The sequence below is a fragment of the Pseudomonas sp. VI4.1 genome (genome assembly GCF_002029345.1).
GTDB lineage: Bacteria > Pseudomonadota > Gammaproteobacteria > Pseudomonadales > Pseudomonadaceae > Aquipseudomonas.
Window position 1 is genome coordinate 1 of the sequence record NZ_MULM01000181.1, and the last position, 56,944, is coordinate 56,944.

Annotated in this window: 54 protein-coding genes, 2 tRNA genes and 4 pseudogenes (1 of these 60 cut by a window edge); 36 read left to right on the forward strand and 24 right to left on the reverse strand. The window is 59.5% G+C overall.

The genetic code is table 11. The features are described from left to right. Positions 1-263 precede the first annotated feature (263 nt). From BZ163_RS29110 to BZ163_RS29120, 3 genes and pseudogenes are all read left to right on the forward strand, one after another. A pseudogene (locus tag BZ163_RS29110) lies at positions 264-1,557 on the forward strand (murein hydrolase activator EnvC). 34 nt (positions 1,558-1,591) lie between these two features. Further along, complete coding sequence (locus BZ163_RS29115; RefSeq protein ID WP_128873791.1) at positions 1,592-2,911, forward strand: S41 family peptidase; 1,320 nt, start codon at positions 1,592-1,594, stop codon at positions 2,909-2,911. Position 2,912: 1 nt separating this feature from the next. Next, the gene (locus tag BZ163_RS29120) at positions 2,913-3,689 is read left to right on the forward strand and encodes a divergent polysaccharide deacetylase family protein (protein WP_128873792.1); all 777 of its coding nucleotides are present in this window, start codon (positions 2,913-2,915) and stop codon (positions 3,687-3,689) included. A gap of 58 nt (positions 3,690-3,747) precedes the next feature. Here the strand turns inward: BZ163_RS29120 and BZ163_RS29125 are convergent. The 6 genes and pseudogenes from BZ163_RS29125 to hisB all read right to left on the reverse strand — a co-directional run bounded on the left by BZ163_RS29125 (position 3,748) and on the right by hisB (position 7,631). After that, positions 3,748-4,502, reverse strand: a pseudogene (locus tag BZ163_RS29125) (substrate-binding periplasmic protein). A 79-nt stretch (positions 4,503-4,581) separates the two neighbouring features. Then, entirely contained in the window at positions 4,582-5,352 is a 771-nt protein-coding gene (hisF, locus tag BZ163_RS29130; protein ID WP_007897430.1) for an imidazole glycerol phosphate synthase subunit HisF, read from the reverse strand. A gap of 9 nt (positions 5,353-5,361) precedes the next feature. Continuing rightward, positions 5,362-6,099 (reverse strand): 1-(5-phosphoribosyl)-5-[(5-phosphoribosylamino)methylideneamino]imidazole-4-carboxamide isomerase, encoded by a 738-nt coding sequence (gene hisA / locus BZ163_RS29135; protein ID WP_128873793.1) that lies wholly within the window; start codon positions 6,097-6,099, stop codon positions 5,362-5,364. Positions 6,100-6,141: 42 nt separating this feature from the next. Then, positions 6,142-6,399, reverse strand: coding sequence for a DUF2164 domain-containing protein (locus BZ163_RS29140; RefSeq protein WP_050682512.1), 258 nt, complete (start codon positions 6,397-6,399; stop codon positions 6,142-6,144). Further along, entirely contained in the window at positions 6,400-7,038 is a 639-nt protein-coding gene (gene hisH, locus BZ163_RS29145) for an imidazole glycerol phosphate synthase subunit HisH (RefSeq protein ID WP_128873794.1), read from the reverse strand. Then, on the reverse strand, positions 7,038-7,631 hold the full coding sequence (hisB, locus tag BZ163_RS29150; protein ID WP_128873795.1) for an imidazoleglycerol-phosphate dehydratase HisB: 594 nt from the start codon (positions 7,629-7,631) through the stop codon (positions 7,038-7,040). Before hisB ends, hisH begins: the two co-directional genes overlap by 1 nt. A 279-nt stretch (positions 7,632-7,910) precedes the next feature. On the opposite strand from hisB, the gene BZ163_RS29155 reads away from it, so the two are divergent. The 11 genes and pseudogenes from BZ163_RS29155 to vapC all read left to right on the forward strand — a co-directional run bounded on the left by BZ163_RS29155 (position 7,911) and on the right by vapC (position 16,553). Continuing rightward, a complete protein-coding gene (locus BZ163_RS29155; protein WP_128873796.1) occupies positions 7,911-10,136 on the forward strand; it encodes an AsmA family protein in 2,226 nt (741 codons plus the stop codon). Beyond that, a complete protein-coding gene (gene mutY, locus BZ163_RS29160) occupies positions 10,133-11,200 on the forward strand; it encodes an A/G-specific adenine glycosylase (protein ID WP_128873797.1) in 1,068 nt (355 codons plus the stop codon). The genes BZ163_RS29155 and mutY overlap by 4 nt, the downstream gene beginning before the upstream one ends. Then, positions 11,197-11,468: pseudogene (locus BZ163_RS29165) on the forward strand (oxidative damage protection protein). The gene mutY and the pseudogene BZ163_RS29165 overlap by 4 nt, the downstream one beginning before the upstream one ends. A gap of 103 nt (positions 11,469-11,571) precedes the next feature. Then, positions 11,572-11,647: transfer RNA gene (locus tag BZ163_RS29170), tRNA-Phe, on the forward strand. 231 nt (positions 11,648-11,878) lie between these two features. Continuing rightward, positions 11,879-12,316, forward strand: coding sequence for a hypothetical protein (locus BZ163_RS29175; RefSeq protein WP_128873932.1), 438 nt, complete (start codon positions 11,879-11,881; stop codon positions 12,314-12,316). A 395-nt stretch (positions 12,317-12,711) separates the two neighbouring features. Continuing rightward, a complete protein-coding gene (locus BZ163_RS29180) occupies positions 12,712-13,791 on the forward strand; it encodes a YhcG family protein (RefSeq protein ID WP_128873798.1) in 1,080 nt (359 codons plus the stop codon). A gap of 48 nt (positions 13,792-13,839) precedes the next feature. Then, entirely contained in the window at positions 13,840-14,814 is a 975-nt protein-coding gene (locus tag BZ163_RS29185; RefSeq protein WP_128873799.1) for an alpha/beta fold hydrolase, read from the forward strand. A gap of 37 nt (positions 14,815-14,851) precedes the next feature. After that, entirely contained in the window at positions 14,852-15,274 is a 423-nt protein-coding gene (locus BZ163_RS29190) for a hypothetical protein (RefSeq protein ID WP_128873800.1), read from the forward strand. Between the two features lie 6 nt (positions 15,275-15,280). Then, positions 15,281-15,731 (forward strand): annotated as a pseudogene (locus tag BZ163_RS29195) (hypothetical protein). Positions 15,732-15,915: 184 nt separating this feature from the next. Continuing rightward, positions 15,916-16,146, forward strand: coding sequence for a type II toxin-antitoxin system VapB family antitoxin (gene vapB, locus BZ163_RS29200; protein WP_128873801.1), 231 nt, complete (start codon positions 15,916-15,918; stop codon positions 16,144-16,146). Next, complete coding sequence (gene vapC, locus BZ163_RS29205; protein WP_128873802.1) at positions 16,146-16,553, forward strand: tRNA(fMet)-specific endonuclease VapC; 408 nt, start codon at positions 16,146-16,148, stop codon at positions 16,551-16,553. The genes vapB and vapC overlap by 1 nt, the downstream gene beginning before the upstream one ends. A 76-nt stretch (positions 16,554-16,629) precedes the next feature. Here the strand turns inward: vapC and gabP are convergent, their stop codons facing one another. Beyond that, entirely contained in the window at positions 16,630-18,021 is a 1,392-nt protein-coding gene (gabP, locus tag BZ163_RS29210) for a GABA permease (protein WP_128873803.1), read from the reverse strand. 562 nt (positions 18,022-18,583) lie between these two features. On the opposite strand from gabP, the gene BZ163_RS29215 reads away from it, so the two are divergent. The 7 genes from BZ163_RS29215 to BZ163_RS29245 all read left to right on the forward strand — a co-directional run bounded on the left by BZ163_RS29215 (position 18,584) and on the right by BZ163_RS29245 (position 24,531). Then, on the forward strand, positions 18,584-19,357 hold the full coding sequence (locus tag BZ163_RS29215) for an ABC transporter ATP-binding protein (protein ID WP_128873804.1): 774 nt from the start codon (positions 18,584-18,586) through the stop codon (positions 19,355-19,357). 13 nt (positions 19,358-19,370) lie between these two features. Beyond that, positions 19,371-20,117, forward strand: coding sequence for an ABC transporter substrate-binding protein (locus BZ163_RS29220; RefSeq protein WP_128873805.1), 747 nt, complete (start codon positions 19,371-19,373; stop codon positions 20,115-20,117). Positions 20,118-20,195: 78 nt separating this feature from the next. Further along, entirely contained in the window at positions 20,196-20,891 is a 696-nt protein-coding gene (locus tag BZ163_RS29225; RefSeq protein WP_128873806.1) for an ABC transporter permease, read from the forward strand. After that, positions 20,888-21,577 (forward strand): ABC transporter permease, encoded by a 690-nt coding sequence (locus tag BZ163_RS29230; protein WP_128873807.1) that lies wholly within the window; start codon positions 20,888-20,890, stop codon positions 21,575-21,577. Before BZ163_RS29225 ends, BZ163_RS29230 begins: the two co-directional genes overlap by 4 nt. Next, positions 21,558-22,787: a methyltransferase gene (locus BZ163_RS29235; protein ID WP_128873808.1), complete on the forward strand. Its 1,230-nt coding sequence runs from the start codon at positions 21,558-21,560 to the stop codon at positions 22,785-22,787. Before BZ163_RS29230 ends, BZ163_RS29235 begins: the two co-directional genes overlap by 20 nt. A gap of 297 nt (positions 22,788-23,084) precedes the next feature. Beyond that, positions 23,085-24,326, forward strand: coding sequence for a nucleoside deaminase (locus BZ163_RS29240; RefSeq protein ID WP_128873809.1), 1,242 nt, complete (start codon positions 23,085-23,087; stop codon positions 24,324-24,326). A gap of 129 nt (positions 24,327-24,455) precedes the next feature. Then, positions 24,456-24,531, forward strand: a tRNA-Thr gene (locus tag BZ163_RS29245). A 65-nt stretch (positions 24,532-24,596) separates the two neighbouring features. Here the strand turns inward: BZ163_RS29245 and BZ163_RS29250 are convergent. Genes BZ163_RS29250 through BZ163_RS29260 form a run of 3 tightly spaced genes read right to left on the reverse strand, consistent with a single transcriptional unit; the run spans position 24,597 to position 26,225 of the window. Then, positions 24,597-25,307, reverse strand: coding sequence for an SDR family NAD(P)-dependent oxidoreductase (locus BZ163_RS29250; protein ID WP_128873810.1), 711 nt, complete (start codon positions 25,305-25,307; stop codon positions 24,597-24,599). A 43-nt stretch (positions 25,308-25,350) separates the two neighbouring features. Next, positions 25,351-26,007 carry a DsbA family oxidoreductase gene (locus tag BZ163_RS29255; protein WP_128873811.1) on the reverse strand — a complete coding sequence of 219 codons (657 nt, stop codon included), beginning with the start codon at positions 26,005-26,007 and terminating at the stop codon, positions 25,351-25,353. Next, positions 26,004-26,225 carry a 4-oxalocrotonate tautomerase family protein gene (locus tag BZ163_RS29260; protein ID WP_128873812.1) on the reverse strand — a complete coding sequence of 74 codons (222 nt, stop codon included), beginning with the start codon at positions 26,223-26,225 and terminating at the stop codon, positions 26,004-26,006. The genes BZ163_RS29255 and BZ163_RS29260 overlap by 4 nt, the downstream gene beginning before the upstream one ends. 660 nt (positions 26,226-26,885) lie before the next feature. On the opposite strand from BZ163_RS29260, the gene BZ163_RS29265 reads away from it, so the two are divergent. Further along, positions 26,886-27,179 (forward strand): DUF3077 domain-containing protein, encoded by a 294-nt coding sequence (locus BZ163_RS29265; RefSeq protein WP_064675418.1) that lies wholly within the window; start codon positions 26,886-26,888, stop codon positions 27,177-27,179. Between the two features lie 64 nt (positions 27,180-27,243). On the opposite strand, the gene fic is transcribed toward BZ163_RS29265, so the two are convergent. From fic to BZ163_RS29300, 7 genes are all read right to left on the reverse strand, one after another. After that, positions 27,244-28,368: a protein adenylyltransferase Fic gene (fic, locus tag BZ163_RS29270; RefSeq protein WP_128873813.1), complete on the reverse strand. Its 1,125-nt coding sequence runs from the start codon at positions 28,366-28,368 to the stop codon at positions 27,244-27,246. Positions 28,369-28,685: 317 nt separating this feature from the next. Continuing rightward, positions 28,686-28,964, reverse strand: a complete 279-nt coding sequence (locus tag BZ163_RS29275) for a type II toxin-antitoxin system RelB/DinJ family antitoxin (RefSeq protein ID WP_371916838.1) — start codon at positions 28,962-28,964, stop codon at positions 28,686-28,688. A 366-nt stretch (positions 28,965-29,330) separates the two neighbouring features. Further along, complete coding sequence (locus BZ163_RS29280) at positions 29,331-30,617, reverse strand: OprD family porin (RefSeq protein ID WP_128873814.1); 1,287 nt, start codon at positions 30,615-30,617, stop codon at positions 29,331-29,333. Positions 30,618-30,935: 318 nt separating this feature from the next. After that, positions 30,936-31,172, reverse strand: a complete 237-nt coding sequence (locus BZ163_RS29285; protein WP_128873815.1) for a hypothetical protein — start codon at positions 31,170-31,172, stop codon at positions 30,936-30,938. Positions 31,173-31,414: 242 nt separating this feature from the next. Next, positions 31,415-32,521 (reverse strand): agmatine deiminase, encoded by a 1,107-nt coding sequence (gene aguA, locus BZ163_RS29290; RefSeq protein ID WP_128873816.1) that lies wholly within the window; start codon positions 32,519-32,521, stop codon positions 31,415-31,417. Between the two features lie 5 nt (positions 32,522-32,526). Beyond that, the gene (gene aguB, locus BZ163_RS29295) at positions 32,527-33,405 is read right to left on the reverse strand and encodes an N-carbamoylputrescine amidase (RefSeq protein ID WP_128873817.1); all 879 of its coding nucleotides are present in this window, start codon (positions 33,403-33,405) and stop codon (positions 32,527-32,529) included. A gap of 317 nt (positions 33,406-33,722) precedes the next feature. Continuing rightward, positions 33,723-36,635 carry an aminotransferase gene (locus BZ163_RS29300; protein WP_128873818.1) on the reverse strand — a complete coding sequence of 971 codons (2,913 nt, stop codon included), beginning with the start codon at positions 36,633-36,635 and terminating at the stop codon, positions 33,723-33,725. 131 nt (positions 36,636-36,766) lie between these two features. Here BZ163_RS29300 and BZ163_RS29305 point away from each other — a divergent pair, with 131 nt between their 5' ends. The 3 genes from BZ163_RS29305 to BZ163_RS29315 are packed head-to-tail and all read left to right on the forward strand — an operon-like array spanning position 36,767 to position 40,462. Then, positions 36,767-38,575 carry an ATP-binding protein gene (locus tag BZ163_RS29305; RefSeq protein WP_128873819.1) on the forward strand — a complete coding sequence of 603 codons (1,809 nt, stop codon included), beginning with the start codon at positions 36,767-36,769 and terminating at the stop codon, positions 38,573-38,575. Continuing rightward, positions 38,572-39,966: a sigma-54 dependent transcriptional regulator gene (locus BZ163_RS29310; RefSeq protein ID WP_128873820.1), complete on the forward strand. Its 1,395-nt coding sequence runs from the start codon at positions 38,572-38,574 to the stop codon at positions 39,964-39,966. Before BZ163_RS29305 ends, BZ163_RS29310 begins: the two co-directional genes overlap by 4 nt. Positions 39,967-40,006: 40 nt before the next feature. Continuing rightward, positions 40,007-40,462 (forward strand): thioesterase domain-containing protein, encoded by a 456-nt coding sequence (locus BZ163_RS29315; protein ID WP_128873821.1) that lies wholly within the window; start codon positions 40,007-40,009, stop codon positions 40,460-40,462. 61 nt (positions 40,463-40,523) lie between these two features. Here BZ163_RS29315 and cysQ read toward each other — a convergent pair whose 3' ends face one another. Beyond that, positions 40,524-41,351: a 3'(2'),5'-bisphosphate nucleotidase CysQ gene (gene cysQ / locus BZ163_RS29320; RefSeq protein ID WP_128873822.1), complete on the reverse strand. Its 828-nt coding sequence runs from the start codon at positions 41,349-41,351 to the stop codon at positions 40,524-40,526. Further along, positions 41,348-41,914 carry an ADP compounds hydrolase NudE gene (gene nudE, locus BZ163_RS29325; RefSeq protein ID WP_128873823.1) on the reverse strand — a complete coding sequence of 189 codons (567 nt, stop codon included), beginning with the start codon at positions 41,912-41,914 and terminating at the stop codon, positions 41,348-41,350. Before nudE ends, cysQ begins: the two co-directional genes overlap by 4 nt. A gap of 90 nt (positions 41,915-42,004) precedes the next feature. On the opposite strand from nudE, the gene yrfG reads away from it, so the two are divergent. Beyond that, positions 42,005-42,667 (forward strand): GMP/IMP nucleotidase, encoded by a 663-nt coding sequence (yrfG, locus tag BZ163_RS29330; protein WP_128873824.1) that lies wholly within the window; start codon positions 42,005-42,007, stop codon positions 42,665-42,667. Positions 42,668-42,791: 124 nt separating this feature from the next. Here the strand turns inward: yrfG and lysM are convergent, their stop codons facing one another. Next, positions 42,792-43,232, reverse strand: a complete 441-nt coding sequence (gene lysM, locus BZ163_RS29335; RefSeq protein ID WP_017335932.1) for a peptidoglycan-binding protein LysM — start codon at positions 43,230-43,232, stop codon at positions 42,792-42,794. 137 nt (positions 43,233-43,369) lie between these two features. Between lysM and BZ163_RS29340 the strand changes: the two genes are divergently transcribed. The 4 genes from BZ163_RS29340 (at position 43,370) to BZ163_RS29355 (ending at position 48,373) form a co-directional block, all read left to right on the forward strand. Continuing rightward, positions 43,370-44,257 (forward strand): LysR family transcriptional regulator, encoded by an 888-nt coding sequence (locus BZ163_RS29340; protein ID WP_128873825.1) that lies wholly within the window; start codon positions 43,370-43,372, stop codon positions 44,255-44,257. Between the two features lie 92 nt (positions 44,258-44,349). Next, on the forward strand, positions 44,350-45,204 hold the full coding sequence (fdhD, locus tag BZ163_RS29345) for a formate dehydrogenase accessory sulfurtransferase FdhD (RefSeq protein ID WP_128873826.1): 855 nt from the start codon (positions 44,350-44,352) through the stop codon (positions 45,202-45,204). After that, positions 45,201-47,549, forward strand: coding sequence for an FdhF/YdeP family oxidoreductase (locus BZ163_RS29350; protein WP_128873827.1), 2,349 nt, complete (start codon positions 45,201-45,203; stop codon positions 47,547-47,549). Before fdhD ends, BZ163_RS29350 begins: the two co-directional genes overlap by 4 nt. Before the next feature lie 344 nt (positions 47,550-47,893). Beyond that, positions 47,894-48,373 carry a glycine zipper domain-containing protein gene (locus BZ163_RS29355; RefSeq protein ID WP_128873828.1) on the forward strand — a complete coding sequence of 160 codons (480 nt, stop codon included), beginning with the start codon at positions 47,894-47,896 and terminating at the stop codon, positions 48,371-48,373. 66 nt (positions 48,374-48,439) lie between these two features. On the opposite strand, the gene BZ163_RS29360 is transcribed toward BZ163_RS29355, so the two are convergent. Together BZ163_RS29360 and BZ163_RS29365 are read right to left on the reverse strand one after the other, a co-directional pair. After that, positions 48,440-48,871 (reverse strand): thioesterase family protein, encoded by a 432-nt coding sequence (locus BZ163_RS29360; protein ID WP_128873829.1) that lies wholly within the window; start codon positions 48,869-48,871, stop codon positions 48,440-48,442. A gap of 67 nt (positions 48,872-48,938) precedes the next feature. Next, positions 48,939-50,867: an ATP-dependent DNA helicase RecQ gene (locus BZ163_RS29365; protein WP_128873830.1), complete on the reverse strand. Its 1,929-nt coding sequence runs from the start codon at positions 50,865-50,867 to the stop codon at positions 48,939-48,941. A 267-nt stretch (positions 50,868-51,134) separates the two neighbouring features. Between BZ163_RS29365 and BZ163_RS29370 the strand changes: the two genes are divergently transcribed. From BZ163_RS29370 to BZ163_RS29400, 6 genes are all read left to right on the forward strand, one after another. Continuing rightward, positions 51,135-52,208, forward strand: coding sequence for a S8 family peptidase (locus BZ163_RS29370; protein WP_128873831.1), 1,074 nt, complete (start codon positions 51,135-51,137; stop codon positions 52,206-52,208). Between the two features lie 270 nt (positions 52,209-52,478). Next, the gene (locus BZ163_RS29375; protein ID WP_128873832.1) at positions 52,479-52,811 is read left to right on the forward strand and encodes a hypothetical protein; all 333 of its coding nucleotides are present in this window, start codon (positions 52,479-52,481) and stop codon (positions 52,809-52,811) included. A gap of 386 nt (positions 52,812-53,197) precedes the next feature. Continuing rightward, the gene (locus tag BZ163_RS29380) at positions 53,198-53,497 is read left to right on the forward strand and encodes a hypothetical protein (protein WP_128873833.1); all 300 of its coding nucleotides are present in this window, start codon (positions 53,198-53,200) and stop codon (positions 53,495-53,497) included. Between the two features lie 84 nt (positions 53,498-53,581). After that, a complete protein-coding gene (locus BZ163_RS29390) occupies positions 53,582-53,905 on the forward strand; it encodes a YhfG family protein (RefSeq protein ID WP_228761586.1) in 324 nt (107 codons plus the stop codon). 32 nt (positions 53,906-53,937) lie between these two features. After that, entirely contained in the window at positions 53,938-54,291 is a 354-nt protein-coding gene (locus tag BZ163_RS29395; protein ID WP_128873834.1) for a DUF1493 family protein, read from the forward strand. Between the two features lie 61 nt (positions 54,292-54,352). Further along, positions 54,353-54,838 carry a helix-turn-helix domain-containing protein gene (locus tag BZ163_RS29400; protein WP_128873835.1) on the forward strand — a complete coding sequence of 162 codons (486 nt, stop codon included), beginning with the start codon at positions 54,353-54,355 and terminating at the stop codon, positions 54,836-54,838. An 80-nt stretch (positions 54,839-54,918) separates the two neighbouring features. Here BZ163_RS29400 and BZ163_RS29405 read toward each other — a convergent pair whose 3' ends face one another. Then, positions 54,919-56,460 (reverse strand): phosphoenolpyruvate carboxykinase, encoded by a 1,542-nt coding sequence (locus BZ163_RS29405; protein ID WP_128873836.1) that lies wholly within the window; start codon positions 56,458-56,460, stop codon positions 54,919-54,921. Between the two features lie 181 nt (positions 56,461-56,641). Next, positions 56,642-56,944, reverse strand: partial view of an Hsp33 family molecular chaperone HslO gene (gene hslO / locus BZ163_RS29410; protein WP_128873837.1) — the end only. It continues 600 nt past the right edge of the window; only the last 303 of its 903 coding nucleotides appear in the window; its start codon lies beyond the right edge, outside the window — the gene reads right to left on this strand; its stop codon occupies positions 56,642-56,644.

The following is a 56,944-nucleotide window of genomic DNA, read 5'->3' on the forward strand; positions in this document are numbered from 1 at the left end:
AGCCGAAATGACGGGTACTTCGATACTGGTGTAATCAATCTTTTAAACTCCGGCCGAAACCTGTGGGAGCGGGCTTGCTCGCGAATGCGGTCTGTCAGTCGACATTAATGTTGCCTGACACATCGCATCGCGAGCAAGCCCGCTCCCACATTGGTTTTTGGGTGTTTTTCGGGCCAGTCATCACACAGCCCCAATTGGGCGTTTTTTTTGCAGCGCTTGGCGGGCATACTAGGGCGTCCCTTTCCCTGGTATCACCCGCCTCTATGCTTCGCGTCCTGATAGCCCTTGCCCTGACTTGCCTGCTCCAACCGGCCTTTGCTGACGAGCGCGCGCAAACCCAACAACAGTTGGACGCCACGCGTCAGGACATTGCCGAGCTGAAGAAACTGCTGGGCAAGTTGCAGGAAGAAAAGTCCGGGGTACAGAAAGATCTCAAGGGCACCGAGACCGAGATGGGCAAGCTCGAGAAGCAGGTCGAGGCCCTGCAAAAAGAGCTGCAGAAAAGCGAATCCGAGTTGCAGCGACTCGATGCAGAGAAAAAAAAAACTCCAGAGCGCGCGCATTGAACAGCAACGACTGATCGCCATCCAGGCCCGCGCGGCCTATCAGAACGGCCGTCAGGAGTACCTGAAGCTGCTGCTGAACCAGCAGAACCCGGAAAAATTCGCCCGCACCCTCACCTATTACGACTACCTGAGCCAGGCTCGCCTGGAGCAGCTGAAGAACTTCAACGAAACCTTGCGCCAACTGGCCAATGTCGAAAAAGACATCGCCATGCAGCAGGCGCAACTGCTCGTGCAGAAAAGCAGCCTCGACAGCCAGCGCGACGAACTCGACAAAGTCCGCCAGGAGCGCCAGCAAGTACTGGCCAAGCTCAACACCGACGTAAAGGCGCGCGATCAGAAACTGGCCGCCCGCGAGCAAGAGCAGGCGGACCTGTCTAATGTCCTTAAAACCATCGAGGAAACCCTGGCCCGCCAGGCTCGCGAGGCAGAGGAAGCGCGGCAAAAAGCGCTGATCGCCCAGCAGGAAGCCGAAAAAAAGCGTTTACGTGAGGCTCAGGCACAAGCAGATGCCACTGACGCCCCACGCAAACCTGTCAGACCGACCCCCGGCGCACTGGTTTCCAGTTCAGGCGAAACCTTTGGTGGCCCTTTTGCTTCAAGCCGGGGAAAACTTCCCTGGCCAGTTGATGGTCGACTGCTGGCACGCTTTGGCGAAACCCGTGGCGACGACGCCCGCACCAAGTGGGACGGCGTGATGATCAGCGCCTCCGCCGGCAGCCAGGTACACGCCGTGCATGGCGGTCGCGTGGTGTTCGCCGACTGGTTGCGTGGCGCAGGATTGCTGGTGATCCTCGACCACGGCAACGGTTTCTTGAGTCTTTACGGTCACAACCAGACGCTGCTCAAGTCTGCGGGTGACGTGGTAAAAGCCGGTGAGTCCATTTCCACCGTCGGCAACAGTGGCGGACAGGACACACCAGCGCTGTATTTTGCTATTCGTCAGCAGGGTCACCCGAGTGATCCGGCGCAATGGTGCCGCGCGCAAGGATAGGCGCTGAATCACCTACATTAGGAGTTCGTTCGACATGCTGCATTTGCCCCGCCTTACCTCGCTAGCCCTGACGATCGCCCTGGTGATCGGCGCGCCTCTGGCGTTCGCCGCTCAACCTGCTCCGGCGGTCGCACCTGCGGGCACTGCTGCGACCACCAAGGCGCCATTGCCCTTGGAAGAGTTGCGCACCTTCGCCGAGGTCATGGACCGGATCAAGGCGGCCTATGTCGAACCGGTGGACGACAAGACCCTGCTGGAAAACGCCATCAAAGGCATGCTCAGCAACCTCGACCCGCACTCCGCCTACCTGGGCCCGGAAGACTTCGCTGAATTGCAGGAAAGCACCAGCGGCGAATTCGGCGGCCTGGGCATCGAAGTCGGCGCCGAAGACGGGTTCATCAAGGTGGTCTCGCCGATCGATGACACCCCGGCGTCCAAGGCTGGCATTCAGGCCGGCGACTTCATCGTCAAGATCAACGGCCAGCCGACCCGCGGCCAGAGCATGACCGAAGCCGTGGACAAGATGCGTGGCAAGATCGGCCAGAAGATCACCCTGACCCTGGTGCGCGACGGCGGCACGCCGTTCGACGTGACCCTGGCCCGCGCCATCATTCAAGTGAAGAGCGTGAAGAGCCAGCTGCTGGAGTCCGGCTACGGCTACATCCGCATCACCCAGTTCCAGGTCAAGACCGGCGAAGAGGTTTCCAAGGCCCTGGCCAAGCTGCGCAAGGACAACGGCAAGAAGCTCAACGGCATCATCCTCGACCTGCGCAATAACCCGGGCGGCGTGCTGCAAGCAGCGGTGGAAGTGGTCGACCACTTCATCACCAAGGGCTTGATCGTTTACACCAAGGGTCGTATCGCCAACTCCGAACTGCGCTTTTCCGCCACCGGCAAGGACGAAAGCGAAGCCGTGCCCATGGTCACATTGATCAACGGCGGCAGCGCCTCGGCTTCGGAGATCGTCGCCGGCGCCTTGCAGGACCAGAAGCGTGCGGTGGTGATGGGCACCACCAGTTTCGGCAAAGGCTCGGTCCAGACCGTGCTGCCGCTCAATAACGAGCGCGCACTGAAAATCACCACGGCGCTGTACTACACGCCGAACGGCCGCTCGATCCAGGCGCAGGGCATCGTGCCGGACATCGAAGTGCGCAAGGCCAAGATCACCAACGAGCAGGATGGCGAGTACTTCAAGGAAGCCGACCTGCAAGGCCACCTGGGCAATGGCAACGGCGGCGCCGACAAGCCTACCGGCTCCGGCGGCAAAGCCAAGGCGATGCCGCAGGATGACGATTACCAGTTGGCCCAGGCCTTGAGCCTGCTCAAAGGGCTGAGCATCACCTCTGGCCGCTGAGATGCGTTTGCGGTTCATCCTCGCACTGATGTGCTGTCTGGCGGGTGTTGCTCACGCAACGCCCGTCGCGACGCCGCCTCAAAAAGCCTATTTAAGCCTGATCATCGATGACCTGGGGCAAAACCTGCACCAGGATCGCCGCGTGCTGGCCCTGCCCGGGCCGGTGACTGCCGCGATCATGCCCGATACCCCCCATGCCACCGAGTTCGCCCGCGAGGCCCATCGCGCCGGCAAGATCGTCATTCTGCACATGCCGATGGCCCCGGCCACCGGACCGTTCGCCTGGCATCCCGAACTGCCGATCGAAGAACTCGAGAAGCGCCTGAATGCGGCGTTCAAGGTCGTACCCCATACCGCCGGCATCAACAACCACATGGGCAGCCGCATGACGGCCCAACCGGCTGCCATGGCCTGGTTGATGGCTGATTTGCAGCGGCGGCACAAGTTTTTCGTCGACAGCCGCACCAGCGCCCAGACCGTTGCCGCGGCCCAAGCGCAGAAGATTGCATTGGCGAGCGTTTCGCGGGATGTGTTTCTGGACGACGAGCCCACGGAAGCGGCGATCTTCACGCAGCTGCAGACAGCCATCAGCCTGGCGCGCGAGCAGGGCTCAGCCGTGATGATCGGGCATCCGTACCCGCAGACGCTGGCGGTGCTGGAGCGTGAATTGCCCAAGCTCAAGGCTCAGGGAATCGACTGGATCGATATCGAGCAGATGATCAGCGTGCGTGGTAACCGCGCAACGGCTGCGCACGGCAAGGATGGCGTGTACCGTTAACCGCCAACACCGCAGCTCCCACACTGAATTAGCCTGGCATAAGATCAGGTGCCGGGGCCTAGAGATACCGCGCCATGATATCGTCCACCACGCCTTCCTTGCGCAGTTGATCCAGCGCGGCCTGAAGCCTGGCCACCACCTCGTCCGGCACATTCCTGTTCAAGGCCAGGTACAACTCGGCACTGTTGAATCGCAGCACCGTCTTGAGCCCGTTCACGCCTTCCTGGCGCGCCAGATACCGCCCGGCCGGTCGCCCGTGGCCCACAGGTCAATCTGGCCGCTGGTGAGCTTCTTCGCATTGTCCTGATCCCGCAGCACGACAATCGGCTTCAACCCTTGCTTGGCCAGCGATACGGCAATCGCATCGCCCTTGTACGCGCCGATCTTGTATTTGCGCGCCTGATCCAGCGTCTCGAGGGTGATTTTGCTGTCCGCCCTGGCCAGCATGATCCAGTCATCCGGGCCGAGCGGGCCGACCCACTTGAAGAGTTTCTCGCGGTCCGCCAACCGGGCCATCACGAACACGCCATAACCGGGTTTCTCGAGGGCGATCTTGTAGATTCGCTCCCAGGGGAAACGTAGCGTCAGGCTGTAGGTGATGTCGGCGCGCTTGAACATCTCGCGGACGATGTCCACGGCGATGCCATTGATGTTCTCGTCCTGAGCGAAATTCTTGCCGTTCTTCGCCATGTTGTAGGGCGGGAAATTTTCCGTCAGCAGCACCAGGTCGGTGTCGAGACTTTCTGCCGCATGAGCCCCGTTGAGGAGCAACACAGAAGTGCTGGCGAGGGCGAGGAGAAGGCGTCTAAGCATGTCTGGCTACCGAAATCCATGGCGTGCTCAAGAGTGCCTTGAGCCCGCCATGCTGTCCACTGGCCTGCTTCGATTTGTTTTAGCGCATGACGATGCCGCGATGGGCCATGTAGGCCTTGGCTTCCTGCACCGTGTATTCGCCAAAGTGGAAAATACTCGCCGCCAACACCGCACTGGCGTGGCCTTCGAGAATGCCGTCGGCCAGGTGCTGCAAATTGCCGACGCCGCCGGAGGCGATGACCGGAATGCCCAGGGCATCGCTGATGGCACGGGTGACGCCCAGGTCGAAGCCGTTTTTCATGCCGTCCTGGTCCATGCTGGTCAGCAGGATTTCACCGGCACCCAGGCCTTCCATTTTTTTCGCCCACTCCACCGCGTCGAGACCGGTCGGTTTGCGCCCGCCATGGGTGAAGATTTCCCAGCGCGGGGTTTCGCCCGGGCCGGAGACCTTCTTGGCGTCGATGGCGACGACAATGCACTGCGAACCGAAATGCTGCGCCGCTTCGCCAACGAATTCCGGATTGAATACCGCCGCGGTGTTGATCGAGACCTTGTCCGCGCCGGCATTCAGCAGATTGCGAATGTCCTGCACGGTGCGCACGCCGCCGCCCACGGTCAGCGGGATGAACACCTGGCTGGCCATGCGCTCGACGGTGTGCAGCGTGGTGTCGCGCCCGTCGACGCTGGCGGTGATGTCGAGAAAGGTAATCTCGTCGGCGCCCTGCTCGTCGTAACGACGGGCGATTTCCACCGGGTCGCCGGCATCGCGGATGTTCTCGAACTTGACGCCCTTGACCACCCGGCCGTTATCCACGTCCAGGCAAGGGATGATGCGTTTGGCCAGCGCCATGGTCAGTCCTCAGCCTTTATACGAATCGCAGAAAGCTTGCGCTTCAGCGACGTCGAGGGTGCCTTCGTAGATTGCGCGGCCGGTGATGGCGCCGATGATGCCTGGCGCCCTGGCGTCGAGCAGCGACTTGATGTCACCCAGATTGTGGATACCGCCGGAAGCGATCACCGGAATCTTCGTCGCAGCAGCCAGGGCGGCGGTGTACGAAACGTTGCAGCCCTGCATCATGCCGTCTTTGGCGATATCGGTATAAACGATCGCGGACACGCCGTCGGCTTCAAATTGCTTGGCCAGGTCGATCACTTGAATCGTGCTGATCTCAGCCCAGCCGTCGGTGGCGACAAAACCGTCCTTGGCGTCGAGGCCGACGATCACCTTGCCCGGGAACGCGCGGCAGGCTTCAGCCACGAAGGCCGGATCTTTAACGGCTTTGGTGCCGATGATCACGTAGCTCACGCCCGCTTTCACATAGTGCTCGATGGTTTCCAGGGAGCGGATACCGCCGCCGATCTGGATCGGCAGGTTCGGATAGCGCCTGGCGATGGCGGTAACCACTTCGCCATTGACCGGCTGGCCTTCGAAGGCGCCGTTCAGGTCGACCAGATGCAGACGGCGGCAACCGCCTTCCACCCACTTGGCAGCCATGCTCACCGGGTCATCGGAGAACACTGTGGAATCTTCCATGCGGCCCTGGCGCAGACGAACACAGGCACCGTCTTTGAGATCGATAGCGGGAATAATCAGCATCTGGCAAACCTTCAAATTCGATTGTTCAGCTTCGCTCGAAAATCAGTTTTTCTCGAGCGCCCACAGGTCGCTTTCGATGCTTTCGAACCTCTCTTTGAGGTGCGTCTGCACATCGAAAATCGCCCTGTTGTAATAGTGCGGCGCAATTTCACGGGTAAACAGTTCAAGGATTTCGGCCGCTTCGAACGAACCCAGGTCCAGTTCGAAGCGATCCTCCATGAAGCGTTTGATCTTCTGGTTGGCCTCGTTCTCCTGTTCAGGAGTGAGGGTCAGGATCGGTGGCTTCTTCTTGACGGCCATTTACCAGCGACCATCCCACGCGGCGAAGTTCTGCAGCAATTGCAGGCCATGGGTATGGCTCTTCTCCGGGTGGAACTGCACGGCGAAACGCGAGCCATCGGCCAGCGCCGCAGCGAAATCGACGCCGTAGTGACCGCCACCCACCACTTGCCGCGGGTTGCCGGCAGCGATGTAGTAGCTGTGCACGAAGTAGAATCGCGCCAGGTCGGGAATGTTGTGCCACAGCGGGTGCGAGACCGTCTGTTTCACTTCGTTCCAGCCCATGTGCGGCACTTTCAAATGTTCGCCGTCTTCGTGCAAACCCTTGCCGAAGAACTTCACCTGACCCGGAAACAGGCCGATGCAGTCGACGCCGTCGTTCTCTTCACTGCTGTCGAGCAAGGCTTGCATGCCGACGCAGATGCCGAGGAACGGACGGTCCTGGCTGACTTCACGCACCAGCGAATCGAAACCCAGGCGACGGATCTCCGCCATGCAATCGCGAATAGCGCCGACGCCGGGGAATACCACCCGGTCGGCTTCGCGAATCACATCGGCATCGCTGGTGATCAAGACCTTGCCGGCACCGACGTGCTCGAGAGCCTTGGCCACCGAGTGCAGGTTGCCCATGCCGTAATCGATAACCGCGACCGTCTGCATTACAGAACGCCTTTGGTCGACGGCATCTGACCGGCCATGCGGTCATCCAGCTCTACCGCCATGCGCAGTGCGCGGCCGAAAGCCTTGAACACGGTCTCGATCTGGTGGTGAGTGTTGTGCCCACGCAGATTGTCGATGTGCAGGGAGACGTTGGCATGGTTGACGAAGCCCTGGAAGAACTCCTGGAACAGGTCAACATCAAAACCGCCAACGGTGGCGCGGGTAAAAGGAACATGCATCTGCAGGCCCGGACGGCCGGAGAAGTCGATCACCACGCGCGACAGCGCTTCATCGAGCGGCACGTAGGCATGGCCGTAGCGACGGATGCCTTTCTTGTCGCCGATGGCTTTGGTGAAAGCCTGACCCAGGGTGATACCGACATCCTCCACAGTGTGGTGGTCGTCGATATGCAGGTCGCCCTTGCTGACAATATCCAGGTCGATCAGCCCGTGACGGGCGATCTGGTCCAGCATGTGCTCAAGAAAAGGAACACCGATATCAAATCGGGCCTTTCCGGTGCCATCCAGGTTGATCGAGGCTTTGATCTGGGTTTCCAGAGTGTCGCGCTCGACTGACGCCTTACGTTCGGCCATCACCAGCTCCGCAAAATCATTGGGCGAAAAAGGCAACCATTATAGGGGCGCGGGCCGGAAACAGAAACACGAGAGGTGATATCACTGACGGAGTGAATTCAACAGCCCCGCCGCTATACCTGTAATGACAGGTAGGAGCCGGCCTGCTGGCGAACCAGGCAGCGCGATGGGGAACCCGTCGCTGGATGCACTGCCTGCATGATCGCTGACCGATCATCCGCTTCGGAGCGCTATACTCCCCGGCTAAATTCGAATTCGACTAACTACAAGGACTCGCCCATGAAAGCGTTCGGCAAAATCCTGGGTCTGGTACTTCTCGGGCTGTTACTGATCATTGTGGCGCTGGGCTTTGCCCTGACCCACCTCTTCGATCCCAACGACTATAAAGACGAGATTCGCCAGATTGCCCGCGACAAGGCCCACATCGAGCTGACGCTCACGGGCGATATCGGCTGGAGCCTGTTTCCCTGGCTGGGCCTGGAATTGCACGAAGCCAGTGTCGCGACCCTGGCCAAGCCCGCCGAGCCGTTCGCTGACTTGCAGATGCTGGGCCTGTCGGTTCGCGTGCTGCCGCTGCTGCGCCGTGAAGTGCAGATGAGCGACGTGCGTGTCGAAGGCCTGAACCTGCGTCTGAATCGCGACAAGGACGGCCACGGCAACTGGGAAGACATCGGCAAGGTCCCGGCGCCCGCCACCCCGGCCACACCGCCCGCCACCAGCGAAGCTGCAACACCGCAGACCACCGCCCAAGCGGAAAAACCGGCCCAGCCGATCCGCCTGGACATCGACAGCCTGACCGTCAATAACGCCCGCGTCGAATACATCGACGAAAAAACCGGCAAGCTATACAGCGCCGAAAGCATCCAGCTCAGCACCGGGCCGGTCCACGACTCGACCAATATTCCGATCAAGCTCACCGCGTTTCTCGGCACCAACCAGCCGGTTCTGCGAGTCCGTACCGAGCTCAATGGCGAACTGCGCTTCGAGCGTGCGCTGCAACGTTACAAATTCGAAGACATGAAGCTTTCCGGTGAAGTCGCCGGGGATCCTTTGCAAGGCAAAACCATCACCTTCGCCGCCCAGGGTCAGTTGTTGCTGGATAAAGCAGCTAACGTCGCCGAATGGACCGGCATCAAGCTATCTGCCAACCAGCTGCGCGCCTTGGGCGAACTGAAGGTCAACGACCTCGACAAGACCCCGCAAATCAGCGGCGGGCTGTCGATTGCCCAGTTCGACCTGGCGAAATTCGTCGACAGCGTCGGCCAGAAACTCCCGGCCATGGCTGAAGGCAGCCTGAGCAAAGTCGAACTGGCCAGCCGTCTTTCCGCTACACCGACCAGTGTGTCGTTCGACGACATCAACCTGAAGGTCGACGACAGCACCTTCAGCGGTCGTATCGCCGTAGAAGACTTCGCCAAACAATCGCTGCGGGCGAACCTCAAGGCTGACACCTTCAACGTTGATCGTTACTTGCCGCCAAAATCCGCCGAAGCCAACAGCGCGAAACAGGTACGTGAGGCCGAAGTCGCCAACACCGAGGCCAATGCCATGGCCGGTGCGGGCAGCACCCCCCTGCCACCATCTCCGACCAAAGGCCCGTGGAGTACTGCGCGGCTACTGCCGGTGGAACGCCTGAGCAAACTCGATGTGGACGCCGACCTGACCTTCGGCCAACTGACCCTCGACAAACTGCCGATCCACAACGCTGTACTCAAGGCCAACGGCGTGGGCGGCCTGCTGACGCTGGAGAACCTGCGCGGCGACCTGTACGACGGCAACTTTGAAGCCAAGGGCACCCTGGACGTGCGCCAGCCGGTGCCGGCGCTGAACATGCAGACGCGCATCAGCCAGGTCCCGGTGGAAAAAATCCTCGAAAGCCAAGGTAAAAATCCGCCGGTCAAAGGCCTGGTCACACTCAACAGCAACCTGACCGGCAGCGGCAACAGCCAGAGTGCGCTGGTCGACAGCCTCAACGGCAACGCCAGCTTCGTCATCAACAACGGCGTGCTGCTCAATGCCAATCTCGAACAGCAGCTGTGCAAAGGCATCGCCACCCTGAACCGCAAAACCCTCAGCGGCGAGCCAAGGGGCAAGGACACGCCGTTCCAGGAGCTCAAGGGCAACCTGACCTTCCGTAATGGCGTGGCCAGCAACCCGGACCTGAAAGTGCGCATCCCGGGCATGACCGTCAACGGTGACGGCGATGTCGATCTGCGGGTACTGGGCATGGATTACCGCGTGGGCATTATCGTCGAAGGCGACAAGAGCGACATGCCGGACCCGGCCTGCCAGGTCGGCGAGAAATTCGTCGGCATCGAATGGCCGCTGCGCTGCCGTGGCCCGCTGGAACTGGGGGCCAAGGCCTGCCGCCTCGATAACGAACGCATGGGCCAGGTCGCGGCCAAAATGGCCGGCAACAAGATCAGCGAAAAAATCGATGAGAAACTTGGCGACAAGGTCAGCCCTGAATTGAAAGACGCACTGAAGGGGCTGTTCAAGCGATGAGAGCCAAGCAGTTCTCTTCCGCGGTACTGGACTGGTACGACCGCCACGGCCGCCACGATCTGCCCTGGCAACAGGGCATCACCCCCTATCGGGTGTGGGTCTCGGAAATCATGTTGCAGCAAACCCAGGTCAGCACGGTGCTGAATTACTTCGACCGTTTCATGGCGTCGTTGCCGACGGTCGAAGCCCTGGCCGCCGCACCGGAGGACGAAGTCCTGCACCTGTGGACCGGCCTCGGTTATTACACCCGCGCGCGCAACTTGCAGAAGACCGCGAAGATCGTGGTTGCCGACTATGGCGGCGAGTTTCCGCGGGACGTGGAAAAGCTGACGGACCTGCCGGGTATCGGCCTGTCCACGGCCGGAGCCATCGCCAGCCTGAGCATGGGCCTGCGGGCGCCGATCCTCGACGGCAACGTCAAACGGGTGCTGGCGCGCTTTACCGCGCAAGAGGGTTATCCGGGCGAGCCCAAGGTCGCCAAACAGCTGTGGACCACTGCAGAGCGCCTTACGCCGCATGCTCGGGTCAATGCCTACACCCAGGCGATGATGGATCTGGGCGCCACGCTCTGCACCCGCAGCAAGCCGAGCTGCCTGCTCTGCCCGCTGGAAAAGGGCTGCGAAGCGCATATGCTCGGCCTCGAGACCCGCTACCCGATCCCCAAGCCGCGCAAGGCCATCCCACAGAAGCGCACGCTGATGCCGATGCTCGCCAACGGCGACGGCGCGATCCTGCTTTACCGGCGCCCTTCCACGGGCCTGTGGGGCGGTCTCTGGAGCCTGCCGGAACTCGACGACCTCGATGACCTGCAACATCTGGCATCGCAGCACTCGCTGGAACTGGGCAGCCAACAGGCACTGCCGAGCCTGATACACACCTTCAGCCATTTCCAATTGGCCATCGAACCCTGGCTGGTTCAAGTCCAGGAAGCCGGCCATCACGTGGCCGAGGCCGACTGGCTCTGGTATAACCTCGCCACCCCGCCGCGCCTGGGCCTTGCCGCCCCGGTCAAAACCTTGCTCGAACGCGCGGCCGCCGTATTGAACGCAGGAGAGTCGTCATGACCCGTACCATCATGTGCCGCAAGTACAAAGAAGAATTGCCCGCCCTGGAGCGTGCTCCATTCCCGGGCGCCAAAGGCCAGGACATTTTTGACCACGTCTCGCCAAGGCCTGGGCCGACTGGCAAAAGCACCAGACCCTGCTGATCAACGAAAAGCGCTTGAACATGATGAACGCCGAAGACCGCAAATATCTTCAGGGCGAAATGGACAAGTTCTTTTCCGGCGAGGATTACGCCAAGGCTGACGGCTACGTTCCGCCAGCTGAATAACCCCGATTTCCCGGGGGTCGGATCGTAAGCGACGGTAATAATTAAATATTTTTTGAAAACTTGCTTGACGACCCCCCGAAAAACCAGTTTAATGCGCCCCGTTGCCCAGATAGCTCAGTCGGTAGAGCAGGGGATTGAAAATCCCCGTGTCGGCGGTTCGATTCCGTCTCTGGGCACCAAATACCGAAAACCCTGAATCGCAAGATTCAGGGTTTTTTTATGCCCGGGATTTAGCAAGCCTTAGCGCCGCTGAAAATTCCTACATCCGCCACGCCCTTTTCCTTCCCGCTGTACCCGAGCCTTCATACATCGCTTTAGGATGTGTCTCATGGAGTGTGCGCCCTTACAAAGTGAAACTAATGCAGCAGCAAATTTGCCTGCATTCAACGTTTCAACGTAAGGAAACCGTCTTGAATACGCTTTTGAAGTTCCTCGCCCTGTCGACCATCATTGCCACCGCCAGCGGCTGCGTCAGCTACAACAACAGCCAGCCGTCTTCGCCGATCGACAGTACCGTCAAAACAGACCTGAAAGCTGACATCGCTGTCGGTGACACCATCTCCGGTGAGTCTTCGGTCAACGTCCTGTTCGGCTTCCTCAAGTTTGGCGGCGACTCCCAGTTCGCCGATGGCGTCAGCTATGGTGGCCAGAGCGGTGGCTTGGGCAGCCTTGGCCTGGATCCCGTCAGCGCAGTCAAATCGGCAGCGGCTTACAAAGCGGTCAAATCTTCCGGCGCTGACCTGATCGTCGCCCCGCGCTATGAAGTGAACGAAGAAAACTACTTCATCTTCAAAAAGGTTTCCGTCACCGTAAAAGGAAACAAAGGCAACATCCGCGGCATCCGCTGATACCTCCTCCCCAAGGTGATTCCTCAGCAAACCATCCATCGCGCCTTGGCAAACCGAAAACCCTAGCGCGTGGCACTCCGCAAACAGCCAGCTGTTTGCGGATTTGAGCGCTAACGAAATCGCTTTGTCTCAACAACGCAGCTATTCACCATCGCTCCAGTGAAAAACCAGATTGCGCGCGCCACCGCTGCCAACATCCGCTGTGTCACGCCGCTCCGCCTTGAGCACACTGCGAAATGGACTACAGGCTGTATTGCTTAAGCAGGGACTGCCTTCGGAGCGATCCTGCAGTACACATCGGGTTTTCCTTCCCGATTATCAGCCGCGCCCGACATCGTCGACCTACCCGCCTCTGCAATCCTCTTCTGCCTGTTCATCCATTTGCGGAAGACTTCATGAGCGCACTCAGGCCCGATAACACTCAAGACCCCCAACTCGCCTCGCTACTTGGCAATCTTGGCGAATTGATCCGCGATGCACGTCAGAAGGTGCTGCGAGCGGTCGATACGGTCCAGGTGCAAACCTGCTGGCAGATCGGCAGGCATATCGTGGAGTTCGAGCAGGAGGGGGCTCGGCGGGCGGCATACGGCAAGCGATTGCTACCAACACTGGCGAAAGTTCTTACCACCGATTTCGGAAAAGGATTTGATGAGCGAAACCTGCGGTATATGCGCGATTTTTATCAGACCTTCCCGATTTGGAACGCAGTGCGTTCCGAATTGAGCTGGACTCACTATCGCCGATTGCTGCGCGTCGATAGCGAACACGCCCGCCATTGGTACATGAATGAATCAGCCATCCAAAACTGGTCGTCTCGCGCCCTCGAACGCCAGATCAACACCCTCTACTACGAGCGCCTGCTGACAAGCCGCGACCGGCCTGCCGTCGAACACGAAGCCGCCACCCACATCCAGAACATGAAGGCACACCCACGTGATTTCATCAGAGACCCGGTAATACTCGAGTTTCTTGGAATGCCCAACGCGGGCTTGACCCAGGAAACCCATCTCGAACAGGCATTGATCCATCAGCTCCAGTCCTTCCTTCTCGAACTGGGCAAAGGCTTTGCCTTCATCGCCCGCCAACAACGCATCAGCACTGACAGCAAAGATTTCTACATCGACCTGGTGTTCTACAACTACCTGCTCAAGTGCTTCGTTATCTTCGATCTCAAGCGCGGCGAGCTGACTCACCAGGATGTCGGCCAGATGGACATGTACGTGCGAATGTATGACGACCTGAAACGAGGGGCGGAGGATGGCCCTACCGTCGGCATCATTCTTTGCGCGCAAAAAGACGAGTCGGTGGTGCGCTATTCGGTGCTGGAAGGCAACGAGCAGCTGTTCGCCAGCAAGTACAAGCTGGTGCTGCCGAGCGAAGAAGAGCTGCGTGCGGAACTGGATCGGGAACGGGCCGCCATTGAAGAGCGACTGCTGACTCAGGCACCCGGATCCATACGGATGGATTGTCCATAAGCTGTGCGAGGTCTATCGTTGGCAGCTACCCGCAAAGGTCCGAAGCCGATGAATTTGCAGGACATGCCACCGCTGGCGCCCAATCGAATCGAGTTGCCGCCGTCCACCGCCATTGCTGGCGAAGCGTTCAGGGAGCCCGCCGCAGACGGGTTCATCCTCGGCGGCTTCACTTGGCGGCACGCCTCTGGGGACATCGCGCGTCCGATCGTCATCATCAACGCCGCCACCTCGGTGCGCTGCCGGCATTACTCACGGTTTGCCGATTACCTGTTCGCCAACGGCTTCGACGTCATCACCTATGACTACCGCGGCATCGGCGAGTCGCGCCCCTCATCGCTCAAAGGCCTGCAAGCTTCATGGTCCGACTGGGGCACACTGGATTTCGAGACGATGCTCAAGCGCGCACAGCGCGAGTTCCCCGGTCAGCCCATCGATGTTGTCGGGCACAGCTTTGGAGGCTGTGCAGCGGGCCTGGGAGCCTCTGGGCATCTGATCCGGCGCCTGGTGACGGTGGGTGCGCAATTTGCCTACTGGCGCGACTACGCGCCCGCTCATCGCTGGCAGATGTTCGGCAAGTGGCACGTGGTGATGCCGCTGCTGACAATGATCTATGGCTACTTCCCCGGCAAACGCCTCGGCTGGCTGGAAGACACGCCCGCAGGCGTGGTTCGCGACTGGTGCATGCCCACAGCGCAATATGAAACGCGCCCCAGCGGTCGTGTGATCATCGCTGACACCGGCAGGCTGCCCTTCGCCTCAGTGACCGCCAAAACCCTGGCCATCAGCATCAGCGACGATCCTTACGGCACAATCCCGGCCATAGAACGCCTGCTCGGCTACTTCAGCAACAGCACCAACACTCACCTGCGAATCACTCCCGAAGACATCGGCGAAGAACAAGTCGGACATTTCGCCTTTTTTCGCAGCCCATACCAAGCCACACTATGGCCCATTGCATTGTCCTGGCTGCAACGCGGCGAACTGGCCCCCGATACCCCCGGGCGGCGAGTGCCACGCAGCTGATCGACTTGCCCTCTCAACGAAATACGGAACGACGCCCATGGCTTCCGCCAACAAGCAGCACAAACGCGCCACCCGCGCCAAGGCCAAGGCCAAGGCCAAGCAGAACCGCACCCAACGGGCGGCTACGCCGGTGGAACTGGACCCGAACGACGATCGCATCGACTTCGACTCGGTGGACCTGACCGACCTGTTCAAAGAAATGATCGAGGCGCAAAAAATCAGCCAGCAAGCCATGTGCGCGGCCTTTCTTGAACACCCGCTGCTCGCGCTGGTGCTCGAGCAGGAAGGCGAAGAAACAGCCACAGACTTCATCATCGGCGCGCTGATCGAGTACCGCCAATGGTCCACCGAAGTGGACGAAGCCGGCGCCCTGGCGTGGATCGAATCCCCGGCCTTCCAGGCAGATTACGTGGCCGCGTCCGAAATCATCGCAGCCCAAAACCAACAGCAACCGAACTGAGTTCCCATGGCCTCCCTGAACAAGCAACAGAAACGCGCCAAACGCGCCAAGATCAAAGCCAAACAAATCAACATCCATGGCAGAAAACCCGCCGCACTGGACGATGACCTGGGCGACATCGGCGAGCATCCCGGAATACACCCTGGCGATGTTCAGCAAAATGCGCGACGCGGAAGCCACCAGCCGCGACCTCATGCTGCAGACCTTGCTGTCGAACCTCGCCGACATCATCAGCGACCATCCAGACCTGCTGGACATGGAAAACGCCGACAACGAAGCCATGGCCGCCACCCACCTGGCTGCCGACATGCTGATCGACTACCGCATGTGGGCCGACGGCATGGATCGCGATGCGGCCCAGGCCTGGCTGACCGATCCGCAGTTCATCAGCGACTTCGGCAAAGCGCTGGACACCTATCGCCAGTCGCTGGATGCGCAGGAAGAACAGGGCGAGTAACCACCCTCCCCTGCAAAAACAGAAACGGCCGCTTGTCATCTCTGACAGCGGCCGTTTTTTTAGAAGCTATCAATCCACCTGCCTTTACCCTTCATCCAATGTTACGTATATCCCATTGACATATCCCTCCATGAATCTATCCTTTGGGAATCGCAACGCACCAGTAAAAACATAGGAGGCCAGAATGGAACAGACAACCCTTTTCATGAGCAATCGAAGCCAGGCCGTCCGCCTTCCCAAAGCTGTTGCAATGCCAAGTGACGTGAAACGAGTCGACGTAGTCGCTATTGGCAGGGCTCGCATCATCACCCCCGCCGGTGAAACATGGGACAGCTGGTTCGATGGGGATGGTGTGAGTGCAGACTTCATGACCGACCGGGAACAACCCGCCGATCAGGAGCGTGAGTCGTTCTGATGATCAAGTTCATGCTCGATACCAACATCTGCATCTTCACGATCAAGAACAAGCCGCAAATCGTACGAGAAGCTTTCAACCGTCATAACGGGCAAATGTGTATCAGTGCTGTCACGCTGATGGAGTTGATCTACGGTGCCGAAAAATCAGCAGCGCCCGAAAAGAACCTTGCCATGATCGAGGGTTTGGCAGCCCGCCTTGAGGTCTTGCCTTTCGACAATGAAGCAGCTGCACACACCGGAATGATTCGGTCCGAGCTGGCAAAGGCTGGAACGCCCATTGGCCCCTATGACTACATGATTGCCGGGCACGCGCGCTCACGCGGCTACATTGTGGTAACCAACAATCTGCGGGAGTTCGAACGGGTCCCGGGATTACGCGTAGAGGACTGGGTTCACCCCACCTGAACGACCACAACCAGCGAAAAAAAAAAACGGCCGCTTGTCATCACTGACAGCGGCGTTTTGCGTCACGGGGTACGAATCAGTTCAGCACCGCCGCACCCAGTTTCTGCAGCTTGCGACGGCGAGCCACCAGCAAACCGGTCGCCACCACCAACAGGCTCAGCAGACCGGTCGCCAGGATCTCCACGCGGTGGGCTTCCTGGAACAGCATGATCGTCAGGATGCCGACGATGAACACGATCACCGCATAGGTCAGGCCAGGGAACAGCCACATCCGGAAGGCAATCTTCTCACCGGCAATCACGCGCTTCTGGCGCATGCGCAGCTGGGAAACCGCAATCACCAGGTACACCAGCAACGCGATGGCGCCGGAGCTGGCCAGCAGGAACTCGAACACCGCGGCCGGCGCCACGTAGTTGGCGAATACCGCGAGGAAGGCGGCGGCGGTGGACAGGATCACGGCCCAATACGGCGTGCCGCTGCCATTGGTGCGCGTTGCCACAGCCGGCGCATCACCACGCTTGCCCAGGGAGAACAGCATCCGCGAAGCGGTATAGAGCGCCGAGTTCAGGCAGCTGGTCACGGCAACCAATACCACGATGTCGACGATTAGCTTGGCGTTCGGGATGCCCATGCGCTCAAGCACGGTCTGGTAGGAACCGACAGCGGCCAATACCGGGTCATTCCAGGGCACCAGCGCCACGACGATGAAGATCGATACAAGGTAGAACAAGCCGATCCGCCAGATCACCGAATTGGTGGCCTTGGAGATTTGCTGGCCCGGGTTCTTCGATTCCGCAGCGGCGATGGTGACGATTTCGGTGCCCATGAACGAGAACATGGTCGTCAACATCGCAGCGAGCACAGCGCCCATGCCGTTTGGCAGGAAGCCTTGGGTGTCGAACAAGTGGGACACACCGCTGACTTGGCTGGTCGGCAGGAAGCCGAAAATCGCCAGAACGCCGAGGACAATGAAACCGATGATCGCCAGGACCTTGACCAGGGCGAACCAGAACTCGAATTCACCGTAGTTCTTCACGCTGAACAGGTTGGTCACCGTCAGCAGCAAGGTGATCACCAGGGTGAACGCCCAGATCGCCACGTTGGGGAACCAGGCATGCAGGATGGTTGCGGCGGCGTTGGCCTCCAGCGGGATGACCAGCACCCAGAACCACCAGTAGAGCCAGCCGATGGTGAAACCGGCCCAATGACCGATTGCGCGATCGGCGTAGGTCGAGAAGGAGCCGGTGTCCGGCGAGGCAACGGCCATTTCGCCGAGCATGCGCATCACCAGCACCACCAGGGTACCGGCGGCAGCATAGGCCAACAGCACAGCCGGGCCAGCTGCAGCGATAGCGTGGCCGGAGCCGACGAACAGGCCGGCACCGATAACCCCGGCGATCGACAGCATGGTCACATGACGCGGTTTGAGCCCCTGTTCGAGGCCATTGGAGCTTGGGGTACTGCTCATTGAAACTACCTTTGTAAGGAAAAGCGAATGCGTACATCCCGCCGGACGTTCCTTCTTGTAAAAAGAAACCAACGGAGCGTTCCTTATTCTGCACGCAATAATTGCGCCAAAATGTTACAAACTCCCCAAAACCGGGGCTTGTAGCAAGCATGCTAAGTTCTTGCAAGTCATTGAAATGCATGGCACTTCGCCAGAACGTTACCCTGCGACTCACTCCAGGAACGAAATCGCGCACCAGAAACACACTAAAAAAAAGCTCGACGCACGATAAAAGTGCGGATACGTATCGTTTGGCCGGTTAGCGCTTCCAACACCCCGCCAAAGCTGGCAACATCGCGCCCCTTTTTGCGATACCCACCACGCTTTTCATGTTGAAGCAGGGTTCAAACGGCTGTTCGGTTGATAGCAGCGCGACAGTCTGCTGTAGCGATGCGACAACCTGCCACACACCACCCGTTTACCGCCCGTAGCGCTGTTGGCTGCCATTCAGACGCTATGCTAGCTTGGCCGCCTCGCCAGGAAGGCCGCCAACAGCAGGAGCGAAACACTATGAGGAACGCACATGGCTGAGGCCGCGCCCGCGCTTGAAATCCGCAACTTGCACAAACGCTACGGACAGCTCGAGGTGCTCAAAGGCATCTCGCTGACCGCCCGCGACGGCGACGTGATCTCGATCCTGGGTTCCTCCGGCTCCGGCAAGTCCACGTTCCTGCGCTGCATCAACCTGCTGGAAAACCCGCACCAGGGCCAGATCCTGGTGGCCGGTGAAGAACTCAAGCTCAAGGCCGCGAAGAACGGTGAACTGGTCGCTGCCGACGGCAGGCAGATCAACCGCCTGCGCAGCGAGATCGGTTTTGTGTTTCAAAACTTTAATCTGTGGCCGCACATGAGCGTGCTCGATAACATCATCGAAGCCCCGCGCCGCGTGCTCGGCCAGAGCAAGGCCGAGGCCATCGAAGTCGCTGAAGCCCTGCTGGCCAAGGTCGGCATCGCCGACAAGCGCCACGCTTACCCGTCGCAACTCTCCGGCGGCCAACAGCAACGCGCCGCTATCGCCCGCACCCTGGCGATGCAGCCCAAGGTGATTCTGTTCGACGAACCCACCTCTGCCCTTGACCCGGAAATGGTCCAGGAAGTACTTAATGTCATCCGTGCATTGGCCGAAGAAGGCCGCACCATGCTGCTGGTCACCCATGAAATGGGGTTCGCCCGTCAGGTTTCCAGCGAAGTGGTGTTCCTCCACCAAGGCTTGGTAGAAGAGCAAGGATCGCCACAGCAGGTATTCGAAAACCCGCTTTCGGCGCGCTGCAAACAATTCATGTCCAGCAACCGCTAACGGAGCTACCCGCATGCAGAACTACAAAAAGATCTTTCTGGCTGCCGCCGTCACCCTGGCCTTCAGCGCCGGTGCCGCCGCCGAGACCTTGAAGATGGGCATCGAAGCGGCCTACCCGCCGTTCAACAACAAAGATGCCAGTGGCAATGTCGTCGGCTTCGACAAGGAAATCGGCGACGCCCTGTGCGCCAAGATGAAAGTCGAATGCAAAGTGGTCACCTCCGACTGGGACGGCATCATCCCGGCCCTGAACGCCAAGAAGTTCGACTTCCTGATCTCCTCGATGTCGATCACCGACGAGCGCAAGCAAGCGGTGGACTTCACCGACCCGTACTACTCCAACAAGCTGCAATTCATCGCCAAGAAAGGCGTCGACTTCAAAACCGACAAGGATGCCCTGCAAGGCAAAGTGATCGGCGCCCAACGTGCGACCCTCGCCGGCACCTGGCTGGAAGACAACATGGAAGGCGTTGAAGTCAAACTCTACGACACCCAGGAAAACGCCTACCTCGACCTGACTTCCGGTCGCCTGGACGGCATCCTGGCCGACAAGTACGTCAACTACGAATGGCTGAAAAGCGACGCCGGCCGCTCTTACGAATTCAAGGGCGACCCGGTGGAAGAAAGCGACAAGATCGGTATCGCAGTACGTAAAGGCGACGCGATTCGCGACAGGCTGAATACCGCACTGAAAGAAATCGTCGCTGACGGCACCTACAAGAAGATCAACGACAAGTACTTCCCGTTCAGCATCTATTGATCCTGACTGGCCTGACGGGCGTCGTTCGCTGACGGCGCCCGTCCCTGGCATTGCCTGCCGCGATTTGAAAAGACATCCATGACTATCGATCTCTACGGATTCGGCCCGGCGCTCGCCGCTGGCGCACTGATGACTGTGAAACTGGCACTCTCGGCCTTGTGCGTGGGGCTGGTGCTCGGTCTGCTCGGCGCCTTGGCCAAGACTTCCCCATACAAGCCGTTGCAATGGCTTGGCGGTACTTATTCGACCCTGGTGCGCGGCATCCCGGAATTGCTCTGGGTGCTGTTGATCTACTTCGGCACGGTCAACCTGATGCGCGCCCTGGGCGAGTTCTTCGGCAACCCCGACCTCGAACTCAATGCGTTCGCCGCTGGCGTGATTGCGCTGGGCCTGTGCTTCGGCGCCTACGCCACGGAAGTGTTTCGTGGCGCGATCCTCGCGATCCCCAAGGGCCACCGTGAAGCTGGCGTAGCGTTGGGCCTGTCGAAGTTTCGCATCTTCACCCGGTTGATCATGCCGCAGATGTGGCGCATCGCCCTGCCGGGCCTGGGCAACCTGTTCATGATCCTGATGAAGGACACCGCGCTGGTGTCGGTGATCGGCCTGGAAGAAATCATGCGTCACGCGCAAATCGGCGTGACCGTGTCCAAGCAACCGTTCACCTTTTATATGGTGGCCGCCTTCATGTACCTGGGCCTGACCATTCTGGCCATGACCGGTATGCACTTTATGGAACGACGCGCCGCTCGCGGCTTCGCGAGGAGCACCCAATGAACTGGGAAGTCATCATCAAATGGCTGCCGAAACTGGCCCAGGGCGCGACCCTGACCCTGGAACTGGTGGCCATCGCCGTGATCGCCGGGCTGTTGCTGGCGATTCCGCTGGGCATCGCCCGCTCGTCGCGCCTCTGGTACGTGCGGGCAATTCCCTACGGCTACATCTTCTTTTTCCGAGGCACGCCGTTGCTGGTTCAGCTGTTCCTGGTCTACTACGGCCTGGCGCAGTTCGACGCGATCCGCAACAGCTCGATGTGGCCCTACCTGCGCGATCCGTTCTGGTGCGCCACCGCGACCATGACCCTGCACACCGCGGCCTACATCGCCGAGATCCTGCGCGGAGCCATCCAGGCGATTCCCCCGGGTGAGATCGAAGCGGCGCGGGCGCTGGGCATGTCCCGGCCCAAGGCGCTGTTCTACATCATCCTGCCCCGCGCCGCGCGCATCGGCCTGCCGGCCTACAGCAACGAAGTGATCCTGATGCTCAAGGCCAGCGCGCTGGCGAGTACCGTGACCCTGCTGGAACTCACCGGCATGGCCCGCACCATCATCGCCCGGACTTATCTGCCGGTAGAGATCTTCTTCGCCGCGGGCATGTTCTACCTGCTGATGGCCTACGTGCTGGTTCGCGGCTTCAAGCTGCTGGAGCGCTGGCTGCGCGTCGATGCCTGCCAGGGACGCTGATGGTCGCGTGCTGACGGGCGACGACTTGCTCGCCCGTTTCGCCGCGCTGGATGCTTTTCTGTTCGAGCATCAGGCGCTGTGGAAGCCCCGACCGTTCACCCATCTGCAACTCCCCTGGGAAACGTCCTACCCGGAGTTGGCGCTTTGGCTACGGGCGCGGTCGCTGGAAGAGGCGGAAAACAGCCATAACCAACCCTGTTTACTGGATGCGCCGGAGCCGTTTGCAACCCTCGCACGATTGTCCCTTGATCTGAGCGCAGTAGGCGAATTGCCGGCCCATGCGCTTGAAACGGCCGGGCATCGCTTGAATGTCGATGTGCCAGGGCGCAAATGGCAGCAGATTGAAGCGTTCGCCAGTCGGCTGGCGTTTACTTCTGTGCCGAACCATTGGCTGGATTGGTGTTCGGGCAAAGGCCATTTGGGGCGACGCTTGCTGCGAACCGGTCAGCAGCTGACTTGCCTGGAATATGACCCGGCACTGGTCGCCAGCGGCCAGGCCCTCAGCCAGCGTCATCAATTGCATGCGCTTCATGTCGAGCAAGACGTACTCGCACCGGGTGTCGCCGTCTTATTGAAGGCTGACCTCACGCCCGTAGCGCTGCACGCCTGCGGTGATCTGCATGTGCGCCTGATGCAACTCGCCAGCGCGACAGGTTGCAAACAGATGGCCATCGCGCCCTGCTGCTACAACCGGATCAGTGCCAGCGACTATCAGGCGCTTTCCCTCGCGGCCAAGGGGTCGGCGTTGCAGCTGTCCCTCGATGACCTCTCGCTCCCAATGAGCGAAACCGTCACCGCTGGCACCCGCGTCCGCCGCCAGCGCGACACTTCAATGGCCCGGCGCCTGGGCTTCGACTTGCTGCAACGGCAACTGCGCGGCATCGACGAATACCTGCCCACTCCTTCCCTGCCCAGTGCCTGGCTGGAAAAATCCTTTGCCGAATACTGCCATCATTTGGCCGCGCTTAAAGACTTATCCACAGTCGGACCGCAGGACTGGCAAGCCCTGGAAGCGGCCGGATGGCATCGGCTGGCCCAAGTGCGCAACCTGGAGCTGCTGCGCGGACTTTTCCGACGCCCATTGGAGCTGTGGCTGAACCTCGATCGGGCGCTTTTCCTCTCCGAGCAGGCATACACCGTTCAACTCGGTACCTTCTGTGAAACCGCACTCACGCCGCGCAACTTCCTGCTTCTCGCAGAGCGCTCATAAACGCCTCAGCCTGTGGATAACTCTGTGGATGAAGTTTTCCTGGATCCAATATATCCAGCTGTTTCGGGACTGAAACACAACTGTTCAAATTTCGTAAACCCGTAAAAAAACCTGTAAAACAGGCATTTGCGAGCAAACGAGAACGGATCCGCAATTTTGCCTCTAAGCAGGTGCAGGAAAGATCCCGTTGTGCATAAGCGCTACGCCAAATGAACATAACCACCCCGCAAATCCTCAACTATCTTTGCCAAGCGCCAGAATTGTCTGACGCTCAATCAGCAAGGAGCTGGGAAAATCATGAGCACATTGAACAGTGCACAGGAAGCCGTCGACACCGTCGCCAACCAGGCCATCGAGGCTGCACTGCAGCAAACCTTCGCCGTGGGCGGCGCCATCATCAACAACGCCACCGGCGAAGTCATCGCCGCCCTGCACAACAACGTGCTGATGCCCTTTCCCGGCAGTGGCACCACCTACTTCCTGCCCCATGACCCGACCGCCCACGGCGAACGTCAGCTGGTGGACTGGTACTACGAAAACGTCGCGCCACTGAACCTGCCACCCCCCAGCCAATTGACCGTCGTCACGACCCTGGACCCGTGCGCCATGTGCGCCGGCTCGCTGCTGACCGCAGGCTTCAACGTCGCCGTCAGTGCGATCGATGACTACGCCGGCATCAACTACAACAGCCAATTCAACTTCCCGTCGCTACCGCCGCAGATCCGCCAACAAGCGCAAGACACCTGGGGCTACTATGCGATTGCGGCGCCGGTCAGCCGCGCCTATCAGGGTTCGAACAGCCCGGTGTTCGCTGGCGAGACCATCGATTCGGCGGCCTACTTCCTCACCAGCTCGATCTTTTCCGCCAGCGTCAACACCGTGCGCGAGGCCAGCAACAACAGCGGCCTGCCGCCGGACCAACTGCAAAACCCGGCAAACCTCCCGGCCAACAGCAAAGTGCGCCAGGCACTGACCGCACTCAGCCCGTTCGCCCTGACCGTGCAATCGGCCAACCCCCGCGACCCCGGCGCAGAACTCGCCCCGCCGCTACTGAAAACCGCGCAGCAAGGCACGGTCTTCAACTCGGTCGCCCTCATCGACCCGTTCGGCAACCTGCTGGTGTGCCAGGCCGGCGTCGAAAACCAATCGCCGATTCGCACCGCCTTCATGGAAACCACCCGCAGCTACGCGGTCATGCGCTGGACCCTGATGAACGACCCCGACCCGGCCGTTCGCGCCCAGGCCGAGCAATACCTGACCCATCCGAAGTACGGCACCTTCGTCTTCCTATACGCCCCCGACCCCACCACACCGCAGGCCGTAATGACCTTCGGCGCCTACGGCTCGACCATGGAAGGCCCGGTGCCACAGAGCTACCCGTCCAACCTGCAATACGTGCTCCTGCCGGGCGCGACTACCGCGCAGGCGTTGTCGACACTGGCCCAGAACCTGCCGCCGTTCTACACCCAAAGCGTGCAAGTGGCGCCCGCGCAGGTGCTGAGCCAGGACCTGATCAACGCCGTCAAGAACGGCGTCTGAGGCGCTAAAGCAATTGCATTGGCCAGCCCCGCGCTAGCACTCGCGGGCCTGGCCTGACGCCTGCGCAAAAATAGTCTGAATTCAGGGGTTTACAGAACCATTCGAATCGCTATAATCGTCGCCCAACACGCCGGTATAGCTCAGTTGGTAGAGCAACTGACTTGTAATCAGTAGGTCCCGGGTTCGACTCCTGGTGCCGGCACCATACAAAACGAAGCCCTCGTAGAAATACGAGGGCTTTGTTGTTTCTGGGGTTTGGAAAATCAGATCTCAGTGACCCGCGCTCTGCCCACCATCAACGTGCAGAATTTCCCCGGTAACAAAATTGGCGCTGTCCAGATACACAACCGCCTGAGAAATGTCACTGATCTCACCCATGCGTCCAACCGGGTGAAGATTCCCCAGCGCCTCATGAGTTTCTTCACCATGCATCGGCGTCTTGATGATGCCAGGAGAAACCGCATTCACCCGAATCCCGCGCTTGGCGTATTCGATGGCCAAAGACTTGGTCGCCGCGTTCAGGCCACCTTTGGTCAGCGAAGCCAGTACCGACGGCACGCCGTCGATGGCGTGGTCCACCAGGCTGGTGGTGATGTTCACCACGTGACCGCTGCCTTGTTTCTCCATCTCGGTAATCGCGAGTTGAGTGATGTAGAAGAAGCCATTCAGGTTCACCGAGAGCACATTGGCGTAGTCTTCAGCGGTGTATTCGGTGAACGGTTTGGCGACGAAGATCCCGGCGTTGTTGACCAGGGTGTCGATGCGGCCGAAACGTTCGATCGTTTCGCGGATCACTTGCTGAGCGACCTCCGGGTTGCCGATGTCGCCCGCCACGGTGAGGATGTCCGGGTCGGTGGACGGTTTGATCGAACGTGAGGTGGCGACGACCTTGTAGTCCAGATCACGGAAAGCCTTGACCATGCCTGCGCCGAGACCTTGAGAGGCGCCAGTGATAACGATGACTTTTTTCGAATTGCTCATGATGAACCTCTACTCATAAATGATGGTTTGAAAAAACAAGTAATCAGGCTTCAGCGGGGACCTTCGCCATTTGTCTCAACATCTGTTCGTAGTACTCGACCGACTGCGAACCGGACACCAGGTGACGACCGTTGAGGATCATGGCCGGTACCGAATTGATGCCGTGCTGGCGGTAAAACGCTTCCAGCTCTCGCACTTCATTGGCAAACGCTCCGGACGCCAACACCTCTCGAGCCGCCGCCGCATCCAGTCCTGCTTCAGTGGCCAGACGAACCAACGTCTCGCGATCGCTCGGGTTCTGGCCGTCGGTGAAGTAAGCGCGCAACAGGATCTTCTTGAGTGCGACCTGCCGCCCTTCCTGCAGCGCCCACACCATCAGCCGGTGAGCATCGAACGTGTTGTAGAAGTGAGTGCGCTTCTCCAGATCGAACGTGAAACCGATGGCCGCACCCCGTTCGATCTGCATGGCCTTGCCAGCGGCGACGTCATCGGCGGTGCGTCCGTACTTGCGCATCAAGTGCTCGACCGCTTTCTCGCCTTCCGCCGGCATGTCCGGGTTCAACTCGAAGGGCTTGTAGGTCAGCTCGACCGAGACTTCACCTGCCACGTTTTCGATCGCTTGTTCCAGCGCCGTTGCGCCCAAGGCGCACCACGGGCAGACCACGTCGGAGATGAAATCGATGGAGACCGACGGCGTCACGACTTCCCCTCCTCTTCAGCCAGTTGCTTGCGGTATTGGGTGGTGGTGATGCCGGCGTAGCCCCAGTTATCGGTGTCGACTTCTTCGATCACGATGTGGGTCAGGTGCGGATCCTTGTGGAGCACGCGTTCCAGTGTTTCAGTGATTTCGGCGATCACCTGAGCTTTCTGCTCAGAGGTAACGCCATCGCGGGTGATGCGTACGCTTACGAAAGGCATGAGGAAGATCTCCAGTGTCCTGCTCATCGGGGTGATGGGTAGGTGTTGGAGCTCAATGTATGAGGTTGGCTGCGGGGGATAAAGGTGGGGGCGGGAACATCATTAGTTACTTGGTGTAATGGATACTGTCGCGCAAGCACTACTCGTTTGCCTATAAAGGATCAATCGTTTCAATTTCTGCGACACGTTATGTGAACGTGTCGCAGACGACGACATGTTTGGGTCAAATCGCTCCTGCATTAATGGCCTAACCTCAGCGATAGGATGGGCTTGGCGCTCATTCATTTCGCGTAAAGACTCCAATAAATCCTTTTGAAACTGATCCAGTTCAACGTCCATTCCTGATATCTCCTTCAGCAAGTCGACTAGGCCATCAGCAGGCCTTTGGGTTATGCAAACTATGGCTGGCCAATAATTATTGCCCAGGCATAAAAATCACTCAGGTCTCCAACCCACGCCACCACCTAGCCACGATTGCGCATCCATCTCCCTCAAGCTACCTTCAGTCCGTCGCTGCCAATTCAGCGACCGGGCCTGAGAACTCGAATCGATGCAGGAACCAATCGGAGTTCTCGTTATGAATATCTGCAATCCACTGCAAATTCTCGCTACTGGTGCAAAGGCTCACGTCCACAACCGCCCAAACAGCGGAGGTGCACAATGACCAACCCTCAAGACCTCAAAACCATCGGCCTCACCCACTTCTCCTACCACGCCAACGAACCGCTGTTCCGCATCAACGCCGGTGTCCCAGTCATCCAGGCCCTCTCCCACGCCTCCGACCTGCTCCATGTCGCCAAGCTTCTGGCATCAGACGCCGCCATGGTTCGCGACACCGACCGGCATGCCTGGGCGTCGCATTATTTGCAGGATATGAGCAAGGCGATCATCGATGATGTGGTGAAGGTGCTCGACGCACCATGTAACAACCGAGCCAGCAACCTCGCTCCATAGGCGAATCGCATGTATGAAAAAGCCCCGAATTGATCGGGGCTTTCCGAGGTTCAAAAGCCACCTCTCAACCAACGTAATGCCTGAATTCGTTGCTGTCGCGAATGAGTAATTGCATCAGCTTCGGATGGATAAAAAGCTTCTCCTTGCCCACCTGAATCTCTTCCAATACGCCAATCTCTACCAGATCTTTCAGGTAACGAGATGCAGCCTGACGCTGAGCAATTTTCTTTTCGACCACATTGCTGATACGGCAATAAGGCTGCTCGAAAATCACATCCACCAGTTCGCGCGTGTAGGTTTTCGGCAGTTGCTCACGCACAAACTGCATGGTGTGTTCGGACAATGCACGGATGGCCGAAATCTTGGCCGTCGTCCAGCGAGCGGTCTCTTCTACCGCGCTTAGCATGAACAACAGCCATGGTTCCCAGGCTTGTTTGGTCGTAACTTCCAGCAAGAGCCGGTAGTAATCGGCACGGTAGGCAATGATGTAGCGGCTGAGGTAGAGGATCGGCAGGTTCAGGAGGCCTTCCTGGATCAAAAACAGGGTGTTGAGGACCCGTCCTGTACGACCGTTCCCGTCGATAAAGGGATGGATCGCTTCAAACTGATAATGCCCGACAGCCATGCGAACCAGGGGATCGAGCTCGGTTTCGTTGTGCAGAAAGCGCTCCCAGTTGGCGAGAAGGTCGCGCAAGTGTTCCTCCCCTTCGGGCGGGGTGTAGATGACTTCACCGGTGCGGTCGTTCGCGAGCTGAGTGCCTGGCGTGCGGCGGATATCCAGTTTCACGCCTTTCAGGGTGCGGCAGATTTCTACGGCGGTGTTGGTGGACAACGGGCGTTGGGCCAAGGATAGAAAGCCTTGGTTCAGCGCTGTTCGATAACGCAATGCTTCCTTGGTCGCCGGGTCCGCATGGTTTTCAGTGTCTTGAGCATGCTGGAACAGTAAGTCCGTGGTAGTGACGATACTTTCTATTTCCGAGCTGTCTTTGGCTTCCAGCAGGGGAATGGTATTGATCAGGACCGTTTGGTTCGGAATCAGCTCTGCTGCCTGTTTCAACTCGGCCAGCGCGGTGCGCGCCTCAATGCATTTTTTGAGGACTGCACGTGTTTCCAGCTCGATCGCTGGCGGTAGCAGCGGCAGTTGGTTGTAGGGCCTGTCGGCCTGCCATGGCAGAAGCGGTTCGGTCATGGATGCATTCCTGATCATTTTGTATGTTTTTTGAGCAGAGAGAGGCTTCACTCATGTCGCCAGTGTAGACATGAGGCCTTAACGTGTCGCAATTTTCCACTTTTTGCGACACGTCCTGGGAACATGTCGCCGCGGACGACATGTTGGCGACACGTGTTACCGAAACGGGATTTTGACGACATGAGCGTTGTGATCATTTTTGGTAGGAGCCAGGCTTGCCGGCGATAGCGATCCTGAGGACGCCTTCGCCGGCAAGCCTGGCTCCTACAGAGTTCAGTATTCTAATTGACGATCACGGTTTGCACAGTGATACAGCGCTATCCGCACTCATCAGAAATCTCGTCCTTTTTCGAGCAAAATCGCTGGCGAATATCTCGTGCTTCCATCATGGCACTGGCCGTCTTCTCCGATGGTTGTCGCGGTTCGAACGGAAGCCCCTGAGTTGCTACGACCTGACGAAGAAAAAGATGCATGGCGTCATTGATACTAAGACCGCTGGAGCTCAAGACTTTAGCCGCACACGCCTTCAAATCCTTATCAATTCGACAACACACATATGTGGATTTCAACAATACAACCATAGTAATAACCACCATCAGTTGGATTTCTGGTCCAGCATTTTCAATCGTTCAAGTACGCAATAAATATCAGCCTGATCCCTTTAGTACTCCAGAACCGTCCCGATTCAATGGAGGAAATTTCTGACAGCGCCGAGCTCTGAATCGCACGCACAAAAAAGCCCCGAACCCGTCGGCAATGCTGTTCAGTTAAGGACATTGTAGGAGCGAGCTTGCTCGCGATGGATTCCAGAACACCGCGTGTTATCCAGCAAACACGCGTTATCGTTGGCGACCATCGCGAGCAAGCTCGCTCCTACAAAGGCTTAACTGACCAGCATTACGAACCAGTCGGGGCTTGTTTTCTCTCAGCCTTGAATCAAGCCTGTATACCGCAACCGATCATCAGAAAACGTTGATCGGGTAATCCACAAACACCCGTACTTCGTTGCCGCTGACGTTGTATTCGCTGGATTTCTGCGACACGCGCAGCACCGAGCTGCGCAGTCTAACGCTCAGGTCCTTGGCCGCGCCGCTTTGCACGACGTACTTGAACTGGTTGAAGATTTCACGCTCGGTGCCGCCTTCGCTGGTGGACGTGGTGATGTTGCTGCCACGCACATAGGCGACGTTGTAGGTCAGGCCCGGAACACCGAAGGTGGTGAAGTCGAGGCCGTAGCCCAGCTGCCAGCTGCGTTCGTCTTCGGCGTTGAAGTCGGACCAGTAGGAGTTCGCCAGGTAGATGGTATTGCCGCCGTCGCCGACACGGCCTTGATCCTTCTGGTAGCCGCCATAGGCATAGCCCAGGTTGCTGTCGCCCGTGCTGCGCTGGTGCGCGAGGGTGAACGAGTGCGGACCGGTGGCGAAGGTGGCAGCCAGGCTCCAGATCTTGTTGTCATCACCGGTAGCACCGCTTTCGCGGACGTAGGAATCGTCCAGCTTGGTGCGGTAGCCGTTGAAGTCCAGGGTCAGGGACTGATCCTTGTCGATCGGGATCGCGTAGTTGGCGTTCACGTATTGTTTCTTCAGCACGTCTTCGACGTCGGAAGCGTACAGCGCAGCCTTGAACTGCTCGGTGAACTGGTAGCTACCGCCCAACACGTTGATCGATTTCAAGCCACCGCTGTCACGGCCTTCCGCGCTCTTGCGCGATTCGGCGGTGAAGCGACCGGCATTCAGCTCCAGGCCCTTGATCTCCTTGGAGGTGATCAGGGTGCCGGTGTAGCTTTCCGGCAGCAGGCGCGAGTTGTCGTAACTCAGCACCGGTAACGCCGGCATCTGGTCGCCGTAGGTCAGCGTGGTGCTGGAGAGACGGAATTTGACCGCTGCGCCGCCCTTGGACAGGTCATTTGCCGCGCTGCCGCTGTCGCCCTTTTTAAAGAAGTCGATACCTTGTGCGCCGGTACGGCCTTTGCCGCCATCCAGGCGCAATGCGTACAGACCGAAAGCATCTACACCCACGCCGACGGTGCCTTGGGTGAAACCGGACGAGAAGGTGCCGATGGCCGCTTGGCCCCACTCGGCTTTGTCCGGATTGCCGTCTTTGTAGTCGCGATTGATGTAGGCATTGCGCAGCAGCACTTTGAGGCTGCTGTCTTCAACGAAACCCTTGGATTCGGCCTGGTCGTTAGCCATGGCCTGTGTAGCACTCAACATCCCCAGAGCGATCAGGCTGATTCGCTTGTTCAACATTTTATTCTTTTCCTTATTACGGGTTGATACGCGCTGTGCCCAACGGCTGAAATGGCGCTTTTGCGCTCTTTTTTCACCTTAAAACAATAAGGCCCGCCCACGACGAGTCGCGGCGGGCCTTATTGTAATTTTATGAGTCATGGCGGTTAGCCACAGGCGTTGGGCGAATCGTAGCCGCGCCGTTAACTGTGTGTCAATTTCATGAATCGTCTGTGAATAGGTAGAAATCGTCTAAGAAAAGATTTGCCTGCGTTCGCCCACGGCTCAACCCAAACCATTTACCTGCAGCGAAAACGGGCCAACGAGCGGCATAAAGACTTACGAATTATCTGTCTGAGAATATTTCATTCGGGATCCTTCCATCACATCCCACAAGGCTTCCAGCTCTGCTTCGCTGAATAAACCAGCGGGATAGCGCTCGATCATCGTGCGGCGCGGATCCATCGCAAGCGTTCCATCGGCCTGCAACCAGTGCGGCAGGCTCTGGAGCGATTCGCTGTTTACTGCCGGGGGATGCAACGCCCGCTCGCTCACTTCATTCACTTCGGCGTTCATTCCACGCTCTCTCCAGGTTCGTGAGCGGCTAACTTATCCAGGGTTTATGACAGAACACCGTAGTCCTCCCCTCCCTGCTCAACACCAGGACAGATACAAGAGCTGTGCCAAGGAAACGCAATCGTCGACGGACGGAGACAAAAAAGCCCGCAATCCTGATGGGCTGCGGGCTCTTGCAAGGCACTGAGGAAAAAACCTTGCCGGGTCGATTTTGCTTTTAACTCAAGCTGTTACAAGCGCACTCACTCCTGGTGTGGCGCAGGCTGTTGTTGGGTAAGGCAGTGGATATTGCCGCCACCCAGTAACAGTTCGCGCCCCGGTACCATCACCACTTCGTGCTGCGGAAACAGCGCCTGCAGAATCTCTTTTGCCGGACCGTCCAATGGATCATCGAAACTCGGCGCGATGATGCCACCGTTGACGATCAGGAAGTTCACGTAGGAACCGGCCAGACGAACCGTCGGATTACGTTCCTGAGTGCCGTCCACCGGGTCGACGCCTGCGCACTCTTCTTCGGTCGCATACAGCGGCCCCGGAATCGGCATCTTGTGCACCGTGAAGGGGCGACCCTTGGCGTCGGTGCTGCCTTGCAACACTTTCATTGCCGCCTGGCAGCGCGGGTAGTTCGGGTCTTGCGGATCATCGGTCCAGGCCAACAGCACTTCACCCGGACGCACGTAGCAGCAGAAGTTATCCACATGACCATCGGTTTCGTCGTTGAACAAGCCATCCGGCAGCCAGATGATTTTATCCACAGCCAGGTTCGCGCTGAGCACCGCTTCAATTTCTGCCCGGTTCATGTGCGGATTGCGATTGCGGTTGAGCAGGCATTCTTCAGTGGTGATCAGCGTGCCTTCGCCATCGACGTGAATCGAGCCGCCTTCGAGCACGAAGCCCTCGGTGCGGTAGCGCGGGCTGCGTTCGATCTCGAGGATCTTGCCGCCCACCTGCGAATCACGGTTCCACGGCGAATACAGGCCTCCATCGAAACCGCCCCAGGCGTTGAAGTCCCAATTCACCCCACGGACTTCGCCACTGTCATTGATCACGAACGTCGGGCCGGTGTCGCGGACCCAGGCGTCATCACTGGACATTTCGACGACACGAATATTCGGCACGTCGAGCCGGGCGCGAGCGTTTTCGTATTGACCGGCGGATACCGCCACGGTCACCGGCTCGAAACGGGCGATGGCTCTTGCAACCGCCACGTGTGCGGCTTGCGCCGGTTTGCCACCCAGGCGCCAGTTGTCCGGACGCTCGGGCCAGATCATCCAGGCCTGGGTTTGCGGCGCCCATTCAGCCGGCATGTAAAAGCCGTCAGCGCGAGGGGTGCTGTTCAAAGTGGTCATAGCGATCAGGACTCCAGGGAACCGTCGAGGGTTTTCAGCGCGCCGTACAGGTTCGGGCGACGATCACGGAAAGACCCCCACGCGCTGCGGATGTGCTCGAGCTCGTCGAGGTCGAAACTGTGCACCAGAATACCTTCTTCGGTTTTGTTGAGCTCCTGAACTTTTTCACCAAACTGGTTGGCGATGAACGACGAGCCGTAGAACGTGATGTCGTAGCCGTCCTGTTCTTCGTTGCCGATGCGGTTGCTGGCGATGAGCGGCATCAGGTTGGCGCCGGCATGGCCTTGTTGCACGCGCTGCCAGTGGTCACGGGACGAAATGGTCTTGTCATGTGGCTCGCTGCCGATGGCAGTTGGATAAAACAGGATTTCTGCGCCTTCCAGCGCCATGCTGCGCGCGCACTCAGGGAACCACTGGTCCCAGCAGATGCCCACGCCGATTTTCGCGTAACGGGTGTTCCAGACTTTGAAGCCGGTATCGCCCGGGTTGAAGTAATACTTTTCGTGATAGCCAGGGCCGTCCGGGATGTGGCTTTTACGATAAATCCCGAGGTTGCTGCCGTCGGCATCGATGATCGCGATGCTGTTGAAACGTGCGCGGCCCGCCAATTCATAGAAGCTGATCGGCAGCACCACCTGCAGTTCCCTGGCGACCTTCTGGAAATGCTTGATGGCGACGTTGTCTTCAACGGTCGTCGCCAGCTGCAGGTAATCCGGGTTCGGCTTCTGGCAGAAGTAGGGAGCCTCGAACAGCTCCTGGATCAGAATGATCTGCGCGCCTTTGGCCGCGGCCTCACGGACCAGCTTCTCAGCGGTCTCGATGTTGGCTTCAAGGTCCCAGGAACACGCCATCTGGGTAGCGGCGACGGTAACGATACGGCTCATGAATCGGCTCCTGAGCAAGTGCTTGAGGGTCGAGTGTGGCATCGACCGATGACAGAAACGGGAAGCACCGGGTGTGGTGAGGCACACCGGGGCGACGACGACTTTATATCCGATAAATATCGGCTATAAAAGCGACAATCTCTCCATTCGTCTAAATATCGGCAATAAAATACGATAATAATCGAATAAAATGCGTTCCTGTGGGAGCGGGCTTGCTCGCGAATGCGGTACATCAGTAGACATCAATGTTGAATGAGTAACCGCATTCGCGAGCAAGCCCGCTCCCACATTTGTCCGTGTACACAGGGGAATTGTGTTTACAGACCTTCGGCGAGCGCCTTCGCCAACATGTCGACAAAGAAATCCACACTCTGGCGTGAGGTGACCATCGGCGGTTTGATCTTGAGGATGTTCAAATAATCGCCGGTCGGCTGCATGAAAATACCCAGCTCACGGAGCCGATCACACAGGGCTGTGGTTTCTTGCGTCGCCGGCTCCAGGGTTTCACGGTTGCGAATCAGCTCGACGCCCAGATAAAAGCCGGAACCGTGCACCGCGCCCACCAGCGGATGAATATCGATCAGCGCCTCAAGACGCTGCTTGAAATACCCGCCCACGACCTGCGCGTTTTCCCAGAGCTTTTCTTCTTCCATCACATCCAGCACCGCCATGCCGATCTGGCAACTGACCGGGCTACCGCCAGCGGACGAGAAGAAATACCCCTCGGCCTCCAGCGCTTCGGCGATTTCCCTGCGGGTGATGACTGCGCCCAGCGGCTGGCCGTTACCCATGCCCTTGGCCATGGTGATGATGTCCGGCACCACGCCCTGCTCTTCAAAGCCCCAGAAGAAGTTGCCCATGCGCCCGTAACCGACCTGCACTTCGTCGGCGATGCACACGCCGCCTTGGGCGCGAACCATCGAATAGACCTGTTTCAAATAGCCCGGCGGCAGCGAGATGCCGCCGGCGTTGCCGTACACCGGTTCGCAGATGAAACCGGCGAGCTGACGTTGCTGCCCGGCAATTTTTGCCAGGTTGTGTTCGACGCTGCGCACGTAGTCCGGTGCGCTGCCGGCGCCGCGGAATTCGCCGCGATAGGTGTTCGGCGCGGTCACCGGATGGACCCAGTCCGGGCGGCTGCTCAACGCTTTGGGGTTGTCGGCGATCGAGGTCGAGACCGCGTCCGCGCCCACTGTCCAGCCGTGATAGGCCTCCAGCACGCTGAGCATGTCGCGCCCGCCGCTGTAGGCCCACGCCAGGCGAATCGCCAGGTCGTTGGCCTCGCTGCCGCTGTTGACCAGGAATACGCGATCCATGGAGTCCGGCGACAACTTCAGCAAGCGCTCGGAGAACTCGGCAATCGCCGCGTAGTTGAACCGCGAGTTGGTGTTGAGCAGCGACCACTGACGGCTGGCGACCGCGGCCATGCGCGGGTGACCATGACCGAGCACCGCGACGTTGTTGAGCATGTCGAGGTAAGACCGGCCCTGCATGTCGATCAGGTGATTGCGCCAGCCGCGTTCGATGCGCGGCGGGTCGAGGTAATAGTGTTTTTGCGTGCGGGCGAAACTGGCATCGCGGCGCGCCAGCAATGTCGCCGAATCGAGTTCGACTTGAGCATCGCAGGCCAGTCCCAGCAACGCCGCCGGCGACGGGCACAACGCTTGCCAGGCAGCGGCGCGGGACGGCGTGCAAAACAGCGGAGCATCGAACGATGTACCTCGGCACAACTGCACCACCAACGGCCCGCTGACCGAACCCAGTACCTGGCCTTTGACCAGCGCCGCACCGGTGTGCAGCGACGGCGTCACGCCCCATAACCGCACGCTCAATTGGGGGCCGTCCAGTTGCAACAGGTTCGGCGCCGGCTGATGAACCACACCGGCAAAAGGCGATTCCACCGCCGTGCCATGGGGCACTTGCAACTCGACGTGCAACGGGAAAGTGTCCGGTTCAATGGCACTGTCCGGCCGGGTACGAGACAACCGGTATTGCCCATAACGGCTGGCGGCCAGACCGTGAGTCGCCGCCGCTTCGGCCAACAGGCGCTGGTCGATGCCTGCCTGCTCCCAGTTACCCGCTTCGAAATGCGGGCTGAGCACGCCCAAATCGATCAAGGCAAACTCACGTCCCACCAGCCCCGGCAGCAGCGGCGCAAAACCTTCGCTGTCGATTGTCGGCAGGCCCTGACCGACCGCGGCAAGAATCGCCGCCTCCATCAACGCCAACGGCACCGAGGAGGCCACGCGGAAGATTTCCCACTCATGGGTCAGGTTGTCGCGACTGTATTCATTGCCCGGATCGATACTGACCTGCTGCTCGCCGCTGAGCACCAGCACCGCCGCCCGCGCGACAATCAGCGGCCAGAGTGCCCGCAGTTCTGCAGGCTGCAACGGATTAACCCGGTGATAGGCCTGGACCGCCGGCAAGATGTAGAAAGGGTCGCCTCCAGCATGATGCAACAATGCTGCGCACGTCACCGACAGATCGGTAATGCGCCAGGTGCGAACCAGGTCGCCGAAATCGATCACGCCCCGCATTTGCCATTGGCGTTGCGAATCACGCTGCCAGACCACGTTGTCGTCGGTGATGTCCATGTGGATGGCCTGCACTGGCAACTTATCCACAAGCGGCTGTAAATGGCGTTCGGCACGTTCGGCCACATCGGCGATCAGCGCTCGCTGCCGATCGTCCTTGATGATTGGCAACAAATGGGCGATTAACGCGCTGGCATGCCGGGCGTCCCATTGCAGCGTGCGTTCGAGACCCGGATGGTCGAAATTGGCCAGTGCCAGAGCCATTTCGCCACACAGTCGACCGAACCCGGCCACCACCGAACCGGGCAAATGATCCAGGTGCGTGAGTGACTGGCCTTCGATGAAATCGAGCAGGCGCACATGCACCGATTGGCCGCCGACGTCCAGGGTCAGCAGGTCTGCACCATTGTTCGCAGGGATCACCCGTGGCACCTGCACCTCGGGATGTCCAGCCAGATGCCTGAGCCCTGCATGCTGGGCTTGCAGCTCCAGCGCCGAATAATCGCCACGGCAGATTTTCAGGACGAATGGCCCCTGGTCACTGTCAACGCGATAGTTGAGGTCCTGTTGACTGCCAAGGGCCTGCAACCTGCCGCTCAGCCCGTAATGCCCTTCAAGCAACGCCAGCGCTTGCTCCATGGATACTTGCGGACTGGGCAAACTGGCACGATGAATCAACGTGGCGAGCGGCATACAACGACCCCTTTAATTTTATCAGGCGCCTATATCGCCATTGCCGGGGACGATACGCAACCCCCACGGCGCGCAGACTGCGCCCGCAAGCCTAGGCATAATGCGCCTGTACCCACAGGCGCTTGATGCTCATGACCTCGACCCTTCCTCGCAGACCCCGCTGGCGCAGCCTGGCGCTGCTCGCGCTGTGCCTGGCGCCATTGCTGTGGCCGCTGGAGCATCTGGCAGAGCGCTATTACCGCAGCGAACTGGCCGGACAGAACCGTCAGACCCTCGATCTCTACGTCGCCAACCTGTTGGGCACCCTGCACCGCTATGAAGTACTGCCGCAGATCCTCGGCGAGCTGCCGGCCCTGCGAGCCGTGCTCGGCGCACCGGACGATAGCGTCACCCAGGGCAACGCCAACCGCTTGCTAAAAAACATCAGCGCCCAGACCGGCGCCGAAGTCATGTACCTGATGGACACCACCGGCAAGACCCTGGCCGCGTCCAATTGGGATAAACACGACAGTTTCGTCGGACGCAATTTTTCCTTCCGGCCCTATTTCAGCGAAGCCATGGCTGGTCGGCTCGGGCGCTTTTTCGGGTTGGGCACCACGTCGGCCAAACGCGGTTACTTCTTTGCCGCGGCAGTGCGCAATGGCGAGAAAATTCTCGGCGTGCTGGTGGTCAAGGTAGACCTGGACCATACCGAAAGCCTCTGGGGCCAAACCCCGGAACAACTGCTGCTGACGGACCATAACGGCGTGGTCATCATCACCTCGCGGCCTGAGTGGCGATTCCGTTCGACCCGGCCATTGAGTGAAGAAGAACGCAAGGCCATCATCGCGATTCAACCCTACCCGACCCGCGATCCAAAACCCTTGAATCTCAACCCCGCCGCCTGGCTGACTCAGACCCAACAGATCAAAGAAACCGGTTGGAACGTCAGCATCCTCGCCCCCCGAACCCTGATCGATCGCCCGGTGCGCACCGTGGTCGCCATCGGTGGCGCGACACTGTTGGTGTTGATGCTGTTGCTCGGCCTGATGATGCAGCGCCGGCGTCACTATCTGGAGCGGATCGCTTTCGAAGCCAAGGCCCGGCACGAACTGGAAGGTCGGGTAGCGGAGCGGACCAGCGACCTGGAAGGCCTCAACCGACGATTGAAAGAGGAAGTGCTCGAGCGCGAACAGGCCCAACAGGAACTGGTTCGCGCCCAGGACGATCTGGTGCAGGCCGGCAAGTTGTCGGCGCTGGGCACAATGTCGGCGAGCATCAGCCACGAACTCAATCAACCGCTTGCCGCCATCCGCAGTTACGCGGAGAACGCCGAAGTCCTGTTGGATCATCAGCGCACCGACGATGCCCGCGGCAACCTCAAGTTGATCAGCGAACTGACCGGGCGCATGGCCTCGATCATTGCTCACCTGCGCGCCTTCGCCCGGCGTGATCGCCACGCCCCGGAAAGTGTCGCCCTGCAACCGGCGCTGGACGATGCCCTGGCACTGCTGGCCAAGCGCCGCCGCAGCATGGAAGTCGAACTGATCCGCGATTTGCCGGCCGCCACCCTGTGGGTCGAGGCCGGGGAAACCCGTCTGCGCCAGGTGCTGGGCAATCTATTGGCCAATGCCCTCGATGCCCTGACGGAAAAAGGCCCGCCGCGTAAACTCTGGATAAGTGCCCAATCCACCGACGAAGGTGTCACGCTGTTCATTCGCGACAACGGCCCCGGCTTCTGCCTGGAGGCACTGGGTCGCGCCAGCGAGCCGTTCTACACCACCAAGACCCGCACCCAGGGTCTTGGGTTGGGGCTGGCGATCTGCGAAACCCTGATGCGCGCCTTTGGCGGTGTACTGTCGTTCTCCAACCACAAGGAAGGCGGCGCCCTGATTACCCTGAAGTTGCGCCCAGGCGCACCGGGCGTGAGCCTGCAACCGTCCGAGGACCGAAGTGCATGACCATCGACAACCGCATTCAGGTGGTGTTGATCGACGACGATCCCCACTTGCGCCAGGCCCTGAGCCAGACCCTGGATCTGGCCGGGCTGAAGATCCTGCCGCTCGCCGAGGCCAAGGGCCTGGCCGGGCAACTGGAGCGCGACTGGCCCGGCGTGGTCGTCAGTGACATCCGGATGCCCGGCATGGACGGGATCGAACTGCTGACCGAACTCCACGCCCAGGACTCGGAGCTGCCGGTGCTGCTGATCACCGGGCACGGCGATGTGCCGTTGGCGGTGCAGGCCATGCGCGCCGGGGCTTACGATTTTCTGGAAAAACCCTTCGCCAGTGACGCGCTGCTCGACAGTGTACGTCGCGCGCTGGCCTTGCGCCGACTGGTGCTGGACAACCGTAGCCTGCGTCTGGCCCTGAGCGATCGTAATGCGCTGAGCGCCCGACTGGTCGGGCAATCGGCGCCGATGCTGCGTCTGCGCGAACAGATCGGGGCATTGGCGGCGACCAAGGCCGACGTGCTGATCCTCGGCGAAACCGGTGCCGGCAAAGAAGTGGTGGCCAGGGCGCTGCATGACCTGTCGAGCCGGCGTAACGGTCCGTTCGTGGCGATCAACGCCGGAGCCCTGGCCGAATCGGTGGTTGAAAGCGAGCTGTTCGGCCATGAGCCTGGCGCCTTTACCGGCGCGCAGAAGCGCCGGATCGGCAAGTTCGAATTCGCCAACGGCGGCACGCTGTTCCTCGACGAAATCGAAAGCATGAGCCTGGACGTGCAGGTGAAATTGCTGCGCATGCTGCAGGAGCGCGTGGTCGAGCGCCTGGGCGGCAACCAGCTGATCCCGCTGGACATCCGCATCATCGCCGCGACCAAGGAAGACCTGCGCCAGTCCGCCGATCAGGGGCGCTTCCGTGCCGACTTGTATTACCGGTTGAACGTCGCGCCGCTGCGCATTCCGCCCCTGCGTGAGCGCGGCGAAGATGCGCTGATGCTGTTCCAGCATTTCGCCGATGAAGCCAGCGCCCGCCACGGTTTGCCACCCCACGAACTGCAACCGGGGCAACGCGCCCTGCTGCTGCGCCACACCTGGCCTGGCAACGTGCGTGAACTGCAGAACGCTGCCGAACGCTTTGCCCTGGGCCTGGAACTGGCGCTGGACAACAGCGCGCCTGACGCGGCTGCCGGCAGTACGGTAGAGGTGGTCAGCGGCGGTCTCAGCGAGCAAGTCGAAAACTTTGAAAGGAGCCTGATTGCCGCGGAACTGGCACGCTCTCACAGTTCCGTGCGCAGCCTCGCCGAAGCCTTGGGCATTCCGCGTAAAACCCTGCACGACAAACTGCGCAAGCACGGGCTGAACTTCGCCGACAGTGGCGCCCATACCACCAACGACGAGCTCGACTGAGTTATCGTCAACCCATCATCTTCATGCCTGAGGCCCGTTAATGAACCGTGACAGCCGTCACCTGGAATCGATCCTTCACCACGACATTCCCCTGACGCGGGACATGGGTCTCACCGTACTCGACTGGCACGACCAGCAACTGCGCCTGCACCTGCCGCTGGAAGCCAACGTCAACCACAAGAGCACCATGTTCGGCGGCAGCCTGTATTGCGGTGCGGTACTGGCCGGTTGGGGCTGGCTGCATTTGCGCCTGCGTGAAGCCGGCGTCGAGGGCGGGCATATCGTGATCCAGGAAGGGCACATCAGCTATCCGTTGCCGGTCACCCGCGATGCCACGGCGATCTGCCAGGCGCCGAGTGCGGCGGTCTGGAACAAGTTTCTGGCGATGTATGAACGCTATGGCCGGGCGCGGCTGACGCTGCATTCACGGATTGTGAATGCGGGGAGTGAGGAGGATGCGGTGACGTTTACCGGGCAGTACGTGCTGCACCGGTAAATCACAATGCCACATTGGTTCATGGAGCTGGCCGGCATTTGGGCAAGTTGTCTCGTCCCCGTCAGGAGCGTGCCAGCTGCAGCAGTTTCTCCCGCCACGCAGCCTTGGCCGGCAGCGCCAGGAAATACTCGTTCAACAACGACTCCCGCGCCGGATAGCGGAACGACTGACCGCGCAAATCCAATACCTCGCCCCCAGCCCCTTCCAACACACCCTGTGCCGCCGCCGTGTCCCACTGCGAAGTCGGCGCCAGGCGCGGATAGCAATCCGCGGCCCCTTCCGCCAACAAACAAAACTTCAGCGAACTGCCGATATTGGCCAATTGCAGCTCACCCAGGCTGTCGCTCAACCCGGCCAGCAAACGCTCCTGCTCCGGACTCGAATGCCGACGACTGGCCACGACCGTGAACGCTTCGCCCATCGCTGGAACGTCACGCACCTGAATCGGCGACGGTTCGCTACCCTGGTCGCCACGCCAGGCGCCCAACTGCGCGCCACCGACGTAAAAGCGGCCGTTGGTCGGCATCGACACCACGCCAAACACCACGCGCCCCTGCTCGATCAACGCGATGTTGACGGTAAATTCTTCGCTGCCGGCGATGAATTCCTTGGTCCCGTCCAGCGGGTCCACCAGCCACCAGCGCTGCCAGCCGGCGCGTACGCTCAGCGGGATGTTGGCGTCTTCTTCAGATAAAACCGGAATCGTCGGATCCAGCGCGGTCAGCCCGGCCAGAATCACATGGTGGGCGGCCAGGTCTGCGGCAGTGACCGGCGAGTCGTCAGCCTTGGCGGTCACGGCGGTGCCGATGCGCCAGAACGGCAGGATCGATTCCCCCGCCTTCAATGCCAGCTCGACCACCGGCGCCATCAACGGATGAGGGAAGTTCATGGCAGAAATACCCCGCGCTGAGTCAGCAGGTCACGGACCAGATACAGCGACGCCAAGGCACGACCCTCAGTGAACCGCGGGTTCTGCGCCAACGCCGACAATTCACGCAGGTTGATCTTGTCCACGCCCATTGGCTCAGGCTCGTCGCCTTCAAGACGTTCTTCGTACAGATCGGTGGCCAGCACCACTTGAATCTTCTGGCTCATGTACCCGGGCGACAACGACAGCTCGGTCAAATGCTCCAGTTGCCGCGCGCCATACCCGGCCTCTTCCTTGAGCTCACGCTCGGCCGCCGCCAGCACGTCCTCGCCCGGCTCGATCAAGCCCTTGGGCAGGGACAACTCGTATTCATCGGTGCCACCGCAGTACTCTTCGACCAGTATCGCGTGGTCCACATCCAGCATCGCGACGATCATCACCGCGCCATACCCGGCGCCCTTGCCGACCAGTCGCTCATAAGTGCGCTCCACGCCGTTGGAAAAGCGCAACTGCACCGCTTCGACGCAGAATAAACGGCTGGTGGCGACGATCTCGCGGGCGAGGATGGTGGGTTTCTGGCGCATGAGCGGCTCCTGGGTGATAGCGGGTTACTATACCCGGCCTATCCTGATTGTTTACCCCGGATATCTTTTTTACCGCTGGAGAAGTTTTTTATGTCCCTGCTGCCCTGGCACGACATCGACACCGTTCTGCTGGACATGGACGGTACGCTGCTGGACCTGCACTTCGACAACCATTTCTGGCTGGAGCACCTGCCCCAGCGTTATGCCGAGTTGCATGGCGTAAGCCGGGCCATGGCCGAGATGGAATTGCAGCCCCTGTTCGAGCGCAATGCCGGGCAGTTGCAGTGGTATTGCCTGGATTTCTGGAGCGCCGAGCTGAACCTGTCGGTGCGCGAGCTGAAACTGGAAACCGCTCACCTGATCGCCCTGCGCCCGGATGCGGACACGTTCCTGGCGGCGATCAAACAGGCCGGCAAGCGCGTGGTGCTGATCACCAACGCCCACCGCGACTCACTGTCACTGAAGCTGGAAAGAATCGAACTGGCGCCGTACTTCGAGCGTTTGATCAGCTCTCACGATTACGGTTTCGCCAAGGAAAACCCGCAGTTCTGGGATGCCTTGCAGGCGGACCTCGGTTTCGATCCGGCGCGCAGTCTGTTTATCGACGACACCTTGCCGATCCTGCGCAGTGCGCGCAATTTTGGCGTGGCGCATTTGTTGGCGGTGAGTGAGCCGGACAGTCGCAAGGGGCCGAAGGACACGGCGGAGTTTGCGGCGGTGGGGGATTATCGGGAGTTGATAGCAGGGCTTTAGACCGAGTCACGCCCTTCGCGGGCAAGCCTCGCTCCTACAGTCCGGGTCGTTCACCATATGGGCGTACGACGTGGACCTGTAGGAGCGAGGCTTGCCCGCGAACGCCATCACCTGCACTTGAGCCTTATTCAGGAATCCGCAACGACTGCCCCGGATAAATCTTGTTCACATCCTTGAGCATCGGCTTATTGGCCTCGAAGATTTTTTGATACTTGTTGGCATCGCCATACACGCGCAAGGAAATTGCACTAAGGGTGTCGCCCTTCACAACCGTGACAAAGGTTGCAGCCTTCACCACCGGCCCGGTCACCGTAATCTGGTCATCCACGCTCCCCACGCCGGCGATGTTGCCCACCGCCAACAGAATCTTTTCCTTCTCTTCCTGACTGCCGACTTCACCCGTCACGGTGACCTTGTCGCCATCCACTGTCGCCTGCACATTCGGGTTACCCAGGCCGACCTTGCTGATGTGTTCCTTCAACTGCTCGCTGGCATTGGCATTGCCCGGCGTCAGCAGATCGATAAGCTTTTCGCCTGCTTCTTTCACAAAGCTAAAAATACTCATGGTGCACTCTCCTTGGGTTTTAGGTTCCAGACGCAAAAGCCTAGACCAAGGTTGTAACCCTCGGTTGCCACCCGACCAATGACGCCGCTTCCCCCCAGGCGCTAGAATCCGGAGCTTCACCGCGCCCTGGAGCGAAGATGGACATCAAGCAGCTGAAATTCCTCATCGCCCTCGACGAAACCCGCCATTTCGGCCAGGCCGCCGCTCGCTGCCACATCACCCAGCCGACCCTGTCCATGCGCCTGCGCAGCCTCGAAGAAGAGCTCGAGTTGCCATTGGTCAACCGTGGCCAGCGCTTCGAAGGCTTCACCGCACCGGGCGAGCGGGTGCTGGCCTGGGCACGCACCGTACTGGCCGCCTGCGATGGCTTGCAGGCCGAAGCCGCCGCCTGTCGCGGCAACCTGGTCGGTACCCTGCGCCTGGGCGTCGTGCCGCTGTCGAGCTTCGATCCGCTGCCACTGATGCAACGGCTGCATGCCGATCACCCGAACCTGCGCTTCGAACTTTCGTCCCTGAGTTCCGAACAGATCCTCGAACAACTGGCGAACAATCGCCTGGATATCGGCGTCTCATACCTGGAACGCCTGGACGGTGAGCGCTTCGATTCCCTGGCGTTCAGCGAAACCCGCATGGGCCTGCTCTACGATCAACGCTTCTACACCTTCGGCGAAGCTGCGTTGAGCTGGGAATCGTTGATCGAATTGCCGCTGGGCATGCTCACCAGCGGCATGCATTTTCGCCAGTCCATCGACCACAACTTTCACAGCCGCGGCCTGACCCCGCAGCCCTTGTTACAGACCGACGCCGTCCATCAGCTGATACAAGCCGTGCACGGGGGGCTGTGTTGCGCCGTCATGCCGTTGGAGGGCGGTCTGGAAAACCTCACGGATCATTTGCGCCTGCAGCCGATTGAAAACGCACAGACCCTCGGCAAATTGGGGTTGATCATGCGTCGCAGCGCACCACGTTCGGCATTGGCCGAGGCGTGTTTCGCGATCTATCAGAAATCGCCGACCAGCTCTTGATCGACGGCATCTATCGGCAGATCAGTAATAGCAATTAGACGCGACACGTTGACGCGCATAGGCTTAAAGCTGATCAAACCGTCGGTGATGCCATGAACGCCAAGCGTCCTGTCTGCGCGGCGCCTGCCCTCGAAACGCCCGCGCCCTCTGCCAGCCAGACCTACAGTTACAGCAACCTTCGCCAAACCGAAACGCAAAACGCCGAATCGGACAGCGCCGCGCTGGCCGAGGAAGTCGCGCTGGCGATTGCCTACAACGGCATCAGCCAGGCCGTGATGCTGGTGACGCCGACGGATCTCGAGGATTTTATCGTTGGCTTCAGCCTCGGCAGCGGCATCATCGAAGACGTCTGCGACATCTACGATATGCAACTCAGCGGCTCGGGTTCAGCGCAATACGCACAAGTGACCATCGCCAACCGCGCCTTCTGGAACCTCAAGCAGCAACGTCGGCAACTGGCGGGCACCAGCGGTTGCGGGCTCTGTGGTGTCGAAGCGGTCGAACAGGCGTTGCCCGACCTGCGAGTCTTGCCCGGCGCCCCCCTGCCGCCTGTGGAATGGCTCGACGGCCTGCGCCAGCGCATCGGCGCGTTCCAGCCCCTCGGCCAGTACAGCGGCGCGGTGCATGCGGCGGTGTTCATGGACGCCAAGGGTGAATTGCTGCTGGGCCGCGAAGACATCGGCCGGCACAACGCCCTCGACAAACTGATCGGCGGGCTGATCCGTCAGAAGATCCCGACTGCAGGCGGCCTGGCTATTGTCACCAGCCGTTGCAGTCTCGAATTGATCCAGAAAGTATTGCGCGCCGGCATCCAGACCCTGGTCAGCCTGTCGTCGCCCACCGGCCTTGCCGTGCAATGGGCCCGCCGCCACAACCTCAATCTCATCCATCTGCCCCAGAAAAATGCACCGCGGGTCTACAGCCCGGCATTGGAGAATCAAGCGTGAGTCAACATCGTCAAGCCGATCAGAAACCCGTCCCCCGCTATAAGCCCTACAAAGGCCCGGCCGGTGGCTGGGGCGCACTGATCAGCGTGGCCCAGGCCTGGTTGACCAGCGACAACGCGCTGAAAAACCTGCGCATCATGCTCAAGACCAACCAGAACGGCGGCTTCGACTGCCCCGGTTGCGCGTGGGGCGATTCACCGGAAAAGGGCTTGGTGATGTTCTGCGAGAACGGCGCCAAAGCGGTCAACTGGGAGGCGACCAAACGGCGTGTCGATGGTGCGTTCTTCGCGAAGCACAGCGTCAGTTCGTTGCTGGAACAGAGCGACTATTGGCTGGAATATCAGGGCCGTCTGACCGAGCCGATGAGCTACGACGCCGAAACCGATCGCTACAAGCCGATCAGTTGGGAAGCGGCGTTCGCGCTGATCGGTAAACACTTGCAAGGGCTGTCGAGCCCGGATCAGGCCGAGTTCTACACCTCGGGCCGAGCCAGCAATGAAGCGGCGTATTTGTATCAGCTGTTCGTGCGCGCCTACGGCACCAATAATTTCCCCGACTGCTCGAACATGTGCCACGAGGCCAGCGGTGTGGCGTTGGCGCAAAGTGTCGGGGTCGGCAAAGGCACCGTGACCTTCAACGACTTCGAACATGCCGATGCGATTTTTGTATGGGGCCAGAACCCGGGCACCAACCATCCGCGGATGCTCGAACCGTTGCGCGAAGCCGTGAATCGCGGCGCTCAAGTGGTCTGCATCAACCCGTTGAAAGAGCGGGGACTGGAACGCTTCCAGCACCCGCAGCACCCGATCGAAATGCTCACCAACGGCGACAAGCCGACCAACACCGCCTACTTCCGCCCGGCGCTGGGCGGCGACATGGCGATCCTGCGCGGCATGGCGAAATTCCTGCTGCAATGGGAGCGCGATGCGCAGAAGGCTGGCGCACCCGCGGTGTTTGACCACGACTTCCTCAATGAACACAGCGTCAACGTGCTGGAATACCTCGGTGTCATCGACGACACCTCCTGGGCGCAAATCGTCGAGCAGTCCGGCCTGACACTGGTGGAGATCGAGCAAGTCGCTCGCATGTACGCCAAGGGCAAGAACGTGATCATGTGCTGGGCCATGGGCATCACCCAGCATCGCCATTCGGTGGCGACCATCCAGGAAATCGCCAACCTGATGCTGCTGCGCGGCAACGTCGGCCGACCGGGCGCCGGCCTGTGCCCGGTGCGTGGCCACAGTAACGTGCAGGGCGACCGGACCATGGGCATCAACGAATGTCCGCCGGTGGCGTTCCTCGACTCGCTGGAGCGTCGCTTCGAGTTCAAGGTGCCGCGGGAAAACGGCCACAACGTGGTCGAGGCGATCCACGCCATGGCCGATGGCCGGGCGAAAGTGTTCATCGGCCTGGGCGGCAACTTCGCCCAAGCCACCCCCGACAGCACCCGCACCTTCCAGGCCCTGGCCAATTGCGACCTGACCGTGCAGATCAGTACCAAGCTCAATCGCAGCCATCTGGCCCATGGTAAAGACGCGCTGATCCTGCCGTGCCTGGGCCGCACCGACATCGACATCCAGACCGAAGGCCCGCAAGCGGTGACCGTGGAGGACTCGTTCAGCATGGTCCACTCCTCAAACGGTCAGCTGCAGCCGCTGTCGAACCAGATGCGCTCGGAGCCGGCGATCATCGCCGGTATCGCCGCCGCGACCCTGGGCAGCCAACCGGTGGACTGGCATTGGCTGGTGGCCGATTACAGCCGTATCCGCGACCTGATCGCCGACACCATTCCAGGCTTTCGCGATTTCAACGAGAAGATCCGCACTCCGGGCGGTTTCTACCTGGGCAACAGCGCCGCTGCCCGTCGCTGGAATACGCCATCCGGGCGGGCGAATTTCCGCCCGAACGTCCTGCCCACGGATCTGGTGCACGAACGCACTCGAGCCACTGGGGTGTTGCCGGACCTGATCATGCAGTCAATGCGTTCCCACGATCAGTACAACACCACCATTTATGGCCTCAATGACCGTTATCGCGGAGTCAAAGGTCAACGGGACGTCTTGTTTGTGAACGAGGCCGACATCATCCGCCTGGGGTTCAAACCGGGGCAGAAGGCGGACATTGTTTCGATCTGGGATGATGGCCGCGAGCGTCGGGTGAAAGGCTTTACGCTGCTGGCGTTTGATATCCCTGCCGGGCAAGCGGCGGCTTATTATCCGGAAGTGAATCCGCTGGTACCGCTGGAAAGCGTCGGGGATGGCAGCCATACGCCGACGTCGAAGTTTGTGGCGATCCGGTTGGAAGCGGCGAGTGAGACTGGGCTGATCATGGCCAAATCGGCTTGATGCTTAGCCTGAGCCGACGCCTTCGCGAGCAAGCCCGCTCCCACATTCGATCGCATTCCTTCTGGAAGAACTCGGTCAACTGTGGGAGCGGGCTTGCTCGCGAAGGCGATGGAACATTCAACGAATCTTTCGGATCAATACTTTTCAAACACCCACAAAAAAGGCCGTTTTTTCACAAAAACGGCCATTCCGAAGTAGCTTAAGACCGGCGAAAAACAGTTAAGTTCCCCCTATAAAACAGTAACTTATAGAAATGTGTTGAAGTCGTGTTACTCGTCGGATTTCGATTGTAACAACCATGACACAGCCTCAGGATCGCGTCGTCATCCCCTTGAGGTTTCTCTATGAAGTTCTCCTCGATTCTCTTGTTGTCCCTTGGCCTGGTCAGTGGCTTCGCTTCTGCCGGCGGCACCACCGAAGCAGGTGTGGGCGGCGCATTGGGCGGGGTTCTGGGCTCGGTCGTCGGTCAGTCGTTAGGCGGCAGTACAGGTTCCACCATTGGCGCGGCCCTGGGCGGCGCGGGTGGTAGCGCAGTTGGCGCAGACAAACGCAGCCGCGGCGAAGCCGCCATTGGCGGTGCGTTGGGCGCAGCAGGCGGTAACGTGGTCGGCCGCAGCATGGGCGGCACCACCGGCAGCCTGATCGGCTCCGCAGCAGGTGGCGGTGCCGGTGGCGCGCTGGGTAACTACATGGGCAACAAGAGCGATGACGACGATGATGATCGTCGCAGCCGTGGTGATCGTCGCTACCGTGGCGACAACCATGATCGTGGTAACCACTACGGCCATCGCAAGCATCATCACAAGAAGTACCGCCGTCACTGAGGCCTGCATGGCTTCAGACAGGCAGATAAAAAATCGCAGCCCGATGGCTGCGATTTTTTTTGCCCCTCAAACCACCAACTGCTCCAGCGACCCGCGCAACGCGGGAGGAATCGCCACCGGCAGATTTGACGCCCGATCCACGAACACATGAACAAAACGCCCCGCCGCACACGCCTCCGCCTCCCCGGCCTTGAACACCGCCAGCTCATACTGAACCGAACTGTTGCCCAGCTTGCCCACGCGCAAACCGATCTCGATCCGGTCAGGGAAGGCGATGGAGGCAAAGTAATCGCAAGCCGAACTCACGACAAAACCCACGACTTCACCGTCATGGATATCCAGGCCGCCGACTTCGATCAGATAGGTATTCACCGCCGTGTCGAAAAAGCTGTAGTAGGTGACGTTGTTGATGTGGCCATAGGCATCGTTGTCATGCCAGCGGGTAGTGATGGGTTGGAAGTGGAGATAGTCGGTGCGTTGGGGCATCGGGGTGGACATCAGTGTCGGTTCCTGAAGTTGGATGGCGAGTTTAAGGGGATGGGGGCACTCGAACATTGACCAATTCCTACAGGTGCATCTCGGCCCATTCCCGCACTTCGGCATAGGGATAGTCCTCCAGCGCCGCAAACCCCGAAATGGACCTGGCCTTGAGCTTGGTAAACAGCGGTACGCTGATCCCGCACAAAAACCGCGTCACACGCTCGGCCGATGGCGCGCTGGCGGTGTATTGCTCATGCCTGTGGATAAAATTGGCGCACAACGCCTCGAAGTTTTTATCCACAAGCGCCGGCAGCTCGGGGGGTGCCGGCAGTCGCGCCACTTGCCCGTGACACACCGAACAATGCCCGCATTGGCGCGGCGCATGCTCGTCACCGAAGTACGCCGCCAGGCGATAACCCAGGCAATGGTCGGTGGCGAACAGCTCGAGCATGGCATGAATCCGCGCGATTTCCGTGCGTTCATGCTGGGTAAAACTCGCATGCAGCTCGGCACTCAGGGCCTCGCTGTCGAAATCCGTTTGCAGCAGGCTATAGACATCGGTCATCTGCTTGCTTTCAAGCTCTACCCAACCCTTCTCCTGGAAATAATCCAGCGCCTTGACCACTCGATTGCGCTCGGCTTGATACTGCTGGTACAGCGCATCGAAATTCACCGTGGCCCAGGTCCGCGCACGGGTGGAGGTCTGGATGATCGCCGCGACGAAGTCCCTGCGCTCACCCTCGAAACGCGCCAGCAAAAACTCGGGCTCCTGTAAATACTTGAAGCGGTATTCAGCGTAATAGGCGTAACGCGGCGCGATGATCCCGCGCAACTCCAACTGCACCAGCAAGGTCTTGAGCGGCAATTGGCGAATGTTGCTCTGATCCGCCAGCGGCCCCAGCAGAAACTCCCACTGCCCCTCGGGCGTGGCGGCTTGCAACTCATCCAGCACGCAACGGATGCCGTCCAGTTCCGGCGTGTCGCCGTAGACGAAATTTTCCAGCACATTGAGGCTGTCGCGGTTGGCCAATACCAGGCAGTCGGATGGCTGTCCGTCACGCCCGGCGCGGCCGATTTCCTGGCTGTAGTTTTCGATGGATTTGGGCAGGTCGAAATGCACCACGTTGCGGATGTCACTCTTGTCGATGCCCATGCCGAAGGCGATGGTGGCGACGATGCAATTGGACTGTCCGCCCATGAATCGTTTCTGGATCGCCTCCCGCTGCTCATGTGGCAGGCCGGCGTGGTAGGCCTCGGCCTGAATGCCGTTGCGGTCCAAGTGTTCGGCGATGTGCTCGGCGGTTTTCTGCAGGGTGACATAGACGATGCTCGGCTGGCCGGGACGCTCGCTCATCCACTCGACGAGACGCCGGCGCTTGTCCTGCCCGCGCACCGGTTCCACCAACAGATTGAGGTTGGGCCGATAGAAACCGGTGGTCACCACATCGTCCGGGGCGATGGCGAATTTGGCTTCCATATCGGCGATCACCTTGGGCGTCGCAGTGGCGGTCAGCAGCAGTGCCTGAGGGATGTTGAACTGACGCTGGTAGTCGGGGAGCTTGAGATAGTCGGGGCGGAAGTTGTGGCCCCACTCGGAAATACAGTGGGCCTCGTCCACCACCAGCAGCGAGATCGGCACCTGCTGCAGGAAATTGCGGAAACGTTCGTTTTTCAGGCGCTCCACGGAAATCATCAAAATCTTCAGCTCGCCGGACTTCGCCCGGGCCATCACATCGTTGGCATCCTCGCGGCTCTGGGCCGAATCGATACTGCCCGCCGCAATGCCGTGGCGCTGCAGGAAGGCCAATTGATCCTGCATCAGCGCCAGCAACGGCGAGACCACCAACGTCAGGTGCGGCAGCAACAAGGCTGGCAATTGGTAGCAAAGAGACTTGCCGGAGCCCGTGGGAAAAATCGCCGCTGCCGAGCGCCCGGCCAACACCGCGCTGACCGCCGCTTCCTGGCCGGGCCGAAACTGTGGATAACCGAAAACCTGTTCCAGGGTGTTGTGCATAAGCTGTCACTCCGTTGACTGCTGCGATGCCAAAAGCCTAGCTGGCGATCGCTGCGAGTCGAGAAAAGGTCTGGGGCAAAAACGATACGGGATGATACAGCGTCAATTGGGTCACCCTTCGCCATAGGTCGAAACAATCGGGGCACTTTGCCCCCATCCCGTGCGCCCAGTTCCACCGGTAAGGTTTGCCTTCGAATAAACCACTCTGCGCGACACTTCATCACGGCAGGACATCCGATGCGCGCGGATACCCATCAAGGAACGACCATGCTTCAACCCTCCGCTTTTTCACTCGCCCCTGCGCTGGCACTGCCATTGCTGTTAAGTGGCTGCCTCACACCCCCCGTGCAACCCGTCACCGACCCGACCCGGTTCGAAACACCGGAGTATCGCGCCCAGAAGGGCCTGGCAGTCATTCACGCTTCAACCCTTTATGCCCGCGGCGGCACCGGCCAAGGGGTGGCCGTAGCCCTGATCGACTCAGGCCTGAACAGCAACCTGCCGGCGTTTCAGGGAAGGATCCGTGATCCGGGCTTCGATTATGTCGAGAACCGGGTCGGCACCCTCGATCGGATCGGTCATGGTACCCAGATGGCCGGCATTCTCGCGGCCAACAAGGATGACCATGGCATGCACGGTGTTGCGTTCAACGCACAACTGATCCCCTTTCGTTTCGGCGACGACAACGAGCCATTTTTCTTTGACCGTGAGATTGCACAATCCTGGCAAGCCGGTTTCGACAAGGGCGCGCGCATTCTCAACAACTCGTGGGCCAATGCCATCCCGGCGACCGAGATCAACGAGGCACGCTACAACCAGGTCATGCCGGAGTCGTTGGTGATCGCGCGAAAACTGGTCCGGGACGGCGCGGTATTTGTGTTCCCGACCGGTAACGAACTGAAACGTGAACCGCTGGCCGAACCCGGCTTGCCACTCGCCCTGCCCGAACTGGAAAAGGGCTGGATCGCGGTGGTGGCATTGAAAAGCGACGGCAGCGACATCAATGCCAAGTCCAATTACTGCGGTGTGGCGGCAGCCTGGTGCATCGCCGTACCCGGTGGCGATTCCGGCGCAGGGCAAGGTCTGCTGACCACCGGCAAGGACGGGGAATACGTACAGACCGCAGGCACCTCACCTGCTGCCGCGCTGGTCAGCGGTGCCCTGGCAGCCTTGCACAGCCGCTATCCCGAGCTTACCGCACAGCAAGTTCGCGAACGCCTGCTGGCAACGGCGAACCGGACTGGCATCTATGCCAACAGTGAAGCGTACGGTAGAGGCTTGATGGACCTTGAAGCGGCCTCGCGCCAGCCTCCGGCCAGCCGTCACGACCAGACACTTTAGAAAAGTCGTACACATTCTGGCGCGCATCGTACCGAGGGGTGTCGCGCTCCGCCTGACAAACCCGTAGGATTTTTTACCTCCAGGGAGTCTGCTGTAAAAAACCGCGCAAACCTGTAGGTCGAATCCCAAGGGCAGGAAACCCCCTACAAAACCTGTCCATTGCGGCCATCTTGTCCTATGGCGCGTTCCGCTTCTATAGTTTCCGGCGAGGCTGAAACAGTGTGTCGGCCTGCTGGCGAGACTGCCCGACTTCCCACAGGATTGACCTCGATGAACAACCCCGATCCACTCACAAACCGCTACCGCCCGCTCAGAACAAGCTACAGCGACACCCCCGTGTTGGTCATCGATACCGAAGCCGACCCTCACGAAATCCTCGATGCCGCCCGCCAACGCATCTGCGCCGCCAGCGACCTGCTCGAAACATTGTATTGCCTGTGTTTCAAACAGGCCGACGCGAGCGACATTCCCAACATCGTCAGCGCGCTGTACCTGCTGACCCAGGACGGCCACGAACTGCTCGAGGTTGCCCGACAGCGATTACCAAAAACCACCGCCAGTCGATGTCCCTGTGGGAGCGAGCCTGCTCGCGAAAAACGATAACTCGGTTCACCAGATAAAAACCAAACCGCTCAAACCCGGAAGGGATAAGTCTGTAGGCAATGCCCTATCCAAGCTTCATCCCGGTCCTACAACCACAGACGCCTTGTCGACTATCGCCAACCGGTAACTCATATCTATAGTCCGAACTGTCGCTGCCAAATCAGCGACTCAGGTTTGGTCACCTGAATTAGATCTACGCACGCACCCGTTGTATGCTGCCGGCGCTTTTTTGCGTCAGCACGCTTTATGGCGGCTGTGTTTGGGACGTCTTCGGGCGTACCGGGTAAGCGTGTGATCTCACCGGTTGACCAACCTGAACACAGTCGCCTCCCATCGTTTGGTCACGATGACGGCGACTCCTTTTGACGCATTCGAGATTGCACTTCATGAATAAATGGAATCCATTCACCCACGATCGCTACCGCCCACTCCAAACCAACCTCACCGATTCCCCGCCCCTGATCATCGACACAGAGGCCAACCCGCAAGACATCCTCGAAGCCGCCCTCCAACGCATCCGAGCCTCCAGCGAGCTGCTCCGAACCCTGCACTGCCAAGGCTTCGAGCAAGGCGACCTCAAAGACATCCCCCACATCACCCACGCGCTCTACCTTCTGACCCAGGACGGCTGCGACCTGCTAAAAGTCGCCCAGCAACGCATGCTGAACTGGAAAGCTCCAGCCTGAAATTGAGCGAACAAGTCGTTCTCACGCTCTGCGTGAGAACGATCAAAACGCGTTGAAAGCTACCATCAAACCCTGGAGATAGCCGTGAGCAAGTTTTTTGATGAGCTGATGGAAAGCGTGCAACAGACTAACGAGATCCTACGGGGCGAGCGTCAGCCTTCCCGGGAATCTCATGTTGATGCGCCGACGATCATAATGAGTGAATTAACCTTCAAACAAAAACAAGCACATTACGAAAAAGTCCGCCGCTCAAACTACCTGGCGAGCCTGCACCTCGAAGGATTCGACACGTCACCAACGGACCTCGCCAAACAGCTACCTACGAGAGAAGAAGCACTCGCCAAATACCGACAAGACAAATCGCCGCAATTTGCTCCTGTCGTTCCCTCCGAGCCTGACGACCATTAAGATCCGCTCAAGATCAATCGGACGCACCCGCAATGAACCTCGCCCCCAACTTCCCCGACGACCACGCCATGCATCTGCTAATGCAGCTGCTGCACGAAGAACTCGGCCTGCCTGAACGCAAAACCATCAGCCTCATCACCTCGATCAACTTCGATTTGGGATGCGACGGCGCTGAGGCACGACACCTTATGGAAGCATTGGAAGAACAATTCGCAATCGACTTCATCGACTACGACGCTTATCGCTACTTCCAGCCAGAGGGATTTGATGTGTTCCTAAAGCGAAGGGCCAAGGGTCGTGGCGACAAAATCCCACTGACCATCGGCATGCTCTACAAAGCGATCAAGGCGCAACGGTGGGATACACAGACCTTGGAAATCGCCTAATCGAACACATAAGTGCCATTATTCTGGCTGTTCAGGCTAAAAAATGAAGGAATAATGGTACATGGCGAAGAAAACAGCGCCGCTACTGCCAGCAGCAACCAAGCTGCTCTCTGAGTTTGGCGAGCGACTCAAACTCGCACGGCTGCGTCGCAAACTGACAGCCAAGCAGGTTGCAGAAAGAGCTGGGATGTCACTTACAACACTGCGCTCTCTAGAGTCAGGCGGGTCGGGTGTAACAGTGGGGGCTTATGTGTCAGTGATGCTGGTGCTGGGCTTGGAGAAAGACTTGAGCAAGCTCGCCGCGGTGGATGAGTTGGGGCGCCAACTGCAAGACGCTCAATTAACCTCAAGAGCAGCCAGTAATCGCCAACGAGCACGCAGCGTTACTCCAGTGAAGGTATCGTCACCTGTTCGCGCCAGGGAAACGGGAGCATTTGAAAGCCCCACCTCCAAATCGGACCTTGCTGCTGATTTCCCTTGGAACACTCACTCTTTATCCAATTTGCTAACCAAGAAAAACACAAAACCTGGTACGGGTAATCAATGACACAAATCTCGTGTATGCCCCTCTAGCGCCCACAAAAAAGCCGCCCCTAAAGGCGGCTTTTCCTTACATCAAACCAACCCTTACAACTTCGGCCCAGCCGCCTTGATCGCGTCGCTCACGTCGAACTTCTTGAAGTTCTCAACAAACAACCCGGCCAGTGCTTTAGCGGACTCATCGTAAGCAGCCTTGTCAGCCCAGGTGTTACGTGGGTTCAACAGGCCAGTCTCAACGCCCGGTACGGCCAGTGGCACGTCGAGGTTGATGGTGTCGAGGTGTTCGGTTTCAGCACCGATCAACGCGCCGCTCTGGATCGCTGCGATCACGCCGCGAGTGGTCGGGATGTTGAAGCGTTTGCCGACGCCGTAGCCGCCGCCAGTCCAGCCGGTGTTGACCAGGTAGACCTTGGAGCCGAAGCCGCGGATGCGCTTGATCAGCAGCTCGGCGTATTCGCCGGCCGGACGCGGGAAGAACGGTGCGCCGAAGCAGGTGGAGAAGGTCGACTTGATGCCGCTGCCGGAACCCATTTCGGTCGAGCCCACCAGCGCGGTGTAGCCGGACAGGAAGTGGTAGGCCGCTTGTTCTTCGCTGAGGATCGACACTGGCGGCAGGACGCCGGTCAGGTCGCAGGTCAGGAAGATCACAGCGTTTGGCTCGCCACCGAGGTTTTTCTCGGAACGCTTGGCAACGTGCTCCAGCGGGTAGGCGGCGCGGCTGTTCTGGGTCAGGCTGACATCAGCGTAATCGGCGTGCTTGGCGTCATCGATCACGACGTTTTCCAGGACTGCGCCGTGCTTGATGGCTTTCCAGATGACCGGCTCGTTCTTCTCGGACAGGTCGATGCACTTGGCGTAGCAGCCGCCTTCGATGTTGAAGACAACGCCTTCACCCCAGCCGTGCTCGTCGTCACCGATCAGGTAACGGCTTTCATCGGCGGACAAAGTGGTCTTGCCGGTGCCGGACAGACCGAAGAACAGGGTCACATCGCCCGCTTCGCCGATGTTGGCGGCGCAGTGCATCGGCAGCACGTCGGCGGCCGGCAGCAGGAAGTTCTGCACCGAGAACATGGCTTTCTTCATTTCACCGGCGTAACGCATGCCGGCGATCAGCACTTTCTTCTGTGCGAAGTTGAGGATCACGCAACCGTCGGAGTTGGTGCCGTCACGTTCTGGAACGCACTCGAAGTTGGCAACGTTGAGCACTTGCCACTCATCACGGCCAGCCGGGTTGTACTTTTCCGGGTTGATGAACAGGCAACGACCGAACAGGTTCTGCCAGGCAGTCTGGGTGGTCATCTTCACGGCCAGGTAGTGATCTTCCGAAGCACCTACATGCACATGGGAAACGAAATGCTCTTGAGCGTTGTTGAACGCCTCGACGCGAGCCCACAGGGCATCGAACTTGTCGGCCGGGAACTTGCGGTTGATCGGCCCCCAGGCAATGGCGTCCTGGGTGGTCGGTTCTTCAACGATGAAACGATCGACTGGCGAGCGGCCGGTACGGTGACCGGTGCGAACAACCAGCGCGCCAGTATCGGCAAGCTCGCCTTCACCGCGATTGAGGGCTTCTTTAACCAGATCATCAACACTCAGATCGGTGTACACGGCGTTATTGGCTTGCGTCATAAGGTTCCCCGTCGGCCATTGGCCGAGTGTGCTCCAAACGTTTTGTAGTAGAAAGTCGTGCACTACTACCGCGAAAAAAGTGGGCCGGATTATGCCAGAAAAGCCCAAAAATAGTAGGGCCCTCCCGTCGTTACGGCGTTAATCCGGCACTAACCAGTGAATTTACCTGCGCTGAACCGTTTTAGTGACGGGTATCTGACGGCGTCTCGACGCCCGCACCGGCGAACAATTGAACGATATCGGCGGCGTCGAACAGGTAGCGCTCGTTGCAGAACTGGCAGTCGATCTCGATGTTGCCACCGTGCTCGATGACCAGTGCCTGCGCATCTTCAAGTCCCAAACTGACCAAGGCATTGGCAGATCGTTCGCGCGAGCAGCTGCAACGGAAGCGCAGTTTTTGCACATCGAACAGACGGACTTGCTCTTCATGGTAGAGGCGATGAAGTACGGTTTCGTTGTCTAGACCAAGCAATTCATCGGCGGT

Coding starts and splice junctions, on each gene's coding strand:
- BZ163_RS29115 (WP_128873791.1), top strand. CDS start 1,592: ATGCTGCATTTGCCCCGCCTTACCTCGCTAGCCCTGACGATCGCCCTG.
- BZ163_RS29120 (WP_128873792.1), top strand. CDS start 2,913: ATGCGTTTGCGGTTCATCCTCGCACTGATGTGCTGTCTGGCGGGTGTT.
- hisF (WP_007897430.1), bottom strand. CDS start 5,352: ATGGCGCTGGCCAAACGCATCATCCCTTGCCTGGACGTGGATAACGGC.
- hisA (WP_128873793.1), bottom strand. CDS start 6,099: ATGCTGATTATTCCCGCTATCGATCTCAAAGACGGTGCCTGTGTTCGT.
- BZ163_RS29140 (WP_050682512.1), bottom strand. CDS start 6,399: ATGGCCGTCAAGAAGAAGCCACCGATCCTGACCCTCACTCCTGAACAG.
- hisH (WP_128873794.1), bottom strand. CDS start 7,038: ATGCAGACGGTCGCGGTTATCGATTACGGCATGGGCAACCTGCACTCG.
- hisB (WP_128873795.1), bottom strand. CDS start 7,631: ATGGCCGAACGTAAGGCGTCAGTCGAGCGCGACACTCTGGAAACCCAG.
- BZ163_RS29155 (WP_128873796.1), top strand. CDS start 7,911: ATGAAAGCGTTCGGCAAAATCCTGGGTCTGGTACTTCTCGGGCTGTTA.
- mutY (WP_128873797.1), top strand. CDS start 10,133: ATGAGAGCCAAGCAGTTCTCTTCCGCGGTACTGGACTGGTACGACCGC.
- BZ163_RS29180 (WP_128873798.1), top strand. CDS start 12,712: ATGAGCGCACTCAGGCCCGATAACACTCAAGACCCCCAACTCGCCTCG.
- BZ163_RS29185 (WP_128873799.1), top strand. CDS start 13,840: ATGAATTTGCAGGACATGCCACCGCTGGCGCCCAATCGAATCGAGTTG.
- BZ163_RS29190 (WP_128873800.1), top strand. CDS start 14,852: ATGGCTTCCGCCAACAAGCAGCACAAACGCGCCACCCGCGCCAAGGCC.
- vapB (WP_128873801.1), top strand. CDS start 15,916: ATGGAACAGACAACCCTTTTCATGAGCAATCGAAGCCAGGCCGTCCGC.
- vapC (WP_128873802.1), top strand. CDS start 16,146: ATGATCAAGTTCATGCTCGATACCAACATCTGCATCTTCACGATCAAG.
- gabP (WP_128873803.1), bottom strand. CDS start 18,021: ATGAGCAGTACCCCAAGCTCCAATGGCCTCGAACAGGGGCTCAAACCG.
- BZ163_RS29215 (WP_128873804.1), top strand. CDS start 18,584: ATGGCTGAGGCCGCGCCCGCGCTTGAAATCCGCAACTTGCACAAACGC.
- BZ163_RS29220 (WP_128873805.1), top strand. CDS start 19,371: ATGCAGAACTACAAAAAGATCTTTCTGGCTGCCGCCGTCACCCTGGCC.
- BZ163_RS29225 (WP_128873806.1), top strand. CDS start 20,196: ATGACTATCGATCTCTACGGATTCGGCCCGGCGCTCGCCGCTGGCGCA.
- BZ163_RS29230 (WP_128873807.1), top strand. CDS start 20,888: ATGAACTGGGAAGTCATCATCAAATGGCTGCCGAAACTGGCCCAGGGC.
- BZ163_RS29235 (WP_128873808.1), top strand. CDS start 21,558: ATGCCTGCCAGGGACGCTGATGGTCGCGTGCTGACGGGCGACGACTTG.
- BZ163_RS29240 (WP_128873809.1), top strand. CDS start 23,085: ATGAGCACATTGAACAGTGCACAGGAAGCCGTCGACACCGTCGCCAAC.
- BZ163_RS29250 (WP_128873810.1), bottom strand. CDS start 25,307: ATGAGCAATTCGAAAAAAGTCATCGTTATCACTGGCGCCTCTCAAGGT.
- BZ163_RS29260 (WP_128873812.1), bottom strand. CDS start 26,225: ATGCCTTTCGTAAGCGTACGCATCACCCGCGATGGCGTTACCTCTGAG.
- BZ163_RS29265 (WP_064675418.1), top strand. CDS start 26,886: ATGACCAACCCTCAAGACCTCAAAACCATCGGCCTCACCCACTTCTCC.
- fic (WP_128873813.1), bottom strand. CDS start 28,368: ATGACCGAACCGCTTCTGCCATGGCAGGCCGACAGGCCCTACAACCAA.
- BZ163_RS29275 (WP_371916838.1), bottom strand. CDS start 28,964: ATGGTGGTTATTACTATGGTTGTATTGTTGAAATCCACATATGTGTGT.
- BZ163_RS29280 (WP_128873814.1), bottom strand. CDS start 30,617: ATGTTGAACAAGCGAATCAGCCTGATCGCTCTGGGGATGTTGAGTGCT.
- BZ163_RS29285 (WP_128873815.1), bottom strand. CDS start 31,172: ATGAACGCCGAAGTGAATGAAGTGAGCGAGCGGGCGTTGCATCCCCCG.
- aguA (WP_128873816.1), bottom strand. CDS start 32,521: ATGACCACTTTGAACAGCACCCCTCGCGCTGACGGCTTTTACATGCCG.
- aguB (WP_128873817.1), bottom strand. CDS start 33,405: ATGAGCCGTATCGTTACCGTCGCCGCTACCCAGATGGCGTGTTCCTGG.
- BZ163_RS29300 (WP_128873818.1), bottom strand. CDS start 36,635: ATGCCGCTCGCCACGTTGATTCATCGTGCCAGTTTGCCCAGTCCGCAA.
- BZ163_RS29305 (WP_128873819.1), top strand. CDS start 36,767: ATGACCTCGACCCTTCCTCGCAGACCCCGCTGGCGCAGCCTGGCGCTG.
- BZ163_RS29310 (WP_128873820.1), top strand. CDS start 38,572: ATGACCATCGACAACCGCATTCAGGTGGTGTTGATCGACGACGATCCC.
- BZ163_RS29315 (WP_128873821.1), top strand. CDS start 40,007: ATGAACCGTGACAGCCGTCACCTGGAATCGATCCTTCACCACGACATT.
- cysQ (WP_128873822.1), bottom strand. CDS start 41,351: ATGAACTTCCCTCATCCGTTGATGGCGCCGGTGGTCGAGCTGGCATTG.
- nudE (WP_128873823.1), bottom strand. CDS start 41,914: ATGCGCCAGAAACCCACCATCCTCGCCCGCGAGATCGTCGCCACCAGC.
- yrfG (WP_128873824.1), top strand. CDS start 42,005: ATGTCCCTGCTGCCCTGGCACGACATCGACACCGTTCTGCTGGACATG.
- lysM (WP_017335932.1), bottom strand. CDS start 43,232: ATGAGTATTTTTAGCTTTGTGAAAGAAGCAGGCGAAAAGCTTATCGAT.
- BZ163_RS29340 (WP_128873825.1), top strand. CDS start 43,370: ATGGACATCAAGCAGCTGAAATTCCTCATCGCCCTCGACGAAACCCGC.
- fdhD (WP_128873826.1), top strand. CDS start 44,350: ATGAACGCCAAGCGTCCTGTCTGCGCGGCGCCTGCCCTCGAAACGCCC.
- BZ163_RS29355 (WP_128873828.1), top strand. CDS start 47,894: ATGAAGTTCTCCTCGATTCTCTTGTTGTCCCTTGGCCTGGTCAGTGGC.
- BZ163_RS29360 (WP_128873829.1), bottom strand. CDS start 48,871: ATGTCCACCCCGATGCCCCAACGCACCGACTATCTCCACTTCCAACCC.
- BZ163_RS29365 (WP_128873830.1), bottom strand. CDS start 50,867: ATGCACAACACCCTGGAACAGGTTTTCGGTTATCCACAGTTTCGGCCC.
- BZ163_RS29370 (WP_128873831.1), top strand. CDS start 51,135: ATGCTTCAACCCTCCGCTTTTTCACTCGCCCCTGCGCTGGCACTGCCA.
- BZ163_RS29375 (WP_128873832.1), top strand. CDS start 52,479: ATGAACAACCCCGATCCACTCACAAACCGCTACCGCCCGCTCAGAACA.
- BZ163_RS29380 (WP_128873833.1), top strand. CDS start 53,198: ATGAATAAATGGAATCCATTCACCCACGATCGCTACCGCCCACTCCAA.
- BZ163_RS29395 (WP_128873834.1), top strand. CDS start 53,938: ATGAACCTCGCCCCCAACTTCCCCGACGACCACGCCATGCATCTGCTA.
- BZ163_RS29400 (WP_128873835.1), top strand. CDS start 54,353: ATGGCGAAGAAAACAGCGCCGCTACTGCCAGCAGCAACCAAGCTGCTC.
- BZ163_RS29405 (WP_128873836.1), bottom strand. CDS start 56,460: ATGACGCAAGCCAATAACGCCGTGTACACCGATCTGAGTGTTGATGAT.